The 55,977-nt window shown below is 57.6% G+C and carries 57 protein-coding genes, 2 tRNA genes and 1 riboswitch (2 of these 60 only partly in view); of the genes, 23 read left to right on the top strand and 36 right to left on the bottom strand.

Translation table 11 applies throughout. The features are described 5' to 3' along the window. Window positions 1–987: the 5' portion of a chorismate synthase gene (aroC, locus tag ALP8811_RS15205; RefSeq protein WP_108858105.1), read on the bottom strand. It extends 123 nt beyond the left edge of the window; the window shows 987 of its 1,110 coding nt (coding positions 1–987); its start codon is at window positions 985–987; the stop codon falls past the left edge of the window. A gap of 72 nt (window positions 988–1,059) precedes the next feature. Continuing rightward, the gene (locus tag ALP8811_RS15200; protein WP_108858104.1) at window positions 1,060–2,019 is read right to left on the bottom strand and encodes a DMT family transporter; all 960 of its coding nucleotides are present in this window, start codon (window positions 2,017–2,019) and stop codon (window positions 1,060–1,062) included. A gap of 240 nt (window positions 2,020–2,259) precedes the next feature. After that, window positions 2,260–2,365: riboswitch (TPP riboswitch) on the top strand. Window positions 2,366–2,403: 38 nt separating this feature from the next. Between ALP8811_RS15200 and ALP8811_RS15195 the strand changes: the two genes are divergently transcribed. The 4 genes from ALP8811_RS15195 to ALP8811_RS15180 all read left to right on the top strand — a co-directional run bounded on the left by ALP8811_RS15195 (window position 2,404) and on the right by ALP8811_RS15180 (window position 5,983). Then, the gene (locus ALP8811_RS15195) at window positions 2,404–3,393 is read left to right on the top strand and encodes a thiamine ABC transporter substrate-binding protein (RefSeq protein WP_108858103.1); all 990 of its coding nucleotides are present in this window, start codon (window positions 2,404–2,406) and stop codon (window positions 3,391–3,393) included. Further along, window positions 3,369–4,928, top strand: a complete 1,560-nt coding sequence (locus ALP8811_RS15190; RefSeq protein ID WP_108858102.1) for a thiamine/thiamine pyrophosphate ABC transporter permease ThiP — start codon at window positions 3,369–3,371, stop codon at window positions 4,926–4,928. The genes ALP8811_RS15195 and ALP8811_RS15190 overlap by 25 nt, the downstream gene beginning before the upstream one ends. After that, entirely contained in the window at window positions 4,915–5,607 is a 693-nt protein-coding gene (locus tag ALP8811_RS15185) for a thiamine ABC transporter ATP-binding protein (protein ID WP_108858101.1), read from the top strand. Before ALP8811_RS15190 ends, ALP8811_RS15185 begins: the two co-directional genes overlap by 14 nt. Window positions 5,608–5,695: 88 nt before the next feature. After that, the gene (locus ALP8811_RS15180) at window positions 5,696–5,983 is read left to right on the top strand and encodes a hypothetical protein (protein ID WP_108858100.1); all 288 of its coding nucleotides are present in this window, start codon (window positions 5,696–5,698) and stop codon (window positions 5,981–5,983) included. A gap of 179 nt (window positions 5,984–6,162) precedes the next feature. On the opposite strand, the gene ALP8811_RS15175 is transcribed toward ALP8811_RS15180, so the two are convergent. From ALP8811_RS15175 to dapF, 9 genes are all read right to left on the bottom strand, one after another. Next, on the bottom strand, window positions 6,163–6,753 hold the full coding sequence (locus tag ALP8811_RS15175) for a hypothetical protein (RefSeq protein WP_108858099.1): 591 nt from the start codon (window positions 6,751–6,753) through the stop codon (window positions 6,163–6,165). 135 nt (window positions 6,754–6,888) lie between these two features. Next, window positions 6,889–7,686, bottom strand: a complete 798-nt coding sequence (locus ALP8811_RS15170; protein ID WP_108858098.1) for a cytochrome c1 — start codon at window positions 7,684–7,686, stop codon at window positions 6,889–6,891. A gap of 14 nt (window positions 7,687–7,700) precedes the next feature. After that, complete coding sequence (gene petB, locus ALP8811_RS15165) at window positions 7,701–9,014, bottom strand: cytochrome b (RefSeq protein ID WP_108858097.1); 1,314 nt, start codon at window positions 9,012–9,014, stop codon at window positions 7,701–7,703. An 11-nt stretch (window positions 9,015–9,025) separates the two neighbouring features. Next, window positions 9,026–9,592, bottom strand: coding sequence for a ubiquinol-cytochrome c reductase iron-sulfur subunit (gene petA, locus ALP8811_RS15160; RefSeq protein WP_108858096.1), 567 nt, complete (start codon window positions 9,590–9,592; stop codon window positions 9,026–9,028). 282 nt (window positions 9,593–9,874) lie between these two features. Beyond that, the gene (locus ALP8811_RS15155; protein ID WP_108858095.1) at window positions 9,875–10,477 is read right to left on the bottom strand and encodes a glutathione S-transferase; all 603 of its coding nucleotides are present in this window, start codon (window positions 10,475–10,477) and stop codon (window positions 9,875–9,877) included. A gap of 3 nt (window positions 10,478–10,480) precedes the next feature. Further along, complete coding sequence (locus ALP8811_RS15150; protein WP_108858094.1) at window positions 10,481–10,771, bottom strand: hypothetical protein; 291 nt, start codon at window positions 10,769–10,771, stop codon at window positions 10,481–10,483. Between the two features lie 49 nt (window positions 10,772–10,820). Continuing rightward, window positions 10,821–11,429: an FMN-binding negative transcriptional regulator gene (locus ALP8811_RS15145; protein WP_108858093.1), complete on the bottom strand. Its 609-nt coding sequence runs from the start codon at window positions 11,427–11,429 to the stop codon at window positions 10,821–10,823. 33 nt (window positions 11,430–11,462) lie between these two features. Next, window positions 11,463–12,725 carry a tRNA (N(6)-L-threonylcarbamoyladenosine(37)-C(2))-methylthiotransferase MtaB gene (gene mtaB, locus ALP8811_RS15140; protein WP_108858092.1) on the bottom strand — a complete coding sequence of 421 codons (1,263 nt, stop codon included), beginning with the start codon at window positions 12,723–12,725 and terminating at the stop codon, window positions 11,463–11,465. Between the two features lies 1 nt (window position 12,726). Further along, the gene (gene dapF / locus ALP8811_RS15135) at window positions 12,727–13,563 is read right to left on the bottom strand and encodes a diaminopimelate epimerase (RefSeq protein WP_108858307.1); all 837 of its coding nucleotides are present in this window, start codon (window positions 13,561–13,563) and stop codon (window positions 12,727–12,729) included. 110 nt (window positions 13,564–13,673) lie between these two features. Between dapF and ALP8811_RS15130 the strand changes: the two genes are divergently transcribed. After that, window positions 13,674–13,749, top strand: a tRNA-Lys gene (locus ALP8811_RS15130). Window positions 13,750–13,959: 210 nt separating this feature from the next. On the opposite strand, the gene ALP8811_RS15125 is transcribed toward ALP8811_RS15130, so the two are convergent. The 8 genes from ALP8811_RS15125 to ALP8811_RS15090 form a co-directional block, all read right to left on the bottom strand. Beyond that, entirely contained in the window at window positions 13,960–14,595 is a 636-nt protein-coding gene (locus ALP8811_RS15125) for a trimeric intracellular cation channel family protein (RefSeq protein WP_108858091.1), read from the bottom strand. Window positions 14,596–14,604: 9 nt separating this feature from the next. Further along, on the bottom strand, window positions 14,605–14,952 hold the full coding sequence (locus ALP8811_RS15120; protein ID WP_108858090.1) for a RidA family protein: 348 nt from the start codon (window positions 14,950–14,952) through the stop codon (window positions 14,605–14,607). Between the two features lie 12 nt (window positions 14,953–14,964). Beyond that, window positions 14,965–16,080, bottom strand: a complete 1,116-nt coding sequence (locus ALP8811_RS15115; protein WP_108858089.1) for an NAD(P)/FAD-dependent oxidoreductase — start codon at window positions 16,078–16,080, stop codon at window positions 14,965–14,967. Beyond that, window positions 16,077–17,471: an FAD/NAD(P)-dependent oxidoreductase gene (locus tag ALP8811_RS15110; protein WP_108858088.1), complete on the bottom strand. Its 1,395-nt coding sequence runs from the start codon at window positions 17,469–17,471 to the stop codon at window positions 16,077–16,079. Before ALP8811_RS15110 ends, ALP8811_RS15115 begins: the two co-directional genes overlap by 4 nt. Continuing rightward, window positions 17,468–17,776 carry a (2Fe-2S)-binding protein gene (locus tag ALP8811_RS15105; RefSeq protein ID WP_108858087.1) on the bottom strand — a complete coding sequence of 103 codons (309 nt, stop codon included), beginning with the start codon at window positions 17,774–17,776 and terminating at the stop codon, window positions 17,468–17,470. Before ALP8811_RS15105 ends, ALP8811_RS15110 begins: the two co-directional genes overlap by 4 nt. 75 nt (window positions 17,777–17,851) lie before the next feature. Further along, a complete protein-coding gene (dctP, locus tag ALP8811_RS15100) occupies window positions 17,852–18,841 on the bottom strand; it encodes a TRAP transporter substrate-binding protein DctP (RefSeq protein WP_245924675.1) in 990 nt (329 codons plus the stop codon). A 58-nt stretch (window positions 18,842–18,899) separates the two neighbouring features. After that, window positions 18,900–20,198: a TRAP transporter large permease gene (locus tag ALP8811_RS15095; RefSeq protein WP_108858085.1), complete on the bottom strand. Its 1,299-nt coding sequence runs from the start codon at window positions 20,196–20,198 to the stop codon at window positions 18,900–18,902. 1 nt (window position 20,199) lies between these two features. Beyond that, a complete protein-coding gene (locus ALP8811_RS15090) occupies window positions 20,200–20,682 on the bottom strand; it encodes a TRAP transporter small permease (protein ID WP_108858084.1) in 483 nt (160 codons plus the stop codon). Window positions 20,683–20,819: 137 nt separating this feature from the next. On the opposite strand from ALP8811_RS15090, the gene ALP8811_RS15085 reads away from it, so the two are divergent. The 3 genes from ALP8811_RS15085 (at window position 20,820) to ALP8811_RS15075 (ending at window position 24,091) form a co-directional block, all read left to right on the top strand. Continuing rightward, window positions 20,820–21,740, top strand: coding sequence for a LysR family transcriptional regulator (locus ALP8811_RS15085; protein WP_108858083.1), 921 nt, complete (start codon window positions 20,820–20,822; stop codon window positions 21,738–21,740). A gap of 186 nt (window positions 21,741–21,926) precedes the next feature. Next, a complete protein-coding gene (locus tag ALP8811_RS15080; protein ID WP_108858082.1) occupies window positions 21,927–22,313 on the top strand; it encodes a hypothetical protein in 387 nt (128 codons plus the stop codon). Window positions 22,314–22,672: 359 nt separating this feature from the next. Then, entirely contained in the window at window positions 22,673–24,091 is a 1,419-nt protein-coding gene (locus tag ALP8811_RS15075) for an autotransporter outer membrane beta-barrel domain-containing protein (RefSeq protein ID WP_108858081.1), read from the top strand. 153 nt (window positions 24,092–24,244) lie between these two features. On the opposite strand, the gene ALP8811_RS15070 is transcribed toward ALP8811_RS15075, so the two are convergent. From ALP8811_RS15070 to ALP8811_RS15045, 6 genes are all read right to left on the bottom strand, one after another. Next, on the bottom strand, window positions 24,245–25,288 hold the full coding sequence (locus tag ALP8811_RS15070) for a calcium-binding protein (protein ID WP_245924674.1): 1,044 nt from the start codon (window positions 25,286–25,288) through the stop codon (window positions 24,245–24,247). 270 nt (window positions 25,289–25,558) lie between these two features. Continuing rightward, entirely contained in the window at window positions 25,559–25,813 is a 255-nt protein-coding gene (locus ALP8811_RS15065) for a hypothetical protein (protein WP_108858080.1), read from the bottom strand. Between the two features lie 69 nt (window positions 25,814–25,882). Then, complete coding sequence (locus ALP8811_RS15060) at window positions 25,883–27,712, bottom strand: Na/Pi cotransporter family protein (RefSeq protein WP_108858305.1); 1,830 nt, start codon at window positions 27,710–27,712, stop codon at window positions 25,883–25,885. A gap of 19 nt (window positions 27,713–27,731) precedes the next feature. Further along, window positions 27,732–29,306: an inorganic phosphate transporter gene (locus ALP8811_RS15055; protein WP_108858079.1), complete on the bottom strand. Its 1,575-nt coding sequence runs from the start codon at window positions 29,304–29,306 to the stop codon at window positions 27,732–27,734. Between the two features lie 413 nt (window positions 29,307–29,719). After that, complete coding sequence (locus ALP8811_RS15050) at window positions 29,720–30,715, bottom strand: hypothetical protein (RefSeq protein ID WP_108858078.1); 996 nt, start codon at window positions 30,713–30,715, stop codon at window positions 29,720–29,722. Next, entirely contained in the window at window positions 30,712–30,954 is a 243-nt protein-coding gene (locus ALP8811_RS15045) for an acyl carrier protein (RefSeq protein ID WP_108858077.1), read from the bottom strand. Before ALP8811_RS15045 ends, ALP8811_RS15050 begins: the two co-directional genes overlap by 4 nt. 162 nt (window positions 30,955–31,116) lie before the next feature. On the opposite strand from ALP8811_RS15045, the gene ALP8811_RS15040 reads away from it, so the two are divergent. From ALP8811_RS15040 to ALP8811_RS15020, 5 genes are all read left to right on the top strand, one after another. Then, the gene (locus ALP8811_RS15040) at window positions 31,117–32,400 is read left to right on the top strand and encodes a type III PLP-dependent enzyme domain-containing protein (protein WP_108858076.1); all 1,284 of its coding nucleotides are present in this window, start codon (window positions 31,117–31,119) and stop codon (window positions 32,398–32,400) included. After that, entirely contained in the window at window positions 32,397–33,302 is a 906-nt protein-coding gene (locus tag ALP8811_RS15035) for a sulfotransferase family protein (protein WP_108858075.1), read from the top strand. The genes ALP8811_RS15040 and ALP8811_RS15035 overlap by 4 nt, the downstream gene beginning before the upstream one ends. Next, the gene (locus ALP8811_RS15030) at window positions 33,302–34,726 is read left to right on the top strand and encodes a class I adenylate-forming enzyme family protein (protein WP_108858074.1); all 1,425 of its coding nucleotides are present in this window, start codon (window positions 33,302–33,304) and stop codon (window positions 34,724–34,726) included. The genes ALP8811_RS15035 and ALP8811_RS15030 overlap by 1 nt, the downstream gene beginning before the upstream one ends. Window positions 34,727–35,077: 351 nt before the next feature. After that, the gene (locus ALP8811_RS15025; RefSeq protein WP_108858073.1) at window positions 35,078–36,820 is read left to right on the top strand and encodes a GSCFA domain-containing protein; all 1,743 of its coding nucleotides are present in this window, start codon (window positions 35,078–35,080) and stop codon (window positions 36,818–36,820) included. Between the two features lie 24 nt (window positions 36,821–36,844). Further along, on the top strand, window positions 36,845–38,059 hold the full coding sequence (locus ALP8811_RS15020; protein ID WP_108858072.1) for a hypothetical protein: 1,215 nt from the start codon (window positions 36,845–36,847) through the stop codon (window positions 38,057–38,059). A 353-nt stretch (window positions 38,060–38,412) separates the two neighbouring features. Here the strand turns inward: ALP8811_RS15020 and ALP8811_RS15015 are convergent. The 5 genes from ALP8811_RS15015 to ALP8811_RS14995 form a co-directional block, all read right to left on the bottom strand. Then, window positions 38,413–38,488 (bottom strand) — tRNA-Thr (locus tag ALP8811_RS15015). Between the two features lie 254 nt (window positions 38,489–38,742). Then, entirely contained in the window at window positions 38,743–38,949 is a 207-nt protein-coding gene (locus ALP8811_RS16545; protein WP_108858071.1) for a hypothetical protein, read from the bottom strand. A 73-nt stretch (window positions 38,950–39,022) separates the two neighbouring features. Next, window positions 39,023–40,498, bottom strand: a complete 1,476-nt coding sequence (locus ALP8811_RS15005; RefSeq protein ID WP_108858070.1) for a heme biosynthesis protein HemY — start codon at window positions 40,496–40,498, stop codon at window positions 39,023–39,025. 10 nt (window positions 40,499–40,508) lie between these two features. Next, window positions 40,509–41,795 (bottom strand): COG4223 family protein, encoded by a 1,287-nt coding sequence (locus ALP8811_RS15000; RefSeq protein ID WP_108858069.1) that lies wholly within the window; start codon window positions 41,793–41,795, stop codon window positions 40,509–40,511. A 75-nt stretch (window positions 41,796–41,870) separates the two neighbouring features. Next, complete coding sequence (locus ALP8811_RS14995) at window positions 41,871–42,566, bottom strand: uroporphyrinogen-III synthase (protein ID WP_108858068.1); 696 nt, start codon at window positions 42,564–42,566, stop codon at window positions 41,871–41,873. 78 nt (window positions 42,567–42,644) lie between these two features. Here ALP8811_RS14995 and tsaD point away from each other — a divergent pair, with 78 nt between their 5' ends. The 5 genes from tsaD to ALP8811_RS14970 are packed head-to-tail and all read left to right on the top strand — an operon-like array spanning window position 42,645 to window position 45,827. Beyond that, window positions 42,645–43,751, top strand: coding sequence for a tRNA (adenosine(37)-N6)-threonylcarbamoyltransferase complex transferase subunit TsaD (gene tsaD / locus ALP8811_RS14990; protein ID WP_108858067.1), 1,107 nt, complete (start codon window positions 42,645–42,647; stop codon window positions 43,749–43,751). After that, on the top strand, window positions 43,748–44,695 hold the full coding sequence (locus ALP8811_RS14985; protein WP_108858066.1) for an NAD(P)H-dependent glycerol-3-phosphate dehydrogenase: 948 nt from the start codon (window positions 43,748–43,750) through the stop codon (window positions 44,693–44,695). Before tsaD ends, ALP8811_RS14985 begins: the two co-directional genes overlap by 4 nt. After that, a complete protein-coding gene (locus ALP8811_RS14980; RefSeq protein ID WP_108858065.1) occupies window positions 44,696–44,968 on the top strand; it encodes a YciI family protein in 273 nt (90 codons plus the stop codon). Then, entirely contained in the window at window positions 44,968–45,384 is a 417-nt protein-coding gene (locus ALP8811_RS14975) for an EVE domain-containing protein (protein ID WP_108858064.1), read from the top strand. The genes ALP8811_RS14980 and ALP8811_RS14975 overlap by 1 nt, the downstream gene beginning before the upstream one ends. 53 nt (window positions 45,385–45,437) lie before the next feature. After that, on the top strand, window positions 45,438–45,827 hold the full coding sequence (locus ALP8811_RS14970) for a DUF1761 domain-containing protein (protein ID WP_108858063.1): 390 nt from the start codon (window positions 45,438–45,440) through the stop codon (window positions 45,825–45,827). Between the two features lie 254 nt (window positions 45,828–46,081). Here ALP8811_RS14970 and ALP8811_RS14965 read toward each other — a convergent pair whose 3' ends face one another. Then, the gene (locus tag ALP8811_RS14965) at window positions 46,082–46,423 is read right to left on the bottom strand and encodes a DUF2853 family protein (RefSeq protein WP_108858062.1); all 342 of its coding nucleotides are present in this window, start codon (window positions 46,421–46,423) and stop codon (window positions 46,082–46,084) included. A gap of 159 nt (window positions 46,424–46,582) precedes the next feature. Between ALP8811_RS14965 and lysM the strand changes: the two genes are divergently transcribed. Then, window positions 46,583–47,002 carry a peptidoglycan-binding protein LysM gene (gene lysM, locus ALP8811_RS14960; protein WP_108858061.1) on the top strand — a complete coding sequence of 140 codons (420 nt, stop codon included), beginning with the start codon at window positions 46,583–46,585 and terminating at the stop codon, window positions 47,000–47,002. A 150-nt stretch (window positions 47,003–47,152) separates the two neighbouring features. Then, window positions 47,153–48,361: a tryptophan synthase subunit beta gene (trpB, locus tag ALP8811_RS14955; RefSeq protein WP_108858060.1), complete on the top strand. Its 1,209-nt coding sequence runs from the start codon at window positions 47,153–47,155 to the stop codon at window positions 48,359–48,361. A 61-nt stretch (window positions 48,362–48,422) separates the two neighbouring features. Here the strand turns inward: trpB and ALP8811_RS14950 are convergent, their stop codons facing one another. Together ALP8811_RS14950 and ahcY are read right to left on the bottom strand one after the other, a co-directional pair. Continuing rightward, the gene (locus tag ALP8811_RS14950; RefSeq protein ID WP_245924673.1) at window positions 48,423–49,220 is read right to left on the bottom strand and encodes an extensin-like domain-containing protein; all 798 of its coding nucleotides are present in this window, start codon (window positions 49,218–49,220) and stop codon (window positions 48,423–48,425) included. Further along, on the bottom strand, window positions 49,186–50,571 hold the full coding sequence (gene ahcY, locus ALP8811_RS14945) for an adenosylhomocysteinase (protein WP_108858058.1): 1,386 nt from the start codon (window positions 50,569–50,571) through the stop codon (window positions 49,186–49,188). Before ahcY ends, ALP8811_RS14950 begins: the two co-directional genes overlap by 35 nt. A gap of 135 nt (window positions 50,572–50,706) precedes the next feature. Here ahcY and ALP8811_RS14940 point away from each other — a divergent pair, with 135 nt between their 5' ends. Next, entirely contained in the window at window positions 50,707–51,303 is a 597-nt protein-coding gene (locus ALP8811_RS14940; RefSeq protein WP_108858057.1) for an HD domain-containing protein, read from the top strand. Between the two features lie 44 nt (window positions 51,304–51,347). Here ALP8811_RS14940 and ALP8811_RS14935 read toward each other — a convergent pair whose 3' ends face one another. From ALP8811_RS14935 to ALP8811_RS14925, 3 genes are all read right to left on the bottom strand, one after another. Then, a complete protein-coding gene (locus ALP8811_RS14935; protein WP_108858056.1) occupies window positions 51,348–51,671 on the bottom strand; it encodes a hypothetical protein in 324 nt (107 codons plus the stop codon). A 17-nt stretch (window positions 51,672–51,688) separates the two neighbouring features. Beyond that, the gene (locus ALP8811_RS14930; RefSeq protein WP_108858055.1) at window positions 51,689–52,243 is read right to left on the bottom strand and encodes an ActR/PrrA/RegA family redox response regulator transcription factor; all 555 of its coding nucleotides are present in this window, start codon (window positions 52,241–52,243) and stop codon (window positions 51,689–51,691) included. An 82-nt stretch (window positions 52,244–52,325) separates the two neighbouring features. Next, window positions 52,326–52,952, bottom strand: a complete 627-nt coding sequence (locus tag ALP8811_RS14925; protein ID WP_108858054.1) for an SCO family protein — start codon at window positions 52,950–52,952, stop codon at window positions 52,326–52,328. A 104-nt stretch (window positions 52,953–53,056) separates the two neighbouring features. Here ALP8811_RS14925 and regB point away from each other — a divergent pair, with 104 nt between their 5' ends. Both regB and ALP8811_RS14915 read left to right on the top strand, forming a co-directional pair. Next, the gene (gene regB / locus ALP8811_RS14920) at window positions 53,057–54,472 is read left to right on the top strand and encodes a sensor histidine kinase RegB (RefSeq protein WP_108858053.1); all 1,416 of its coding nucleotides are present in this window, start codon (window positions 53,057–53,059) and stop codon (window positions 54,470–54,472) included. A 113-nt stretch (window positions 54,473–54,585) separates the two neighbouring features. Further along, on the top strand, window positions 54,586–55,977 hold the 5' portion of the coding sequence (locus tag ALP8811_RS14915) for a PAS-domain containing protein (RefSeq protein WP_108858052.1). 192 nt of this gene lie beyond the right edge of the window; 1,392 of the gene's 1,584 nt are visible here — the first part of the coding sequence; its start codon is at window positions 54,586–54,588; its stop codon lies beyond the right edge, outside the window.

Raw genomic sequence — 55,977 nt, 5'->3', positions numbered from 1 at the left:
GTGACGACCTTTGGTGATGACTTCAATCGACTCGCCCGTTTTTGTGATCGACTGACGCGGAGTGAGGATCGAACTGGTCGGCTTAACGGCGAAACGCACAACGATGTCCTGACCTGACGAGATACCACCCAGAATCCCACCGGCGTGGTTAGAGGAAAAGACAGGCTTGCCATCGTTTCCAAGGAAGATCTCGTCTGCATTTTCAGTACCGCGCAATCCTGCGGCGGCCATGCCCTCGCCGATCTCGACGCCCTTCACGGCGTTGATCGACATCATCGCAGCGGCCAAATCAGTGTCTAACTTGGCATAAACAGGGGCTCCTAGGCCAACAGGTGCACCGCGCACCACGACCTCGATCGCGGCGCCGACGCTGTCATTCTCCTTCACGCGCAGGAACTGCAGATAGTCTTCCCATTCCTGCACCGCGCTGGCATCCGGCAGCCAGAACGCATTGTTGTCGATGGCATCCCAGTCGAACTTCGAGCGGTCCAAGTGCTTCTCGCCCATTTGGGTCATATAGCCCTTGATCTCGAGCCCCGGCACCAGCGCTTTCAGCGCTTCGCGGGCAACACCACCGGCGGCCACGCGCGCGGCTGTTTCACGGGCAGACGAACGCCCGCCGCCACGCGGATCGCGGATTCCGTATTTCTGCCAATAGGTGATATCGGCGTGACCCGGACGGAAGGTCTTTTCGATCTCGCCATAGTCTTTCGAACGCTGGTCGGTGTTTTCGATCATCAGCTGGATCGGCGTACCGGTGGTCTGCCCTTCATAGACACCCGACAGGATGCGCACCTGATCGGGCTCGTTTCGGGCAGTGGTGTTCTTGTTCTGACCGGGGCGGCGTTTGTCCAACCAGACCTGCAGCATCTCGGCCTCAAGCGGCACTCCGGGGGGGCACCCGTCGACGGTCGCACCCAAGGCAGGTCCGTGGCTTTCACCCCAAGTGGTGACCCGGAAAATATGACCAAAGCTGTTCATCGACATGGGCGCGCTCCTTCATTCCCCAGCGTGATAGCGAAGGGGGGAAAGAAAGGGAAGCACTCGGGTAAACGAGGATTAGCTTTGTTCGGGCCTGCGATGTTTTGGCTTCGGCGAGGGGCCGGCATCGTAACGCGGGTTCGGGTTGCGCAAGATCGGGTTGCGAACGGACACAGAAGGCCGGCTTTCCCGCCAGACGATGAACACGCCCGAGGCGATAATCACCGCAGCACCGACGCCCACCCACATGTCAGGTAGTTCGTTGAAGAACAAAGCACCAAACGCGGTGGCCCACAGGATCTGGCTGTACTGCGTCGGGGCCACCACGGCAGCCGGAGCGGCGCGATAGGCCGCAATGATCATCATCTGCGCAAACACCGACATGACGCCCACGCTGGCAGACAGGCCCAGATCCACGATCTGCATCGGCACATAGACGAAGGGCAAGATCACACCCATCGACAGGATGGACGACAGCATCGGGTACAGGATCATCACGGCGGTACGTTCTTCGCCCCCGATTTTGCGCATGATGATCGAGCCAAGCGCCGAACAGAAGGCCGCAATCAAACCGCAGACATGGCCGAAAGTAATAACGGTGACGCCCGGTCGCAGCACGATCAGAACGCCAATCAGACCGACAACCACCGCCGCCCAACGCTGACCACGCACGGGTTCCCCCAACAGCCACGCCGACATGGCCGTGATCAGAAGGGGGGTGGCAAAGAGCAGGGCATAGACCTCGGCCAGGGGTAGGACGGTAAAGGCATAAAACGCAGCAGACATTGCGATGACTGAAGTCGCCGAGCGTGTCAGGATCAGCCACGGGTGATGCGGGCGGAAATTGTCCACCTGACGGTCAGCCAACATCATCACAGCCATCGGCACGAACGCGAATAGCATCGCGAAAAAGATGATCTGGAACACGGCGAATTGCGCGCCGAGCAGCTTGATCACGGCGTCATGGGTTGCAAACAGCCCAAAGGCAGCAAACGCGAAACCAAGCCCGCGAAGGGGGGATTGAGATGTGTCCGACATGGACCACTCCGATACTGAAGGTGTTAGCGTTCACTTCGCCGATTGTTGCACTTGGGTCAAGGGCATGGCCGCTATGCGTTTTCGCGTCTTTTCGATTGCGTGTTGGCTGGCCCTACGAAATCGCGAAACAGGTCTTAGGACAAATGTTCATTCTATTCAGTGGCTTGCACAGGGGCAGCAAGGCCCGCGCAAGGCCGCCCGTCAAATCTGCTTGCCAATCCTCTGTGCATTGTGCACGAACGGGGCACCTCGGGGTGCTGTGATCCCACAGCTGAGATGCGCAATGCGCGGACCCGTAGAACCTGAACCGGCTAACACCGGCGGAGGGAAGGTGATTTGGATGTCCCAAATGCCCCCATCCGTTCGGCGCATATGGAGGACCCAATGAAGACAGCCCTTTCATTTGTCGCAGGACTTGCACTGACAGCCACGGCGGCCACCGCTGCGGATAAACCCGTGCTGCAAGTTTATGCTCCTGACTACTTCGCATCCGAGTGGGGCCCCGGCCCCTCGATCGAGGCGGGCTTTGAAGCCCAATGTGCCTGCGATCTGGAATTCGTCACCGGCGATGTGATGCCCCGCCTGATGCTTGAAGGCGAGCGTACCGAAGCAGATGTTGTGATCGGCTTAAACACCGATGTCACCGCCCGCGCCCGCGCTTCTGGCCTGTTTGCTCCGCATGGGCTGGATGTCAGCGGCCTGACCCTGCCCGTCGACTGGACCGACGACACCTTCGTGCCGTTCGACTACAGCTATACCGCCTTCATCTATGACAACACCAAGATCACCGACGCGCCGACCAGCTTTGACGCGCTGTTGGCGATGCCCGACGACACCAAGATCGTCATTCAGGACCCGCGCAGCTCGATCTCGGGTCTGGCGCTGCTTCTGTGGGTGAAATCGGTTTATGGCGACAAGGCGGACGAGGCTTGGGCCAAGCTGAACCCGAAGATCCTGACCGTTACCAAAGGCTGGTCCGAGGCTTACGGCATGTTCACCGATGGTGAGGCTGACATGGTTCTGTCCTACGTCACCTCGCCCGCCTATCACATCATCGCGGAAGAAGACCTGACCAAGTCCGCCGCGATCTTCGACGAAGGCCACTATCTGTATGTGGACCTGGTTGGCAAAATCGCGAACACCGATCAGCCCGAGCTGGCCGACGCCTTCATGGCCTACGTGCTAAGCGAAGAGTTCCAGTCGGGGATCGCGACTTCGAACTGGTCGTTCCCGTCGAAACTGGCCGCTGACAAGCTGCCGGAAGGCTTCCAGAACCTGCCCGTGCCTGCCAAGGCATTGGTGTTCAGCGAAGAAGAAGCCGAAGCGATCCGCAAGCCGGCTCTGGACGAATGGCTCGCCGCCGCGTCCAAATAAGCTCCACCACCATCCTTGGCGCCTTGGCGCTTGGGGTGGTGGTCTGCCTGACTCTTGGCACGTTGGTTGCAGTTGCGATGCGGGCCGAGGGCGCGGGCAGGCTTGGCCCGGCCGATTGGGCCGCCATTCGCTTCACACTGTGGCAGGCGGCCCTGTCTGCCACCCTTAGCATCCTTCTGGCCATCCCCGTGGCCCGCGCACTGGCGCGACGCAGTTTTCCCGGTCGTAGCGTGTTGATCACCCTTCTAGGTGCCCCCTTCATCCTGCCGGTGATCGTGGCCATTCTGGGCCTGATCGCTGTTTTCGGCCGCACCGGTTTGATCTCGCAGGTGTTGGGGTGGTTCGGGTTCGAGCCGATATCCGTCTACGGCTATCACGGCGTCATTCTGGCCCACGTATTCTTCAACCTTCCGCTGGCGACGCGCCTGATCCTGCAAGGCTGGCTCGCTATCCCCTCAGAACGCTTCCGTCTGGCAGCCTCCCTCGGTATGGGACCGTCCGACATCGCCCGTACGCTGGAGCGTCCTATGCTGCGCGAGGTCGTGCCCGGCGCGTTCCTTGTCATCTTCCTGATCTGCCTGACGTCGTTCGCCGTGGCACTGGCCCTTGGCGGCGGACCAAAAGCCACCACCGTAGAGCTCGCAATCTATGAAGCCTTCCGCTTCGACTTCGACCTTGGCCGCGCGTCGCTTCTTGCGCTGGTGCAGTTCGGGCTGGGCGCGGCGCTCGCCTTGATCGCGCTACGTGTCGCCATGCCGTCCGACATGGGCGCGGGGCTGGACCGCGCGTTGACCCGCTGGGATGACCGCCCGGCCCTGTTGGTGCAGGACATCGCCGCGATAACTCTGGCCACGCTGTTCTTGCTCCTCCCGCTGGGAATGGTCGTGTTGGACGGTCTGCCGCGGCTTCTGCACCTGCCTCAGGTGGTCTTTGGCGCCGCCCTACGCTCCGTCATCGTCGCACTCGTCTCGGCGGCCTTAACGCTGGCCCTGTCCCTGCCCATCGCCGCCCTCGCCGTGCGCCACAACTCGCGCGTGGTCGAGGCATTGGGCTACTTAACCATCGCCGCCTCGCCACTTGTGATCGGTACCGGGCTGTTCATCATCACCTTCCCCTTCGTGAAGCCATCGGACCTTGCGCTGCCCATTACCGCAATCGTCAACGCGGCCCTCAGCCTGCCGTTCACCCTGCGCGCTCTGGTGCCCGCCTTGGCGGCGGTCGAGCGTGACTATGGCCGGCTCGCAGACGGGCTGGGCATGACCGGCCTGACCCGTCTACGTCACCTGTGGCTGCCTCGCCTGCGCCGCCCGATGGGCTTCGCCTTGGGGCTGGCCGCCGCGCTGTCTATGGGCGACCTCGGCGTCATTGCGCTGTTTGCCGACGGCGACAACGCCACCCTGCCCTTGCAGCTGTTCCGCCTAATGGCGGCCTATCGGATGGAGGACGCCGCCGCCGCTGCACTGTTGCTCTTGTCCCTGTCGCTGCTGCTATTCTGGATCTTCGATAAAGGAGGTCGCGTGAATGCTGACCGTTGATACCATGCGCATCGAAATGGGCGATTTCAGCCTTGCCGGGGACTTCAAGATTGCACCCGGCGTACGCGTTGCCGTGCTTGGCCCGTCTGGCGCGGGGAAATCCACGTTGTTGGCGGCCATTGCCGGGTTCCAACCGCTGGATGCGGGGCAGATCCTCTGGGACGCACAGCTTATGTCCAAAGACCCCGCCGCGCGCCCGATCAGCATGGTGTTTCAGGACAACAACCTGTTTCCGCACCTAACCGTCGCGCAGAACGTGGGCCTTGGCCTGCGCCCGAACCTGCGCCTGACGGCCGAGGAACACGCCCGCGTCGCCCAAGCCCTGATCCGCGTGGGGCTGGAGGGGATGGGAGACCGCAAACCCGCGCAACTTTCCGGGGGTCAAATCGCCCGCGTCGCGCTGGCCCGCGTGCTGCTGCGCGACCGCCCGGTGCTGCTGCTGGACGAACCCTTCGGGGCGCTTGGCCCTGCGCTGAAAGCGGAAATGCTGGCGCTGGTCCGAGACCTTCTGGACGAGACCGGCGCAACCCTTCTGATGGTCAGCCACGACCCCGTAGACGCCCGCGTGCTCTGTGAACAGGTGGTGCTGGTGGCGGGTGGAGAGGCCCATGCGCCTGTCGCGACGGAGGAAATGTTTGCCAACCCGCCCGAGGTGATGCGGGAGTATTTGGGACACTAAGAACCTCGCATTTTTGAGAGAATCCTCGGTTTGTGGTATCCTCCGCCCCTTCAGGGCCTTTGGCCCATTCACATATTTGGAGGGAGTTATGTTTGCACGTGTTACCGAATACAAAATGAAATCAGGTTCCCGAGACGCCGCGACCGAGAAGTTGAATGCGATGAAATCGCAGATTCTTGCGATGCCCGGCATGTTGCAGTTCATCAATGTGATGAACGAGGATGGGTCAGGCTGTGTCATCGCGCTTGTCGATAGCGAAGAAACATCCAACGCCAATGCCGAAGCAGTCGCCGCCGCATGGGCCCAGTTTTCGGATGTCCTTGAAGCTGCCCCGTCCGCGAAAGGGTTTGACGTGATTGCCAATTGGTCGAATTGATCTAGGGCTGCTGGGGCTAGGGCTATTGCGCACCTCGCCCCGACACAAAAAGGGCACCCTCGGGTGCCCTTTTCTATTCCAACCAGCTCACGGCTTGGGCGCGTATTTCTTTCACGATCCGGAAGTCGCGCGGGTGCTGTGCGATCTGGTGTTGGGGGAGTGAACTAAAGCTTGCTGGCCTAGTCCACGGTCACTTCATCAAAGAACACGCCAGACACGGGCTTCCAATCTGGGTTCATCACAACATTGCCGAGCAGCACACCCGCATCAACACTAACAAGAGATTCACTGTTGATCGGTGTTCCGTTGTTTCTTTGCATACTTTTTCGAATGACCATTACGGAGTATTTGCATTCTCCAATGGAGACATTCGTTTTCTTGATGGTCTGAATCGTAAGTGAACCTTCATCCACGACATTGTCATTTACCAAAATAGAAATCGGAAAGGAGTACTCTTTTCCCGCTGCCATCAAGTTAGCAGATTTTGCATCTTCGGAGATCTCGATGTGTATATGGCTACGGCTGGACTTCCGATCGATTGCGATCACCCCATTCCAATACTCGGTAGTGGATTGCTCAGTTACCCCGTCTCTTGTGATGACTTTCGTTTCGGTAACCGTACCATCTTCGGCCATTTCATTCGAAACTTTGAGATACGGATCATTCCGGGTTAGGGAAAATGCACTCTGGTTCGAAAGGTCAAGGCATTCTGAGAAAGCGGGGGCCACGCCCACAAAGGTCGCGATAGCTCCGGCAAAAATGAACTTCATGTTGTCCCTCTACAAATCGTTATTAGAAATTCCTAGATCAGCAATACTCAGCACTATCGTCCGAGGTTAGATCAACCACAAGACGAAAAAAGGGCGCCTCACGGCGCCCTTTTCTATTCCATGAAACCCGAACGCTTATGCGTCGAATTTTTTGCCCTTGTGCGGAGCCCAGAGCTTCTTGTTCGTCAGATACAGAAGCGAGGTCAGCAGGACCAACATCAGGACCGAGATAAAGCCAGCTTGCTTGCGGGCCATCATCTTGGGTTCAGCAGTCCACATCAGGAAGGCAGAAACATCTTCGGCCAAGTGGTGGGCCGAGTTGTTGTGACCATCGTCATAGTCGACCGAGCCATCTTCCAGCTGCGGAGGCATCGACGTCCAGCCACCCGGGAACACGTCGTTTCCGTTCAGGTACTGGCCAGCAACTTCCTGCTCTTTGCCGTTAAAGGCGGTCAGGAACGAGGCGATGTACTCAGCGCCACCCATGCCTTTGACCAGCTGGTTGATGCCGGTGCCAGCAGGACCGTGGAAGCCAGCGCGGGCCTTCGCCATCAGCGACAGGTCGGGACCCATGCCTTCACCCGATACGGTCGGGAAGAAGTCCGCAGGCGTACGCGCGCGGTCGTCATCCAGTTCCGGATCGTAGATGGTGAAGTTTTCGGCTGCATAAGCGCGAACTTCGTCCTCGGTGTACTCGGGGCCACCTTTGTCCGACAAGGTACGCAGCGGCACATAGCGCAGACCGTGACAGGCCGAGCAGACCTCGGTGTACACTTTCAGGCCGCGACGCAGCTGTTCTTTGTCGAACTTGCCAAACGGACCTTCGAACGAGAAGGCCGTGTCGTGGACTTCACCGCCTGCGCCAGCGGCCTGAGCCGCGCCTGTAGCAAGCCCCAGTGCGACGATCGCGGATGCTGTGAGTTGTTTGATCATTGTTCTCAATCCTCTCACTCGGCTGCGCCGGGATAGTGGGCGTTGAAGTCTTCCTCGATCGTTGCCGGGGGGGTGGTCGGTTTCTCGAACAGACCCAGCAGCGGCAGGATGACCAGGAAGTAGGCGAACCAGTAGGTCGACCCGATCAGCGAAATCCAGTCATGCGGGAAGTTCGTGTCACGAGCGCCAACCCACATCAGAACGACGAAGTCGATCAGCAGCAGGCGGTACCACCATTTGAAGGCAGGGCGATATTGACCCGAACGTACCGACGAGGTGTCCAGCCAAGGTGCCAGAGCCATCACGATGATGGCGCCGAACATGGCCAGCACGCCGAAGAACTTCGCGTCGATGATGCCGCCAGTGATGAAGCTGACGAACTGAACAACCCAAACGTCCGCAGTGAAAGCACGCAGGATCGCGTAGAACGGCAGGAAGTACCATTCCGGAACGATGTGTGCGGGCGTCGCCAGAGCGTTTGCCTCGATGTAGTTATCGGGGTGACCCAGATAGTTGGGCATGAAGCCGACAATCGCAAAGAAACCAACCAGGATCAGGCCCAGCGCGAACAGATCTTTGATCACGAAGTAAGGCCAGAACGGCAGGGTGTCTTTTTTGACTTCTTCTTTCGAACCACGGCGCACTTCAACACCGGTCGGGTTGTTGTTGCCCGTGGTGTGGAAGGCCCAGATGTGAACGGCGACAAGCGCGGCGATCACGAAGGGCAGCAGATAGTGCAGCGAGAAGAAGCGGTTCAGCGTGGCGTTGTCCACAGCAGGTCCGCCCAGCAGGAAGGTCTGCAGCGGCTCGCCGATGAACGGGATCGCACCGAACAGGCCGGTAATAACCGTTGCGCCCCAGAAGGACATCTGACCCCAAGGCAGAACGTAACCCATGAAGCCGGTAGCCATCATCAGAAGATAGATGATCATGCCGACAATCCACGTGATTTCGCGGGGTGCCTTGTACGAACCGTAGAACAGGCCACGGAAGATGTGGATGTAAACAGCCAGGAAGAACAGCGATGCGCCGTTCATGTGGATGTAGCGGATCATATGACCGCCGTTTACATCGCGCATGATGTGTTCGATCGAGGCAAAGGCCAGATCAACATGCGGGGTGTAGTGCATTACCAGAATGATGCCGGTGACGATTTGCATCACCAGGCAGAAGGCAAGAACGATGCCCCAGATCCACCACCAGTTCAGGTTCTTCGGGGTGGGGATCATCAGCGTGCCATAGGCAAGGCCAACGATGGGCAGACGCTCGTCCAGCCACTTTTCAAAGCCCGACTTGGGCTCGTAGTGATCGTGAGGAATTCCAGACATGTAAGCCTCCCTTATCCCAGTTTGATCGTCGTTTCGTCGACGAACTCGGCGACGGGAACGGGCAGGTTTTCAGGTGCCGGACCTTTGCGGATGCGGCCCGAAGTGTCGTAGTGCGAACCGTGGCAGGGGCAGTACCAGCCGCCGAACTCGCCAGCGCCGTCGCCCAGAGGCACACAGCCAAGGTGGGTACACACACCCATCATCACCAGCCATTCGCCAGTTTCGTCCATCGCACGGTTCTGGTCGTCAGCCGACAGGGCCGCGTCGCGGTTGTCGTTACGAGCGAACGCGTCGATCAGGTTGTCGGCGGTGTTGTCCGCGCGCGCCTGCTCGATCTCTTCTGCGGTACGGCGGCGGATGAACACCGGCTTACCCAGCCATTTCACGGTGATCTGGCTGCCGACGGCAACGTCAGCAATATCAACGCGGATCGAGCTAAGTGCCCGAACATCGGCAGAGGGGTTCATTTGATTGACGAGCGGCCAAACAGCAGCACCAGCCGTTACGGCTGCGGCGCCACCGGTTGCGTAGTAAAGGAAATCCCGGCGGGTCCCTTCGTGGTCGTCGGCGTGTGACAAGAGCGCATCTCCCTAGCTAGGTTGCATTATGGCAACCGACACGACTGAAGACCGCCTTTGCAAGCGGTCCGTTTCGCGGCTGTTTAGCTAAGGAAACGCGCTCAGTCCAGAAGTCATTAGGGCGCAGGGGGTGGTTTTCAAGGATATGGTACCCGGAAAACATGCTGCAGCTGCATTGTTGGCGCGAACATCCGGAATTTTGCAGATAATTTTTTTAGCTCTCCATAAAAAATATGGAACTTGGCCGGACTTCCACCTGCAATCTGGAATGTGAGTCGCCAGTTATGCCGGCTTCGTCGCCTTCATGCTCTCACGCTCGCAGAACACCGCAAACCAGTCGTCCAGCGCGTCGCGCCCTTTGCGCCAGCCGCGGGCGTCGTGGCGGAAGTCCAGATAGCCCAGCGCGCAGCCGACGGCGATCTGGCCCATATCGAGCGGGCCAGACAGATGGCTCATCCAGCGGGTGTTCAGCGCATCCAGTGCGCCCTCGATCTTGCCCCACTGGCCCTCGATCCAGTCCTCGAACCGCATCCCTTCTGGGCGCAGGCGCAGCTCGTATGTCATCAGAACGGCGGCATCCATCATCGCGTCCGCCGTCGCTTCCAGCGTCAGGACATCCCAAATCTGGTTTTCGGGATACAGTTTCCCGCCGCAGCGAGCGTCCAAAAAACGAGTGATCACACGGCTGTCATAAAGCGCGGGACCATCGGGCCGGATTAATGCCGGGATTTTCGACAAAGGGTTCGCGGCTGTCACCGTGGGATCGGGCGCGGTCGGCAAGGTGGCGGCCATGACCTCTTCCACATCGCCTTCCTGACCAGTCTCTTTCAACAACACACGCACCTTGCGCGCGAAAGGAGAGGCCGTAGCCGTGATGAGTTGCATCGCTTATACTTTCCTAAATCGAATACGGGTCAGTCCAACGGCGTCAATCTCGACCCCCGGTCCATTTTCCCCAAGACGGATCACCCGGCGCATCCGCGCGGTGGCGTTCACCTGTTCTTGCTCGGTGGATTTCTCACGCCGTGCGGTCAACCCTTCAGGCATCTCGTCAAACGCATCTTCGACCCGCTGATCCCGCCGCCCACGTTCAACCGAACGGGCGATGGCATAGGTGGTCAGGGCGACGGCGCCATAGCGCAGCGCAACAACAGCAATTGGGGCAAGCGGTAAAGCCATGAGATTCTCCTTACTTAGAAATGTAGGGATGCAAAGGGCTTATGTCCACTTACGCAGGCGGTTCGCCCATCAGTTTTGCGATTTCGGCAAGCTCTTGCCCAAAGCCCGTATGCATTTGCGCCGCCGCCGCTTCACGCATCGGATCGTCCTTATTTTGACCCAGCTTCCATGTGCCGTCGATGGTTTCGACCTCAAGCCGCATGGGAACGATCATGCGTTCCATCTTGGCAATTACCTCGGGCGTCATCTTGTCGAAGGTCCACGGGGCTTTGCCTTCGATCCGCGCTTCATAGTCGGCTGCCTGTCGCACCAGAATGTCATGCAACGCGTCCTGCTCCAGCGGCACCAACCGCCCGCGCAGATGCACGGCGACATAGTTCCATGTGGGCACTTGTTGGTCCGCCCCGTACCAATCAGGCGAGACATAGCCATCCGGGCCCGTCACCGCGATCACCGCATTTGTTTCGCCCACCCGCGCGATGGGGTTCGAGCGGACCAGATGAAACTCGGCCAGAGACCCGTCATCTGACAGCAGAAACGGGATATGGGACAGCAAGGGCGTTTCCCCCGCCACGCAAAGCGTGCCAAAAGCGCGGTTCTGGGCGAAAGCGATGTTCTGGTCGCGCTCGCTACGTCGAAATACGGGGTTCGGGTGCATGGCTGATCCTCTGGCAGTGCTGCCAATACGTGATCAGACAACCAGCTGTTTGTCTACAATGCGCGTGGGCGTGGCCGTGATCAGCGCACCCTCTTCCTGAGACGTGGTGAAAATCACCTCGGCGAAATGGGCGGTGCGGCCCATGGTCGGGTTCTCCATCAGGATCTGATGTTCCTGCCCCATCTGCGCTTCCAGATGCCGCTGTACCTGAGCGTCTCCGGCCGCCCGCAGCCGCGCCGCACGGGCCTTGATCACATTGCCATCCACCTTGCTGGGGATTTTCGCAGCCGGCGTGCCTTCGCGCTTCGAGTACGGGAAGACGTGCAGCCAAGTCAGATCGCAGTCCTCGACCAGTTTCAGGCTATTATCAAAATGCGCATCTGTTTCGGTCGGGAAGCCCGCGATGATATCTGCACCGAAGGTGATGCCGGGCCGCAACTTGCGCGCCTCTTCACAGAAGGCAATCGCGTCGTCGCGCAAATGGCGACGCTTCATCCGCTTCAGAATCAGGTCGTCCCCGTGCTGAAGGCTCAGGTGAAGATGCGGCATCAAACGCGGTTCAGACGCGATGGCCAGCATCAGGTTCTCATCCGCTTCAATGGAATCGATCGAGCTGATGCGCAGGCGCGGCAGGTCCGGCACCAGACGCAGGATGCGCATGACCAGATCGCCCAAGCGTGGCTCTCCGGGCAGGTCAGCGCCCCAGCTGGTCAGGTCCACGCCGGTCAGCACGACCTCGTTAAAGCCACGATCCACAAGACGTTTGATCTGATCGACCACAACGCCCGCCGGCACCGACCGGGAATTTCCGCGGCCATAAGGGATAATGCAAAACGTGCAGCGATGGTCGCAGCCGTTCTGAACCTGCACATAGGCGCGGGACCGCGTGCCGAACCCATCGATCAGATGGCTGGCGGTTTCGGTCACGGACATGATGTCGTTGACCTGCACGCGCTCCGTCTCGCCAATCAGATCGGGGGCAAGGCCCGCCCAGGTCTCGGGCGACATCTTTTCGTGGTTGCCGATAACCGCGTCGACCTCGTCCATATTGGCGAAGGTCTCGGGTTCGGTTTGGGCCGCGCAACCGGTGACGATCACCTTCGCGTCCGGATTTTCACGTCGTAGCTTACGGATTTCCTGTCGGGCCTTGCGCACAGCCTCAGCCGTCACGGCGCAAGTATTCACCACCACGGCGCTCTCGACGCCTGCTTCATCGGCCAGACGTTTCATCGCCTCGGTCTCATAGGCGTTCAGGCGACAGCCAAGCGTCGCGAATACAGGGGGTGTCGCACCCATCTTACAGACCTTTCAGGAAGGCTTGGGTCAGCTGGCCACTATATACAAAGGCCGTGGGGCCGGTCATCCAGACGCCATCTTCGCGCCAATCAAGGGTCAGCCAGCCGCCATCCAGCTCCATCCGCACGCGCTTGTCGGTCAGGCCGCGCTGATGGGCGGCAACAGCAGTGGCGCACGCACCCGAGCCACAGGCCAGAGTGATACCGGTGCCGCGTTCCCAGACGCGCATGCGGATCTCGTCACGCGAGCGGACTTCGGCGAATTCTACGTTGGTGGCTTCGGGGAACAGCGGATCGGTCTCGAAGCCCGGCCCGATACCGGCGACATCCACAGCATCAGCATCGTCCACAAAGAACACGCAATGCGGATTACCCATGCCAACAGCAACGGGATCCCCATCTAGCGGCAGGTGCTGCAGGTCTACGTCGTGCGACAGCGGCACTTCTTCCCATATCAGTTGAGGCTGACCCATATTCACCGCGACCAGATCGCCATCGGCCCGTGCCTCAAGCACTCCGCGCGAGGTGCGGATGGTCAGAGCGTCCTTGCCGGTCTGTTCCATCATATAGCGCGCCACGCAACGGGTCGCGTTTCCACACGCCCCAGCCCGGCTGCCGTCCGCGTTCCAGAAATCCAGATCAATATCGGCCACGTCCGAGCTGCGAATCTCGGCCAGCTGGTCAAAGCCAACACCGCGATTGCGGTCACCCAACCCAGCAGCCAATTCCCGTGTCACCACAGCATCGCGCCCCCGTGAATCAATCATCACGAAGTCATTGCCCGCCCCATGCCATTTCATGAACTCAAGGGTGTCTATATGTGTCTGCGTATCAGCCATGTGCCGCGATATAAGCCCTTGGCAAAACTTTTGCCAGAGATCGTGCAGATTCATTCGAAAATGGGGTTGACCCGACCCGCCACTCCCTTTAGTCACCGCGCTCACAGAGTGGGCCGTTAGCTCAGTTGGTAGAGCAACTGACTTTTAATCAGTGGGTCGAAGGTTCGAATCCTTCACGGCTCACCACTTTCATCTTAAATATCAAGATGCTACGAGCCGCGCCATTGAGCGCGGCTTTCGTTTGTCTGGGGGCACGCTTGCTCGTTGATGGTGTGGATGTGAATCAACGACAGCCCGGTTTCCCGGCCTGAAACATCGCAATGTCGTTGATTGATTCAAACTGCGGTTCTTCACTGCCTGCCAACTTAGCCATCAGCGAAAGCCCAAATGTGCCCGTTAGTTCCGGGAAGCCCCTTCGTCTGGCTTAGGGGGGTGCAGCCACAGCACAACAAGGCGTGCAAGAAGGATGAGGCCAAAAGTTACAAGCGTCGCCATCGATTCCCCCAGAAATCGGGAAAATGCCAAATAAGCCGCGCCACCTGCCAGCGAAAGTGTTGCGTAGAGGTCTTCGCGCAATACGCTAGGGGTGATGTTACACAACAGATCTCGGATCATGCCGCCTGCCGTACCAGTCACGCAGCCGATCACAATCGTCAGGACGGGCGCGACCCCGGCCTCCAAGGCGACCTGCACGCCTGTCAGGGTGAACAGCGCCAACCCGACGGCATCCAGGTACATCAAAAGGGCAAGCCGACGCCCGTTGCCCGTTGGCATCCGCGCGGCAACAAGAAAACTCAGCAATGCCGACGGCACCGCCACCAGAAGAAATCTCAGGTCGGAAATCCAGAACACCGGGGTAATGCCAAGAAGCAAATCACGCAACGTGCCACCGCCAACGGCGGTGACAACGCCCAAAACAGTCGCGCCGAACAAGTCGAGGTTGAAACGGCGCGCCTGAATTGCAGCCGAGGCCGCCATCACTGCTGTAGCGATCAGGGATAGCGGCACGAAGAGTATAGTAAGCGATTCCATCGCTGCAGCTTAACCGTCGCAGGCAGCGGTGACGATCAATTCTACCTTCAGGGCGTCGCGGGCCAATTTCGCCTCGCCACATGCGCGTGCCGGCGTGTGTCCTTCGGGCACCCAAGCGTCCCAAACGGCATTCATCTCGGCGAAATCGGCCATATCTGCCAGCCAGATCACGCACTGCAAGATACGGGTATTGTCCGACCCGGCCTTGGCCAGCAGGTCTTCGACCTTTTCCAGACACACGCGGGTCTGTTCGGCCACGGTGGGCGCGTCTGAGGTCTGACCGCACAGGTAGGCCACACCGTTATGTTTGACGATCTTGCTCATACGCTGGCCGGTTTCGATACGGGTTATGGTCATGGTTATCTCCTATTACAGAACTTTGCGGTCATACCGGTCGATGCGGAATGGGGTCAGATCGAAGTCGCAGTCGCCTGTCAGCACCAGATCTGCCATGACCTTTCCCACAATCGGCCCCATCTGAAAACCATGAGCAGAGAAGCCGAAGGCATGAAACGCACGCTCGGCACTAACGGCAGGGCCGATCACCGGCAGGTTATCGGGCATATAGGCTTCAAGCCCCGCCCACATGCGGTTGATTGCAGCGCGCGCCATGATGGGGAAGAACTCGATCGTGGTGCGCGAGGCGTCGGCCAGCTTCGCATAATCCAACCGCGTCGCGTTATTGGCCCGGTCGGCAAAACCTTTTGCCCCACCCCCGATCAGCACGGTGCCGTTCTCGAACTGTTTAAAGCTGAGCTGACGGCTGACCGCCCCGACCACGGGGCCGGCGAAATGCGGCATCCGGGCGGTGATCATCAGCATAGGCGCGGCGTGGGACAGAGGCACGTTGTCGCCAATCATCATCGCAACGCGATCTGCCCACGCACCACAGCAATTCACCACGGTATCGGCCTCGATCCGCCCGATTGGCGTTTCAGCCAGCCAGATTGCGCCGACCCGGCGCAGCGCTTTTAGCTCTGTGCCTTCAAGGATTTCCGCGCCCAGCCGTTTGGCGGCCAATCGGTAGGCATTGGTGGCTTTGTAGGGGATGGCGTGGCCATCGATGTCCGACATTACGCCGCCGACGCAGTTCGGATTCACATGCGGCAGGCGGGCGATCAACTCGTCCCGGTCAATGATCCGCTCATGGGTATAGCCCAAAGCGTGCATCGCCTTTTCCCGCGCGCGCAGCTTGTTCAGGTCTGCGTCGTCGACAGCGATATTGATCAGCCCGGTGGCCCGAAATCCGGTGTCACCTTCCAACGTATCATCCAGCGACTGCCACATCTGCATCGCTGCCTTCGACAGGGGAACTTCGGCCATATCACGACCCAAAAGCCGCACGCCGCCCGCGTTCACGCCAGACGCATGGCGGGCGATGTGATCTTTTTCCAGCAAGATCACCGAAGCGCCGGATTTTACCAAGTGATAGGCCGTGGCGCAGCCTTGGATGCCGCCGCCAATGATCAGGACATCTGCCTTCATTCTGCGGCCTCCTGCGCTTGGCCCAGTTTGTGAAAACGGCTGAGTTCCTTGAGGCTGAGCAGCCGTTGCGGGCTGCGCAGGCGGTAATAACCCACGTCTGCGATGGGGTCCTCGCGCCAAGTGGAAAGAAGCTGGCTGACCATTGGGCCACACTGACGCCCTTGGCACGGTCCCATGCCGCACCGGGTGAGCGATTTCAGCGCGTTGGGGTCTGTGGCGCCAGCCGCAAAGCCCGCCCGTAAATCACCCAAGCTGCGTTCTTCGCAACGGCACACCAGCGTGTCCTCATCCTGCGGAACCCGCAGGTGATCCAGCGGACGATAGAGCCTGTCGATGAAGCGGCGCACAGCGGCAAGCCTGTGCAGGGTCGCATGATCACCAGAGGCTTTGCGATCGCGTTCTTCAACGGAAATGCGTCCAAGGCGGCACAGCATGTTGAGCGCCGCAAGCCGCCCCTCGGCCTCGGCCCCATCCGCGCCCACAATACCCGCGCCATCCCCCGCAACGGCCGCATGGGACAGCGAGCTTTGACCAAATCGGTTTCGGGCCACGTGCCAGGTCAGTTGGTCTTCGTTCCATGCGTGCGTCAACCGCAGCGCACGCGTCATGTTCGGGTTGGGCATCACGCCGTGATGTAGAAAGACGGTCTCGGCAGGGATCACTTGTCTGCCATTGATCCGCAGCCCCTCGGCGCGGGTTTCACCGATCACTTCAAGCTCTGTGACATTGCGATGCACAGCGACGCCTGCCCTGCGGATTTCCCACAGAAGCGACAGGCCTTTTTGCAACATTTTCGGTTCGCGTAGCGCGCCGGGAAGGAAGGGCGCGGCCTTGAGGTAATTCTGGTGCGGTGTGGTGTCGACCAATGCGGCCACCTTCACCCCCAGCCGCAGATATTGCGCCACGATCAGGTAAAGCAGCGGGCCAGACCCGGCGAATACGGCCCCTTCGGCCACCATCGCGTCCGATTTCAGCATGACCTGTGCGGCCCCCGCTGTCATCACGCCGGGCAAGGTCCAGCCTTTGATGGGCATCGGGCGTTCGATCGCGCCGGGACACAGCAGCATTTCACGCGCGCCGACCTGATGGGTGGCAGCGTCTTTTGAAAAGAGGATCTTGCCGTCGACGCCGATATGCCAGACGTCCGCGCCAGCGACATGATCTGCCGGGCTATTCTGATAGGCTGCGACAAGATCGGCACCCTTGGCATATTCCGGGCCAAGGACCGTCGTATCGGGCAGCAGGGAATTTGCAGCCGAGCGGTAAATCTGCCCACCGGCCTGCGCACCGCGGTCCAGCACCAGAGGCGTGACCCCGTGGGCGATCAGCGTCATGGCGGCGGACATGCCAGCCGGGCCTGCGCCGATGATCACACATTGCCGCGCGTTCATTGGGCTGCCTCTGCTTGCGAGGTTTCGGTGATGTTCTGTGTCGTGATCTCCATGCCGTCTGTGGCACGGATCAGACAGGCCTGCTGGTTGGGCAGCCCGTCGATTTCGACCATACATTCGAAGCAGACCCCCATCGCGCAATAGGCGCTGCGGTCTTGTCCCGAAAGCGCGGCCTTGCGGGTGACACGCTGCCCCGAAAGGGCCAAAGCGGACCAGACGGACTGTCCATCGGGCAAGTCAACATTCTGGCCATTCACTGTTACCCGAACGTTGTTCGGGCCGTTTTCTACCAGCGATCTGAACATCGGGAAGCTCCGGTTGGAAGAAAGGTAGAAGGGGCCGGGGAGGGCGGCCCCTTCTAGGAGGCTCAGAACCTGTGGTTAGTTGTCGATCTTATCGAGGATCGACTGGCCCCACTCTTCGCCAACGTCAGCCAGTACCTGCGGCCAAACCTGGGCGCGCACGTGTTTGGCAGTGGCGGCCAGTTCTTCGTCGCTCAGCGACACGATGCTGGCACCATTGTCAGCCAGTTTCTGTTCGAAAGCGCCCTGATCAGCCTCGGCGGTTTCCCAACGCTTGGCTTCGAAAGCAACGGCAGCGTTTTCCAGCGCGGCGCGATCTTCGTCAGACAGCTCGGCCAGCGCGCCCGAGTTGATGATCATGTACCAAACTTCGAAGTGGGTGTTCACAGGTACATACGTGGTGGTCACGTCGCGGAACGAGGCATAGTAACCTTCAGCGCCCGATCCAACCACGCCGTCAACCACACCGGTCTGCACAGCGGTGAACGCTTCCGAGAACGGGATCGGCGACGAGATATAGCCCAGCGCGTCAGCGGTCAGCTGGAAGCTTTTGATGCCGGGTACGCGCACCTTGATGCCTTTGGCGGCGGTCGGATCACCGGGTGAAACCGCATCGGCGTTCAGCGCGATGCCACCGAAATAGACCGGATAAGCGGCCAGCATGGTGATATCCTGCTTGGCATACAGCTCTTTCATCGCGTCATAGATCGCGCCGCCGGGGCCATAGATGCTTTTTGCTTCAGCCCAGTTGGCCGCAACATAGGGGAAAGCCGAAATTTGCATGCGGCGATCTACGGCAGTGGCAGCGGGCTGCACAGCCATGTCGATGGCACCAACCGAGATACGTTCTTGTACCGAGGTATAGTCCCCCAGAGCCGACGCCGGGAACAGGTTCAGCTCAAGCGAGCCAGAGGTGGCGGACGACAGGCCGTCTGCGAAGGCGCGCAGCTCGTTGTCGATGGTGGCGCCTTGCGGACGAATGTGGCTGATTTTCAGCGTGTCTGCGGCGGCGATGCCGGCGGTTGCCACAACGGCAGCTGCAAGGCAGGTCGATCTCAGAAAGCTCATCATGTGTAGGTCTCCTCCGTGGATGATGTCTTGTTTGTCGTGTGTTGTTGGGTCGGGCTCAGTAGCCGAAGAAACGCGGCAGCCAGAGCGAGAGGTCGGGCCAGAAGCTGGTCAGGAACACCACCGGCAGATAGCCCAGCAGGATCAGCGTCATGGCAGGGCGAATGACCTGGGTGACCGGCACATTGCCGATACGTGCGCCCAGATAGAGGATCGAGGCGTAGGGGGGCGTCACACCGCCCATCGCCGTGTTCACACCCATGATGGCCGCGAACTGGATGGGGCTGACGCCGATCGCCTGCATCAAAGGCAAAAGCAGCGGGGCAATCAGGATGATCGCGGTCACGTCGTTCACCACCATGCCAACGAGGAACAGAAGGATGTTGATCAGGATCAGCAGGACCAGCTTGTTTTCAGTGATCGAGAAGATCGCCTCGACCAGCGCTTGCGGTACGCTTTCCAGCACAAACATCTGGCTCAGGATCATCGAAAACAGGATCATCAGCATGATCGCCCCGACACTGGTGGCGGCCTCTTTGCCGGCGCCCAGGAAGGTTTTCACGTTCAGGCCACGATAGATCAGGAAACCCACCGGGACGGCATAGATCACAGCAACAGCAGCGGCTTCCGTTGGCGTCATGATGCCGCCATAGATGCCACCCAGAATGATCACCGGCATCAGCAGTGCCGGGATGGCCTTGAGCCCACGCGATGAGGCTTCGCTGACAAAAGCCTTGCCCTTTAGCGGCTCGTTCAGTTCCAGCGGAAACTTGCGGGCCATGCGGATGTTGACGACCGAAAAGCCGGTCATGATCAGCAGGCCGGGGCCGAGCGTCGCCAGGAAGCAGGCAAGGATCGAGGTGTCGGTGACCCAGCCATAGACGATCATCGTGACCGAAGGTGGAATCAACAGGCCCAACAGCGACGCGTTCGCAATCAAGGCGGTGGCATAAGCACGTGGATAACCCTGCTTCTCCATCTCGGGGATCAGAAGCGGGCCGATCGCGGCCACGCCGGTCAGGCCCGAGCCCGAAATGGCACCAATCAGCGCACAGGACACAGTGGCCACAACACCAAGCCCGCCGCGCAGGTGCCCGATGAAGATGTTGACGAAGTTCAGAAGGCTCGCCGCAATCCCCGAGACCGACATGATTGTGCCTGCAAGAACAAACAGCGGAATGGCAAGCAGAACCGGGTTACCCAGCTGCTGGAAGCCCCACAGCATGTTGCCTTTCATGACAACGTCTCCGGCGAAGTACATCACCATCAACCCGCCACCGAAACAATAGGGCAGTGGCACGCCAAGGGTCAGCAAGACCACCAGAACCAGAACGGCAAGAAGTGCAATTTCAACCATATCAGGATTCCTTGGTCGGGGTGTCAGGGCTGAACAGCACGATCAGGTGCTTAATCAGATGCCATGCGGTGAAGATCATCATCAGGACCATGCCCGTGATCAGCGCCACATCGACATAGAAGGTGGGCAGATAAAGCGTGGGGCTCTCGCGCCAGACGCGGATCGAGTATTTGGTGAAATCCCATGCCCAGATCGTCAGCCAGATGCCGACAGTCAGGCTGATCACTTCGCCAATCACCGCCAGCACCTGTTGCTGCTTTGTGCTCGACAGGAAGATTTCCAGCACATTGGCGCGGATATGGGTGTTCTCACGCGAGGCGTTGACCGCCCCCAGCATGTAAAGCCACATCGTCGGATAAAGCAGGCTTTCCTCAAGCCCCATCACCGGGATCTCAAGCACATAGCGGGTGATCACCTGTACGAACTGACCCAGCGCAACAACGCAGATCAGAACGGTCAGAATGATGCTGGCAAAGCGGTCCATTGTGTTCTCCTGTGGCAACCCGGGTCTCGGATTGACGTTCCGTTAAGGATGTTTTTGAGAACCCAAAAGGTCAAAGCGATTATATTGATGTTTAGATAAAGTTGCTTTATAGGATGGGAAAAAAGGTATCAGAATCAATGACTCCGAACATCAGCATCCGCCAACTTCAGGCCTTCCGAGAGGTCATGCGAAGTGGATCCGTCTCGGAAGCGGCCCGAATCCTTGGCCGGACACAGCCTGCGGTCAGTGCCCTTATTGCGAACCTCGAGGCCGAATTGCAGCTGTCGCTGTTTCGCCGTCAGAAAGGGCGGCTGGAACCCACACCCGAGGCGCAGTTCTTTGCCGGAGAGGCCGAGGCAATCCTAGATCGCCTTGTGTTGTCGACCCGCACAATGAGCGAGATCGGCGCACTGACAAAGGGGCGCCTGAACATTGCCTGCATGCCCGCCGCCGCCAACATGCTGATGCCGCAGCTTTTGGGAGAGTTCCTGCGGGACAAGTCCGATGTACATGCCTCGTTGATGATGCGCGCCTCCTCGACCGTCACCAAATGGATTACATCGCAGCAGTATGACATCGGGCTGGCCGAGACCCCGACCCCAAACCCGGCGCTGGATATGCAGGATTTCAAACTGGAATGCATGTGCGCCATTCCACGCGACGATCCGATTGCGGCGCTTGATCAGATCGAGGCGCACACTCTGGACGGCAAACCCATGGCCGCCCTTCAGGAAGGGCACCCCAACCTCGCTGCCACGAAACGTGCCTTTGATGACCAAAGTGCCAAATTTGTTCAGCGTTTCGAGCTGCGGACCTTCCAGCCGGCCCTGATCCTTGTGGAAAAGGGATTGTGCTATTGCGTGTGTGACCCGATCACGGTCGCAGGCTATAAAATGCTGACGCCCGAACCCCACGCCATCGTTTTTCGGCCCTTCAGGCCTCTTGTCTCGCTGGATGTTTCTATCCTGATGCCAGCACACCGTCCGGCATCGAAGCTGGCGAATGCGTTCGCCCAGAAGCTTGGGGCAGAACTTGGACAGTTGGCGGGGCAAGAGTAAGCCACCGGATATCCCGATCGGCTTTGACCGGATGTGCGGGGCCAATGCTGATCGGGATATTTCAATAAGCCCTTTCAGGACGACATTCGTCGAGATAACGTAATGTTCGAAACACCCTTAAGAGATCCTATCCCGGCCTGATGTGCCATTCGCCCAGCTCTCTTCGACCAGAAAAGAAAAACTGACATGTTCCTTCCCAAGATCACGAAACTGTTCGCAGCAATTGCGCTTTCCCATTTGATCGCTGGCGCGGCGGCTGCCCATGAAAGCCCTGATCATAATGGGCAGAACGGAGGGAAGGTTAACGTCACTCAGCATAACCATATTGAACTTGTGCGTTCAGAAAATGAAATCGCGATTTACCTGTATGATCTGGACCTGAAGCCACGGAACGCAGAAAACATCACGATCGATGCGTTGTTGGTTGAGGGCACTACTCAGGCAGATCTCGACCTGCTGTTCACGCCCCCCAACAAATTCGCGGCAACGGGCGACTCTTTCTCTGAATCGGCTGCAATTGTGTTGCGCCTGTTTCGTGATGGAGCTTTTTGGGACCTTACCCGTATCAAATAGTTCGACGGTCCCGTGGGATTGACGCGCTTGAACTGAGCTCCACTCCACTCACAGTTACACTAGATTCTAGCGCCCTCTACTACTGGTAGTGCGGACTGTAGCAAAATTGCCCACATGGTGAATTTTATCATTTCCCCTTCAGATCAAATCCCTCTTTCCTTCAAATGTTAAGGGAACGTTTATAAAAGTTAACCCTAAGGCAACATTTCGAAATTGACGGATTGTTTCGGGCACTAAAAGCAGAAAATGCACAAACAGAAACGCGGTATAACGGCGTCTCGCTCCGGATCTCATGTCATGATTGAAGCCTGCATTTTGCGCCGAAAGGCATAAACATTTGAGCCATAAGGAGCTAGGGGATGGCTAATAAACGAGGGATGAACACGCTGGGCTGGAAGGGTTTGCCCGGCTTGTTCAAAGGGGCGCGCACACTTGCAACGGTGATGGCCGTTGGCCTGTTTGGCGCCACGCAAGCGGAAGCACACGACAACCGTGGCAACACGAATATTTCGGTGTCCGAAACCACCGCCCTTGGCGGCGATACAGTCGACGTAGGCTTCGACTACACCATCTGGCATGCCGGGCATGGCCCAGTAACCGCAGAGTGGGAAATTCACCTCGATGGTGTCACCCTTCTGGCTTCGGGCAGCAACCTTGCCGATGGCAACAGCACCAGCGTGTTCTCGATCGACAGGACTGTTGCACTTCCGGGAAATTTGACCCCGGGGACACATCAGATTGTCATCACCACTTACTATGCGGCCGGAAGCGGTGCGATTTCTTCTTTCATCAACCTCGAAATCATCGACCCTGCCGGAGAGGCCCAAGCACTGATTGCGACGCTTTCGGAAGCACGTGGCCGTCTGATTGTGCAAAACGGCCCTAACCTGGAACGCCGCATCGGTCGTCTGAACAACCGTAGCCGCAATGTTGCAGCCTCGGGCGAAGTTGCCAGCCGCAACGACACCTCGACCGAAGGCGAAGCTGCCAACGGTGGTACTTTCCTGTCGTCGTCCAATGCCGTCGCACCGTCGTCGCCGTATGACTTCTGGATCGAAGCCGCACATGCGAAATTCTCGGCCGGAAACATGGATGGCAACTTCAACATCATCCACATGGGTGTTGATCGCCTGCTTAACCCCGATCTTCTGATCGGTCTGGGCCTGCAGTTCGACAATGCCAGCCTAAGCGGCCCCGGTGCCGAGATCTCGGGCAACGGCTTCATGATTGGACCGTATCTGACCAAACGCGTACACGAGAACCTGTATGTCGATGCCCGCGTGGCTTGGGGTCGTTCGTCGAACGACGTTTCGCCCTTTGGCACCTACACCGACACGGTTGACGCAGAACGCTGGTTGGCAACTGCTGCACTGGTTGGCGACTTCCAAGTCGGCGAGCTGACCGTCCAGCCGGAAGCACGCCTGTCGTGGTTTGAAGAAACCACCGATGCGTATCGTGACAACAACGGCATCCGCGTTGCACCTGTGACCACATCCTTTGGTTCCTTCGAGGTCGGTCCGACCATCTCGCGCAGCTACGATGTTGGCAGCGGCGGGACCCTGACCGCCAACCTAAGCGCCAAGTCGATCTGGACGTATGACTTCAGCAACGGTGGTGTCGCCCCGTCGACAACTCGAGGTCACTCTGGCCGCATCGAGATCGGTCTCGACTATAGCAACAACGCCAACCTCCTGATCAACGGATCCGTATTCGTTGATGGCGGTGGCCGCGACTGGGACTCGATGGGTATCACGATCGGCATGGACTACACATTCTGATCTGACATGATCCAAACACCAAAGGGCGGCCGGTGCAAACCTGCCGCCCTTTTTCTTTGAAGTGATACTTCCTGCCGCCGCCAGACACCCAGCGCAAACCCGATCCACCGCGCAGAGCACGCGATCTTCCTGCCCAAACTGGGACGACAATTCTTAGCCAAAAACGAAGTCGTCGTGGTTCAGTTCAAATGGCCTTACATCCGTCAGAACGATCTGATCACTGCCAAATTCTATGATGGTTGTTGATTTGGATCTGTAGATGGTCAGGTCACTAAATTCCGTTGGGCCATCCAAAAACCGGATCTGATCGACGCCGACCTCGAAGTCCCTGATTTTGTCAGCCCCATCGCCGACACGGAACTCAAACACATCCGCGCCACCGCCGCCGAACATGACATCCGAACCTGCGCCGCCATCGAGAATATCGCCGCCGCCGCCGCCTTTCAAAAGGTCTGCACCGGCCTCGCCGCTAAGGTGGTCAACGCCTGATCCGCCGTACAGTTTGTCCCGACCAATGCCTCCGATCAGGCGGTCGTTGCCGTCTTCGCCATAGAGCTTGTCGTTTCCAAGTTCACCATGCAAAAAGTCATTGTCGTCACCGCCGTAGAGCACGTCGTTGTCATCGCCGCCAATCAAGTCATCATCCCCGGCGCCGCCGCTTAGGAAATCCTCCCCTACACCGCCAAGAAGTGCGTCTTCGCCGCCGTGGCCATAGAGTTTATCGGCCCCATAGCCTCCGTAAAGCGCGTCGTTCCCGCTGTTTCCCAACAATATATCTGCGCCACCCAAGCCGTATATAACGTCTCCGCCACCGGAACCTCCGATCTTGTCGGCCTTTTCGGTTCCGACCAGATATTCGCTGGTTGAATTGCCCAAATAGTTCAATCCATTCTTGGTGATGGACTCCAGTACAGTGGTTATCCCCGAGTAATCAGGCTTATAGCCGTACGACGCCAGATAGTATTTCATGATGTCGATATTGAGATCGCTCAGCACATACACCTTGTCACCAGAGGGGCTGAACAGCGTCACTTTTCTAACCTTGCCCGAAAGCCCACCAGGCGTAAGCTCGAACGACCCTTCAAGCTTCACGTAGTAGCCTGATCCAATCCCACCAAAGTTTGCAGCCGCAAAAGCGGTGTCGCCCCGTGTCTTAACTTTCGTGCCATTTGGTGAGTTCCGAATTATGGGAAACATGATTGAATGATTGATATCTGTAATACTCAGTCCGCCACTTAACCGAATCTTGGCCATGTCCACTCCCAAACGTTCTCTAAAATTTAAAACAGTTTAATCTGAGAATTACGGTAGCCGAGACAATGGATCAGCGCAAACTTCGTGTTAATACACAAAGCTTTTCACGGAATACGCGAACGCACCATGCATGCGCACAGGTCGGCGCATTCGTCGGTTGTTACGACAATCAGTGTTGCCACGAGGATCTGAACAACGTCACACCAGACGCGCCTACTGTTCGCTGATTTCCTTCAGCAACCAACGGGCGCGGGTCTGTTGCTCGTGCAAAAGATCCAGCTTGCGTTCAAGACGCTCGATTTTCGTTTCTTTCTTCGCGTCTTCGATCTCGGCCCTCAGGATATCTTCCTTCTTGGCAAGCTTTCTGATCACCTTTTCAACGTGAGATGGCTTGATCTTTTGCGCCTTCCCTTTGGACAGGCGCTTAAAGTACTTGTCGAGCTTCTCGACGCTGCTCTCAAAATCCATGACATCCACCTTTGCGTGGGGACCCGTGATACGGGCGAATTGTAACAGTTGCATGACAGGTCTGGCGGGTCATAGCTTGGCTTCCCCCCTGTCTTCTCGTAGCGCGCTCAGAACCATCGAGCTCAACTCGTCATCCTCAAGCGATAGGATGCGTTCGACTTCAGCCATCGCGTCTTCGGTTTCGATGTAATAGGTGCGTGCCGCGCCCAATAGATCGCGCATGGCCGAGTAAGCATAGTTGGAATCGTTCAGGAACGAAGTCGCCGCATAAGCATCAAGGTCGTGATTGCGGATCAGCGTCTCAACCGCGTTGTTAGTCGCCCGGGCATCGCTTTCGACCTGAATGCGTTCCTGATCCAACCACAGACTGGAACGGTCCTCGGGATCGGCCAGATCAAGCTTGCGGATTTCAACCAGAATCCGCGCGATCTCGGTGCGAAGCCCATTATAAAGATCGGTGATCAGACCCTGTTGGTTTTCAGTGTACTGAATGGCATTTGCCCGCAAGTGCTTGACCGACTTGACCGCGCGGACAATCCGCCCGGCCACATCACGCAGCGAATAGATGTCTTGCATGACATCTTCAGGCATATCTTTGGCGCCCACCCGGGTGGCGAACTCGATAATGGCGGAATAAAGCGTTTTGACCCGCGCCTCATAGCGTTCATCGAGATCAAACTCGACCGTTTCCTGGCTTGCTTCGACCACGGCCGCAATGTCCTTGGCGCCGTAGATGTCGTCCCGGTGCAGGTTCAGCCCGTGCACGATCAGCTCGACCGCATTGTCATAAAGGTGTTTGACCTCGCGACGCATGGCGATCTCGATGGTCTGGGGAAATTCGTCGACCGCCTCGGACAAGTATTTCGGCTCGCTCAGATCCTCTTCGGGCTGGGCAATGGTGCGTTCCAGAAACCCGATCAGCCATTTCAAAAGAGGTAACATGATGATCACGCCAAGCAGGTTGAAGATGGTATGAAATACCGCCAGCTTCAGCGCATAGTCGGTATCGGCGATACCAAACCCGGCCGAGACGAAATCGACTGCCACACGTAACGGGCTGATGAAGATCAGCGCCACGCCGGCGGTCGTTGTGTTGAATATCAAATGCGCAAGGGCCAGCCGCTTGCCCTGATAATTCGCAGTAAGCGCGCCGATGATCGCAGTGATTGTCGTGCCGATGTTGGCCCCGATGGCCAGTGCCAAGGCGTTTTCGTATGAGATCTGTCCCGCCGCCAAGGCAGTGATGATCAGAACCATCGTTGCATGGCTTGATTGCATCACCACGGTCGCAGCGGTGCCGACCAAAGTATAGACCACCAGCCCATAGATCCCCTCAAGCGCGAAGCGCGTCAGGTCGAACTGGTCCTTGAAGGCCTCGAACCCTTCTTTCATGTGGTGGATCCCAAGGAACAGGAATCCCAGCCCGGCCAGAACAAACCCGGCACCACGCAAGTACTTGTTCTTTTGAAAGACCAGAACAATGCTGATCGCCAGCATCGGCAGGGCATAGGCCGATATTTTGACCTTGAGGCCAAAGCCGGCAACCAACCAAGCGCCTGTGGTGGTGCCAATATTGGCACCGAAGATGATCCCAACCCCGCCCAGAAGCGAGATCAGCCCCGCAGACAGGAAGGAAATGGTGATTACTGAAACCAGCGAGCTTGATTGCATGATCGTCGTTGCAACCACGCCGAAGCCCAAAGACCGGGGAACAGATCCCGTCGCCCGCTCCAGAGCCTTTTCAAGAAACCCGCCGCTGAACAGCTTGAAACCATCCTCTAGCATCAACATGCCAAACAGGAAGATCGCGACACCCGCCGCGATCTCCTGAAAATCACTGCTGGCCCAGAAACCAAGGCTTAGAACCAGCAGGATGACCGGTAGTAGCAGTTTTTTCATCATGTGATGATCAGGCCCCTCATGGCAGCATCATGCCGCGCAGAACAAAATAGAACAGCGCCGCCAGGAAGGCCGAAACCGGAACAGTGATGATCCAAGCCGAGACGATCTTGAACAGCGATGCGCGATGCACCAATTGCCGTTTCAGAGCCTTCTGCAGCTCTTTACGATCGGCCGCGACAATGACCGCTTCGGGGCCCATTTTCTTCAGCTCGTTAAGGATCCGCTGTTTGTCTTCGGGCGGTGCATTCTGGAACGTCATCAGAACCTGTTCGGCCAAGGCGAAGTTTTTCTCGCCTTTGTGCTGACGCAATACATCCTCGACCACTTTGCCCAATCGGGTTTCCAGAAACTCACGCAGAAACCCGACACCGAACACGGCGCCCAAGGCCACGTGGGTCGAGCTGATCGGCATCCCCAGTTGGCTGGCAATGATCACGGTGATTGCGGCGGCCAATGCGATGCAGAATGCGCGCGAGCGGTCCAGCTCGGTGATTTCCGACCCTACAGTCCGGATCAGTTTGGGGCCGAACAGGGCCAGTCCAACTGAAATACCTATGGCACCAATCACCATCACCCACAGCGGGATGGCCACCTTGGAACTACCGCCTGCACCGGCCGTCAGTGCATCGACGACACCGGCAAGTGGACCCACGGCATTGGCCACGTCGTTGGCGCCATGGGCAAAGCTTAGAAGAGCAGCCGAGATAATCAGAGGGATGGTGAACAAGCTGTTTACGCCATCCCGGTTGTTTTCAAGCGTTGGCGCGATCTTGTTGATCATCGGCCTAACGATGACAATGACTGCCAGACCGGCCGCAAGACCGATCAACATGGCCGTCGGAAAGTCGATCTTGACCAGCTTCTTGATCCCTTTGAGCGCGATATAGGTGGTGAACGCCCATGTCATGATACCGATCATGAACGGCACAACCTTGCGGGCTGCCTCGACCGGATCGGCTTTGAAGAAGATCGTCTTCTTGAGGGTATACAGGAACAAGGCTGCGATGATTCCGCCAGTAACGGGCGATATCACCCAGCTGAGGGCGATCTTACCCATCGAATCCCAGTTCACTACATCCCATCCGGCTGCCGCGATCCCGGCACCCATCACGCCACCGACAATCGAGTGCGTGGTGGACACAGGTGCACCCAGCCAAGTGGCCGCATTCAGCCACAGAGCAGCCCCGATCAGCGCGCCCATCATCACCCAGATAAACACATCCGGGTTGTCTACGTTGGCGGGATCAATGATGCCTTTCTTGACGGTCGAAACCACGTCGCCGCCGGCAATGATGGCACCGCCCGCTTCGAACAAGGCGGCGATTATGATCGCGCCCGTTAGGGTCAGAGCATAAGACCCAACCGCTGGTCCGACATTGTTGGCGACATCGTTGGCGCCGATGTTCATGGCCATGTAGGCCCCGATCACCGCAGCCGCGATCAGCAGATACAGCTGGTCGACGTGTTCAAACGTCGTGCCAGTATAAATCACAACACCGACCACAAATAGGATTGCAGTCCCGAGGCGTCCAACCTCGGAACGGCTAATATCAGTCGCACTTTCAATCTTCAGATAGTCTTTGACTTTCATGAGCAGTCCTCATCCCAAGTTTTCAGGAAATCACAACACTCCTCGGCACCCAAACGAGACCAAGTTCTTCCGCTTAATTGATGCTCAAGACTGAGCAGAAAAGCGCAGCTTTCGATATGCGACAGATCAAAGGTGTTAAAAAAAACTGAAAGTCCTTCGCCGCAGCCCCTTCTGATTGTGAGATCAGAGTTCAGGGAGCTAGCGAAGATCTACCTTTCGCGTGTCTGGTCCGTTCGGCACCAGCGCGACATTTCTTGGGTTCAAGCAGTGGGCCGACTTTCTGCGGGCTCACGCTCCTCGACGTATAGGACATCGAAGGATCGGCTGCGAAGGGTGCGATGGACTAGATTGAGTTTGGGCGCTTCGTCAAAATCTATCACCCAGAGTGGATATGAGGGGAAGACTTAAGCCAACTACTTAATATCGCAGGTGAAGCTTTCTGGGGTCGAGGGCAGCGCGCGATTGCTTCTAATCGCAAGTATCATTTCTCGAGGCGATCTTATGATACCACCAGCTGCTTTGAATGACTGCGACAGATGTGTAGCGTTCTCGACGATCACTCCTGTTGCACCAGTGCTGTCAGCATATGGAATTACAGACCGTAGTAGCGCATTCAGTGCCTCTGGTTCGCTCGCCGCAAGCATCTCGCAAATGAAGAAGCGTGTAGGTACGCCGGCTTTCATCCAATCAAGAACATATCCACCCACAACTCCGATGGGTGTCTCTCCACGTTTAGCAACACGCTGAAATGATGCAGGCGCTGCACCAAGATGGTGCGACAAGGCGGCTTTCGATGGCATCCACATCAAGCTGTTGTCGGAATGCTGCTCAGCTATCAATTCTGCCCACGCGTCCGCGTCGTTCTGATCAGACTCGCACACCGTGATCCCTGACAAATCAAGGTCGGCCGACATCAATCTTCGCTTATTTACGACATGCTGTTGAAATCGAAGTTCTTCAACCTTGTACCCGGCTTTTTCCGCCGCGCGACGGCGGTTTGGGACCAGTGTCTTGTCGGGTTCAAAAAAAGCCAAACTTAGAGAGTCTGGATCCGTTTCCAGCGTATGAATCGGAGAAAGACCCGCCGCAACTGCCATCTTCTCGCCAAGAGATAGGTTCGGCTGGCTTGCCAGATGAGTGACTAGGTACCCATCAAATTTCTGGCCCGCTATAGCAAGGGAACGATAAAGCGATGCTTTGAATCCGACCAGCTCTCCGGCATCATTGCGAAAGCCGCGAAGAAAGTGGCGGTCGGCATCTGGCCCCTTGTAGAGCCAGCTAAGATACTCGTGACTGAATTCAGGACAGCCCGTTTCACCGTATAGCTTTGGCCACACGTCGTTCAGCAGTTGACGAATTTCCTCGATATCGCTGTCGTTTACAGACGTATAGAAGAAGCTGCCGTTCATCCCTTGGCGCGCGTGATGAAGGCCGTCATATTGTCAATGGTGTCGAAGTTTTCGAGCGTAATTTCGGATTGAGGAATATCGACTTCGTATGTCTCTTCAATGAAAGCAACAACGGCTGTCATCGTGAAGCTGTCGATATAGCCTTCCGAGAACAACTGGGTGTCATTCTGGAACTCGTCGTCAGACATGCCGGTTTCTTCAGCAATGAATTGGCGAAGCTGGTCAGAGATACTTGTCATTTTTTAACGCTCTTGTGGGTGAATTCTGATGGCTCTTTAGATGTTTGTGTTCGTAGATGCAAATATGGCTTCTTAATGGCAACTATTCCGTTGTTGAATTTCGCCTTCAAACGGGTGTCGCAACAGTTTTCTTTGGTATATCAGAGATAAAAATTTTCATGGATGACGCTGATGAATTCGGATGAACATAGCTTTGAAAGACGCCTAGCCGACGCTGATTGGCGGTCCCTTGATACTCCTTTCTACGTGTACGATCTGGACGAACTGACTGCACGGTCGACAACTCTTTCAAAGCTGTTCTTGGGACTGTTTGAGCCAAGCTATGCGATAAAATCGAACCCCAACCTGGCGGTGTTGCGTCAAGTGATGAAACAGCTTGATCACATTGATGCTTCGTCAGCACATGAAGTTGAACGCGCATTGGCCATCGGACTTGAGCCAAGTCAGATTACTTGGTCAGGCCCCGGCAAGCGCGCCAGCGAACTTCGAGCGATCGTTGGATTGGGCGTCTCGATCGTCGTGGAAGCAGAAGACGAAATCGAGCTGATTGGCGAAATTGCGACTGCTGCTGGGGTTCGTCAGGACGTGCTGCTACGGATCAATCCAGATCATGTTCCAAAGGGTTTTGGAGCAAGTATGTCCGGCAGGCCAAGTCAGTTCGGCATTGACGAAACTAAAGCAGCTGGCGCTATCGCACGGATTATGAGCGAACCAGCGCTTAAACTGACCGGTTTTCATGCCTACACCGGATCCATGTGTCTTTCGCCTGAACCGATCGCAGAAAACATCGCCAATCTCTGCGAGATTTTTTCCCGCGCGTCGGAAGCAGCTGGGATCGTACCCGAAAAGCTGATCTTCGGTGCCGGCTTTGGTATCCCATTGCATGATGGGCAACATGCGCTTGATATCGAACAGGTTCGCGACCTTGTTGCGCCTCATATCGAAAAGCTTTCTCGTGATCCGGTATTGGGAAATGCAAAACGACTACTCGAGCTTGGCAGGTGGATTTCTGGACCGTCTGGAGCTCTTGTCACGTCAGTTCTATCTTCCAAGGTCAGTCGCGATATGCCGATCGCTGTCTGCGACGCTGGCTTCAACAACCACCTGGCTGCAGCTGGCATGATGGGTTCAGTTTTTCAGAAGAACTATCCTTTTGTGGTCCTTCGCCAAACAGGTGAAGGGATCGAGGCTGTTGAACAAATGCTGGCCGGGCCGCTTTGTACATCAATCGATCAGTTGTCGCGGAAAATCTCACTGCCTCTTCTGCACCGCGGTGATGTGCTCGCCGTTATGATGTCAGGTGCCTATGGCTTGACCGCAAGCCCCACCCGTTTCATCAGTCATCCCGAACCGGCTGAATATGCCCTGCAGCAAGGGGCGTTGGCTGATATTACTGAAAGTTCACTGAACCATCTGGGAACTCTTACAAGGCTGAATGTGAAATGATCCCACTGAAAATTCTCGGCTTCCCTCGCTCAGGAACATCTCTGCTTCAGCGCCTCTTGACCGCGCATCCAGATCTGCATTGCCCGCCAGAAACTTATGTTTTTTCAGGCATGGCGCGCATGATCAGGGAATCCAGTGGCGAGGGGCCTGATCTTGGGATGCTAACAGGGCTTGCGTTCTCGGGGTTCGAGGAGGAAGAGGTCCTGGCACGCATCAGGGCATTGGGATTTGGCTTTCTAGGGGAAGCCGCAGCAGCGGCAGGTAAAGCCGGATGGGCCGAAAAGTCGGCATTTGATATCTTTGATATTGCCGAGATCGAAACTCTGCTCGCTGGTCATTGCCGCTTCATCTGCGTTGTGCGCAATCCACTTGATGTTATCGCATCCATGAAAGAACTGACGGATCAAATGGGGCAAAACGTCCCCGAAATGCGCCCATGGATGGCACAGCATGAGAACTACTATGTTGCTTGGGCCGCAGCTTGGCGGGATTTAACCGGACAGTTGCTGGCGATGCATGAGCGTCTTGGAGATCAATCTCTAGTGTACCGTTATGAGGATCTGATTGCCGATCCCGAGCTGGTGCTTGGTAAAATCACCGAATTCGCCGACATCAAACCGTTTGACGGGCTTCCGAGACCTGACAACTCACAGATTGGCCTTGGTGACTGGAAGATCTTCGCGACGGAGGGTGTCAGAAAAGACAGCCTCTCGCGTTGGCGTAAGTCGTTGCCGCGCAGCTCTGCGCGCGCGTGCCTTGAAATTCTGGAACCTCTGATGGTGCAGTTGGGGTATGACATTCCACGCATCTCGGCACCGCTAAGCCGCCAAGCGCGGATATCCCAATACCAACGCGCAAAACAAATGAGCCTTGAGCTGCGCGAGAAGAACGCAGGGAAGTAATGCACCCATTTGACGCCTTTCTGAACAATACCGCGACTGATCCCGAAAAACCCGCTGTCGCACAGGGACATCTCGTTTGGTCACGGGCACAGCTTCTTGATCGGGCTGCCCAGTTGGCGGCCGCGCTTTCCGGCCAAGGCTTACAACCAGGGCAACGTGTCCTGGTGGCACTACCCAATACAGCTGATTTGGTGGCACTTATCCCCGCCATCTGGTCGCTTGGTGGACTTCCGATGTTCGTATCAGCGAAAGCAACGGACCATCAAAGACAGCTGATCCAGTCGCGTCACGCGCCAGATCTGACAATCGATACGGCTGGATTGGCACAGCTAGAGGCCCCTCGGCCCAGCCTTGGGACTCACCGCCCTGACGCCAGTTCTGACGCCTCTGTGGTTTTCACTTCGGGATCATCCGGCCCCCCCAAAGGGGTCGTCCAAACAGGGGCGACGCTAACGGAAGGGGTTGCACGTGTCGCGCGATCGATTGGTTATAATCCAGAAGAACGCATCCTCGTTCCAATTCCCTTCGCCCATGACTATGGGTGGGGGCAGCTGCTGTCCGGGTTGGTTGGCGGACATTTCCTGATCCTGCCCGAGCGAGATATTCTGCCCGACATCGCCAAAGCAATAAACACGCATCGCCCGACGGTGTTTGCTGGCGTGCCGTCGCTCTATTCCGCGTTGCTGTTCGGCATTTCGGGCTTCGAGACTGCAGACACAGACTCGTTGCGTCTGCTGACGTCCACCGGATCGCCCTTCACCGATGGGCTTTTCAAGGCGTTGTCGGATCGCATCCCCGCTGCTCGCATCCTGCGCAATTACGGGCTGACTGAAACTTACCGCACCTGCTGTTTGAGTCCGGACCAGTCTGCATCTCGACCTGGGTCTGTCGGCCAACCTATCGACGGGGTTGAGTTGCGAATTGTGGATGGGAAAGGGTCTTGTCTGCCTCCGGGACAAGAGGGAGAGGTTATTCATCTAGGGAAGGGTGTGTTCGAACGTTATCTTGACGACCCGGATGCAACTTCACAAACACGCCGCCTGCTGGATGGGCAACCCGCGGTATTTACCGGCGATGTAGGAATGCTTTGCGAAGAGGGCTTTTTGCACCTGTACGGAAGACGTGACCGGCTGATCAAATCTCTGGATATTCGTGTCAGCCTCGACGATGTTGAAGAGGCTATGGAAGACCTGCCCAATGTGGCTGAAATCGCCGTTTTGGCGCGAGAGCACGATATTCAGGGCTCGGAACTGGTTGCGTTCTGCGTCCCCTCTGAAGAGGTCACAGCGCGACAGATTCAGATTGCTGCAAATCGTGCTTTGCCAACTCATATGCGCCCGCGCCACATCTACCTTTTGAAGCAGATGCCGCGTACACCGGTTGGGAAAGTCGATTATCCGGCCCTCAGATCGAAGCACCTCTGATCGCCAGCCCGCAGCTTTAAATCCGGCACTCTGCACACGCTTCCTGAACAGGATATTCGTATCACATCCACCGGTCTCACCATTGAAAGTCGTAGGGGCTCGTACACACTTGAGACGTGTGCCTGAGCGACAGATGATTACTGAAGCGCAAGAATAACTTGTCTGTCAGCGCTGCTTCTGTAAAAACCTCGAAACTGTTGCGCTGACTATTCAGGCTAGCAAGCTGTTGACGATGAATTTGTACAATGGCGGACATAGCCATAGCTATTGTCAGGACCGACATACTTTTCTGAGAGGCATCGTGCCAAATCGGCCGGGTCTCTTGTACCGATTTGATTGCGAGGTTCTTTCATGCCGCATGAAGTATTAACTCCCGCAGAGGCTCGTGGCTCGGCCTCGAAAAACCGGCTGCGTCAGTATCCCGGCGCGAAAAGAGGCCGCGAAAGACTTTTACCTTTTGCACAGCCACAGATTAAGACGGCGCTTGCATTTCCAGAGGGTGCAAAGTTCTTCGTTGCAGGAAATTGCTTTGGTCGAAATGTGGAAAAAGCACTGGCGAAGGCCGGGCGGTCCTATCTTTCCAGCCCACGGGACCTGGACCTGCCGGGATCTGCAACGCAACAATACAACCGATACAACATTTTCAACTTGGACGTCTCGACCAACGAAGTGGCGTGGGCTGTCGATCCCAGCGCCCCATCACCCGACGACGCATTGATTCAAGTTGGTGACGAATGGGTTGATCTGCAGATTCATCTGACTTTTGCCCACGAACTTGAGACGGCGCGCGCCTATCGAAAAGAGTACAACACAAGTTATTCCGGTATCGCTGACGCCGACGTTGTAATCCTGTCCAATAGCGGGATCGAGCAATGGTATGACGCCAAGACAGGCCTGTACTTGAACGGAATGCCCTCTGCCAAAATGACAGCTCAGGAACCGAACCGCTATGAGTTCCATCGCTTGGACGTAGAAGCATGTGAAATGAGTTTTCGGCGCGCAATTGAGATCGTTCTTGCAAACACGCGGGTGTCACCGATTATCTTGCTGGCAGTATCACCGGTGGCAAGACCGTTTGTTTATGGTCAGAACGACGCGTTGATTGAGAACTATCTGGCGAAATCTTGTCAGAACGTAGCTGCCCAGAACGTGTGCCGTGACTATGCACAGGTTGAATATCTTCCCAGCCTTGAATTCGCCATGTTGAGCGACTTCAAGTTCGCCTATCAGACCACTAGCCCCAATCACAGTACTCAGGGACACGCCAACCGCGTCGTAGCTGAAATGCTTCTGCGCTATGAGGGGGAAAGTCCAGGTTATCATACGCTTAATGCCATTGGCCAAGTCGAGGCACTGATTTCCGCCGAGGAATACGATCAGGCCGTCAATGTAGCGGAAGATGCATTGGAATCAGGCGCGCTTCGGTCGGTTGATTTTGATTTTCATTACTCACAGGCCCTAATGCGGGCAAAGCAGCGGACCCGCGCTGCTGATTGGCTGGTTGGCCGTTTGGATGAAGCCCATGGGAATGACAAAGACAAGGTCTTCCGTTTGGCGACAAACATTGTGCGCTCATACGGCACACAAGAGCAAATCGACACCTTGATTGCCTATGCCAAGACAAATGGAGTCGAAGAAGGAGCCATTGAACAGCTTCAAAATGCCATGGCTTCTCGACCCAAGACCGTAGCTCAGTCTATTGATGCAAGCGCGGTCGCTTCAATTGTTACACTATTTAGAGCTCGGGATTTTGAAAGCACTGCCACCGAGATTGAAAAGGTGTTTAAGCGCCCAGATGTGACAGAGGCCACTATTAACCGACTGTTGCCGCTTTTGATACAGAGCTACATGAACACCAACCGCCATCAATCTGCCATGGAGCAGCTTCTAGACGAGATTGAACGCAACGAGACACCAATGCCTCGCTGGATCACACTGCTGGTGCGGCTTGCTGCTTCACGAGCAGATATTGCCATAATTGATCGAATTCTAAGCAACCGGGACAAGATGGACGATGTGGTAGACCTATCCGCACTAGAGCGCAGACGAGCCTCGTTGAATGGAAAGGCCCCTGACAGCGTGCTTGAGGCATAGCCTCTTTTGGGGGCACATTCGGAAATGGGCGCGAAACAACATAGTATCTTGCTTCTGGCGTTTGGCCAGTCGAATGCCGACGTACACGATGCGGGGCCAAGGATCTTTGCGGATGTCGAGAATAGCTTCCCCATTTTCATGCCCAATGACGGCAAACGAATTCGAGGGTATATGGGGCGAGAGCGAACTTCCAAGATCGACGGTTTCGATCACATATCGCTAGCTCCTCAGGCCATCCAGTCACTACTAGTGGCCGCAGCCGCCCGACTTTACACAGATTTGGGTGATGATGCGCCTGAGCGCATGATTGTACGCTCAGAAGCGCGAGGCGGGCGCAGATTCAACGGGAACAAGACAAACGGTGTCGTTGTAGACGGAATCTATCGAAATCACGACGGGACGCATTCAACGATCTTTCTGAACTTGCTTAAGACACTTGATGAGTGTCTTTCAGTCGCGGACGGACTGCCGATTTCACAAGTTCACCTAGTCTGGTTGCATGGTGAGGCTGATCGCGCGATGGCGCGAGAATCCTATAGCAACCATTTTATCGACTTTAAGTCAGATGTTGAAAATCACCTTAGAAACTATGGTGTCGATCCCCAATGGTGGTTGGTTCAGGCAAGCGGCACCGGATCAATGGGCGGGGGAAATCACTGGCCCAACCGCCTTTCGGTAATCGACATGGCCGACCAGCACGACAATGTTGTTTTTCCCCTGGCGGCCTATGCCTATGAACAAATCGACGGCGCACATTTCTCGGGGCGCGGTAAGAGGCAATTGGGCGAAAACCTTGGACGCATTATAGCGCTTAAGGAAAATGGTGCAGACCATGTTGTTCCGCGCCCGATTTCATCCTTTTCTTCAGGAAACGAGGTCGTCCTAGAATTCTGCACGGACCATCCGCTGGTAATCGATGAAGAAAGTCATCCAGCACCTGACCGGACAGTGCTCGGCTTTCACACCAGAGACCGTTACAAATCTACGCTTGTGGACGTTGAGGTCGTCGACAAGGTGCATATCAAGCTTCGCTTTGACCGAGAGCCCAGTCTGGAAACCTTAGTCATCAACTATGCTTATCAGCACAATCGCCGTGGTGAAATGTCTGCGAAATCAGCATATCCAGTTGGACGAGGCTGCCTTCGAAACACGGTATCAAGTTCATCAATCTACGACGAAGATACTACTTTGCACGATTGGGCCGCAGGTTTCTCGATTGCATATCGCGACTTGATCTGACGCTTACTAATCCAAATCGACGGGTAGTACGGCGCAGAATATCTTTCCAAGCGGGGAGAGTTAGTCACGGCAGTCATGTAGCTTGAGCGAACACCCCTTCTCTCCAAACTCCCGAAGGAAGCGCTCATGGCCCTACGGACAGGTTCACTTGGACGGTTAGCAATACAGATGGCTTCACCATCAACAACACAGAAGCAGTTGGTGAACCACTTCAGCTGTTTGACGACAAAGACGACTCGACCAGCGATGAACAATTGTCTCTGCAAAACCGCCGTGGTGCTTGGCATTTGTTGGCGCTAGATCCAAACACCAAAGTCCAAGCCACTGTTTTCAAATAGTATGTGTGAGAAAAGTGGTGCCTCAAGAGGGACTCGAACCCCCGACCTTGTCCTTACGAAGGACCTGCTCTACCAGCTGAGCTATTGAGGCATCGCGGGCCATACTATGGCCCTACTCATTCATCTCACTTGCCGCGAACCCTTTGGTTTTGCAAGTCATTCTCGCGGGGAACCGCAACTTACGAATGACGTGCTCTACCAGCTGAGCTACAGCGGCCCACATGTTGCCGGGCGATTTCCACCCCGCAGCGTTGGGGTTTTTAGACCCGACATGATCATTGCGCAAGAGAAAATGGCCATCACCAATCTGCACAAAAGGATGTCCGATGCCCCGGGGGTTTCAAGTTAGTCTTTGTGTCGATGCAACGCGCTGAACCGACCGAACAGCAGTTCGCCGACGCAGATGGGCTCGAAGATGTAGCTGACATTGTGCTGTTCCAGGTGCCATGCCCGCAAGCCGGGATATGACGGCATCCGCCGTGCGCCAAAGAATATGCTGTTGGACGTCGCGAAATAGGCAAGCGCGATGCCGCCTGCAAATGTCAGCTTCATGGAACTCGAATAATGCCAGATGATCGTGGCGGGGTATCAGGCGGCGACACTGTAGCGCCGCCTGATGTGATTACTATGCGGCGGGTTTATCGTCGGCTTCTTTAACGACTTCGCCGTCCAAAACGGCAGCCTCATCGCCGGCGTCTTCCGCATCCTCAACCTCGGCCACAGGGGCATCGCCGACCACCAAGGGCAGCATCTCGGTCCCGGTCGGCACGGCGCCCTCGGCTTCGGGTGCAGATGTCCACGCCAGCGTGTCAAACCCATCGCAGTTGTTGCACACCGGCAGCCAAGCGGCATGCACATGGTTGCAGCTTTCACAAACCCATTGCGGCCCACGCGGCGCCGTCACGGCCCGCGCCAGAACGGCACGCACATCGTGATCCGATGCGCCCTCGCCGCGTTCAATCGCCGCCAAAAGCGTCAGCGCACGTTGCGTAGGCATCGTGTCGGGCAGATCGCCCAGCGCTTTGCGCGCAGCGGGATAGTCTTCGGCCGTGATGTTCAGCTCGGACAACAGCATCCGGGTTTCCGGGTTACCATCCTGATGCTTGGTCAGCGCACGGAACCGCTTGATCCGCTCGGCCGGGCTTTCGTCTGGGACGATGTCGGCAAAGGCAGAGGCCAGGTCGGGATGGGGTTGCGCCGACCACGCTTTGACCAACACGCGCGAGGCATATTTTGGTTTGCCATCCGCAATATAGCCACGCGCGGCCATCACCGCAGCCGGCACCAAATCAGGCGACAGGCGGTTGGCTTCAATGGCTGCAAGCCGCGCCTCGACGGGGTTGCCCTCTTTCATCACGCCCTTGGCTTCTGACAGGGCCAGAACCGCATCGCGGCGCTTGTGCACATCGCGCGGTAGGGCGCCGTATTTCAGCTTGGCGCCCAGCGTTTTGCGCGCACCAGCCCAGTCGTTGTTCTGCGCCTGAAGGCCCAGCAGCACGTCCTGCGTTTCGGTGTGACGCGGCTTCAACGCAAAGGCTTTCTCGGCCAGCTTCATCGCGGTCTCGGTATCACCCTCCTCCAGCTTCTGCTTCATGATCCCACGCACACCCACAAACTGCGTGCGATTGTCTTTCAGAAGACGTTTATAGACCTGCGCCGCCTTGTGCTTGTCGCCTGACATTTCAGCCGCCTGCGCGGTCAGAAGGTTGGTCAGTTCCGGGCGGCGTAGATATTTCTCGGCCCGGGCGGCTTTCGACATCGCGGTCGAGCTTTCGCCCGAGGCGATCGCCATCATACCTTCGGCCAGTGCTTCGTACCCCTTGCGCTCGCGCGAGCGGTCGAAATAGCGTGAAATCGCGGTTTCGTCGCCGTTCACAAAGCGCACGAAGGCGACAAGCAGCCCAAACACGATCAGCGCTAGCCAAATCGCGATGACCAAAAGCACCCCGGCAATCACGGCCTGTAGGGGCTCCATGTTGAACTCGGTTCCGCCAACGGCAATGCGTACGCCGCCATCAGTTTCCATGAGGATCCCAGCGCCAAACGTCAAAAGCGCAATCGCTGCGATGAAAAGGACAATCTTAATCAAAGACCAAAGCATTGGCGTATCCTCAGTTCGTGTTCATTTGCTGGGACAGATCGCTCGCGGCCGCCAAAGCGTCGCGGCGCTGTGTTGCGCTTGCAATCCAATCGGCCAAGGCAGGTTGTCCTGCTTCGGGCATGGCTGACAATTCCGTCAAAGCCGTGTCCACATCCCCAGCTTTCAGCGCAGCCTCAGCGCGCGACAAGATAGCGTCCGGATCGTCGCCCTCTTTCGGCTCCAAAGACCGCGTTCCCAGCTGCGTGCGGAAGAACGCAGACACCCGGTCCATCGAGCCCGCTTCGACTGCCGCGCGAATAGCAGCTTCCAGCGACGCACGCGCAGCTTCCGGGAAGCTGGACTGAAGCGCCTGTTGACTGGCAACACCGTCTGCAGCGACGGACGACAGCGCGTCCGGTGCGGCAAGGCCCGCGTTTTCGGTTAGATCAAACAGCGCATCCCCAAAGGGCTGGCCGGTTTCAAGGGCTGCATGCACCCGCGCCATCGCGGCACGCGCAGCCGCTGCCCGTGCGGTTTCGGCGGCAGAGACTTCCAGCGTCTGTGCATCTTCTTTCTGGCTGGTAATATTGGCAAGCTCGGTATCCAGCATCTGCCGCATTTGCTGCAATTCGCGTTCATACGCGGCAGCAGCGGCAGCCGCCGCTTCCATACCCGAGCCTTGGGGCAGTTTCTCAACAGTGTGAATGCGGTTCTCAAGCGCGTCCAGCTTGGCGGTCATCCCGTCAATCTGCGTGCGCAGCTGATCCATCGTGCCCGATGTCTCGCCCCGAAGGCGATCCAACGAGTCGTCCGCGGCCAACGCCTGAAGGCTGTCACCTTGGGCCGCCGTGCTGCTTTCCAGCCCTGCGATGCGGTCCTGAAGCGCGGCCATTTCGGCGATCATCGGATCTTCTACAGACTGCGCAAACGGCCACTGATCGGGATAGCGTGCAGCACCAAACCCGATCACCGCAGCCACCGCGCCACCCAAAAGCAACGGTACAAAACCAGATCCGCTTTTCTTGGAGGCTTCTGAAACGGGGGTTGGGGTCGGCTCTGCCGGGGCTTCAACCTGTTCGGGAGCCTCTTCAGGAGCATCTGCAGCGTCGGCGTCTTCTGTCGGCAAATCTTCGCCGTCTTCGCCATCCGCGCCTTCGGCTACCACAGCTTCATCCTGTTCGGGCTCTGGTCCGGTCTCGTCATCTGTTGGATTGTCAGGAGTATTCTCCTGTTCCTCGTCCAGCTTGGTTTCATCGACAACAACGGCGTCTTCCACCACTTCCGTCTTTGCCTTGGCTGTTTTCGGAGACTTGGCCAATATAAAGAACCCCTCGAATCTTACTCTAAAATGCTGCAGCTGCGTAGAACAGCCTACCGCTTGCCTTGATGCTGCTCAAGTAACGTGACGGCCCAACGCTGCGACAATCCCGCTCACCATCGCCTCACCCGTAGGCGCATCGACCACATCAGCAGGTCCGCGCGCCGCCGCACACCATTCGGCTGCAACCGCATCACTCATACTAATTACGTGGAGTTGCGGGCCCGGTTTCGCAATGGCTTCTCCAACCAAACGCGCAGAGCGCGGCGAAAAAAGGGGAAGCAGGGCGGGGTCTTCCCCTTCCAATGCAGCCCGGGCGTGTTCGGTCAGGGGCTGTGCTACCTGCGCATAGACCTGATGATCGCGGCAGGTCAGGCCCGATGCGGCCAAACGGGCCGAAATGTCGACCGCTTTATGTGAACCGCACAGGTGCACATAGGTGGCCGGCCGCGCGTCCAGCAACTGCAAAAGCTCGTCAGCGTTTGTCGCGATGGTTTGAACCTGTGCCCCTTGCGCGCTTGCGGCCTCGGCGGTGCGCGCGCCGACGCAATGGGCGGGAATGCCAGACAAATCCCCGCGAACCGCGTGTTCCGAGGTCAGGATCACATCAGTCTCGTCGGGCAGGTCAGGCCATGCTCCAACCGGCTGGATCCTCAGAATGGGCGAGATCACATGTGGCACCTCACGGCCCAGCGCGGCCTCGACCTGCGTCAAGAACCGGTGCGCCGCCACTTCTGGGCGCGTCAGGACAAGGATCGGGAACTTGGGCATATGGGTGGCCGGGATTGTCTGCGAACTGTCTAGGTGTTACCCCGAGCCGACCCACCACCGCAACAGATCGCATGACCAATGACCAATTCTGATCAACCCCTTTCCGTTCTTGGGCTGGAAAGTTCATGCGACGACACGGCTGCGGCCGTGGTGCGCCACATACCCGGGCAAGCGCCCAAGGTACTGTCCTCCGTGGTGGCTGGACAGACCGAGCTGCACGCCGATTTCGGTGGCGTCGTGCCCGAGATCGCTGCGCGCGCGCATACGGAAAAGCTGGATAGCTGCGTCGAACAGGCTCTAACACTGGCGAATATGGAACTCTCTCAGGTCGACGCCATCGCCGTCACCGCGGGCCCCGGCCTGATCGGGGGCGTGCTGGCGGGCGTCATGTGCGCCAAGGGATTGTCGATCGGATCGGGCAAACCCTTGGTCGGTGTGAACCACCTTGCGGGCCACGCCCTGACTCCGCGCCTGACGGATCAGGCGGCGTTTCCCTATCTGATGCTTCTGGTCTCTGGCGGGCATTGCCAGTTCTTGATCGCCAAGGGACCGGAAGAATTCAGCCGCCTTGGCGGCACCATCGACGATGCACCCGGCGAAGCCTTCGACAAAACCGCCAAGCTGCTTGGCCTGCCGCAACCCGGCGGCCCCTCGGTCGAGGCCGAGGCAAAGAACGGCGACCCCAAACGCTTCAAGTTCCCGCGTCCCCTGATGGATCGTCCGGGCTGCGACATGAGCTTCTCTGGCCTAAAAACTGCCCTTCTGCGCGAACGTGACCGGCTGGTGGCCGAACATGGCGGGCTTAGGGTGCAGGACCGCGCTGACCTGTGTGCCGGTTTTCAAGCTGCCGTGCGCGATGTTCTGGCCGAGAAATCGCGCCGTGCGCTGAAAGAATATCTATCTCTGAACCCCGCCGAACCCACATTGGCCGTAGCCGGGGGCGTGGCGGCAAATATGTCCATTCGTGGCGCGTTAGAGACTGTTTGTGCGCAGCATGACACGGCTTTCCTAGCCCCTCCGCTGGCGCTGTGCACCGATAACGCCGCGATGATTGCTTGGGCCGGGATCGAACGGTTCCGCGCTGGGCATCAAGATGACATGTCCTTGCAAGCGCGCCCAAGGTGGCCGCTTGACCAACGTGCGCCAGCAATGTTGGGATCAGGGAAAAAGGGAGCAAAGGCATGAGCATTTCAGTTCTGGGCGCAGGCGCATTCGGTACGGCTTTGGCGATCTCGCTGGCGCAGGACGGCCGCGCAGTCGGGCTGTGGGCGCGCGATCCGGGCGACATGGCATCTGCACGCGAAAACACCCGCCGCCTGCCCGGTTTTGCTTTTCCTGACAGCCTTACGGTGCTGGAGAAGATCGAAGATGTACAGACCTCGGACATCATTCTGTTGGCTGTTCCGATGCAAAAGCTGGCTGGGTTTCTGGCCGAGAATGCGACCCTATTTCAGGACAAAACGCTTGTGGCGTGCTGCAAAGGGGTCGATCTGCAATCCGGACTTGGTCCGGCCGAGATCATTCAGCGCAGCTGCCCCTCGGCCACGCCAGCGATCCTGTCTGGCCCCAGCTTTGCGGTGGATATCGCAGCCGGACTGCCCACCGCACTGACCTTGGCCTGCGAAGACGGCGAGGCGCTGCAAGCCGCTCTGTCCACCAAAAACATCCGCCTGTATCGCAGCAGCGACCTGATCGGGGTCGAGATCGGGGGCGCCCTGAAGAATGTCGTCGCCATCGCTTGCGGCATCGCCATCGGCGCAGGCTTGGGCGAAAGCGCCCGCGCCGCCTTGATGACCCGTGGATATGCCGAAATGCAGCGTTATGCGGCCCTAAAGGGTGCGAACTCTGACACGCTGTCCGGCTTGTCTGGCTTTGGAGATCTGACGCTGACCTGTTCGTCTGCAAAGTCCCGTAACTATAGCTTCGGACTGGCACTTGGCCACGGCGATCCCCTGCCGGAAGGCACCACCGTGGAAGGGCGCGCAACCGCCAAAGCAGTCTCTAACTTTGCCCAAAGCGCCAATATCGAAATGCCCATCGCCCAGATGGTCGTGGCCGTGCTGGACAAACAATTAACGATAGGACAGGCTGTCGAAAGCCTTTTGTCCCGACCCCTGAAGGAAGAATAAATGCTTGTTGCTGTGATCTGCACTGACAAACCCGGTGCCATCGAAACCCGCAAAGCCAACCGCGATGCGCATCTGGCCTATATCAAGGACACCGGCGCGGTTGCGCAGGCAGGTCCGTTTCTGGATGCCGACGGCATGATGTGCGGGTCGCTTCTGGTGCTGGAGGTTGACGACATGGCCGCCGCACAGGCGTGGGCCGACGGCGACCCCTATGCCAAGGCCGGCCTGTTTGCCGATGTCCGCATCGAGCAGTGGAACCGGGTGGTCGGCTAATGGCGTACTGGCTGTTCAAATCCGAAGTCTCGACCTGGAGCTGGGACCAACAGGTCGCAAAGGGTGACGCGGGCGAGGAATGGGACGGCGTACGCAACTATCAGGCGCGCAATCATATGCGCACGATGAAAGTGGGCGATCTTGGTTTCTTCTACCACTCGCAGAAGGAAAAAGAGATCGTCGGCATCGTCGAGGTCATCGCTGAAAGCCATCAGGATAGCTCAACCGACGACGAACGTTGGGATTGCGTCGACATCAAAGCGGTGCGCGCGCTGTCCAAGCCCGTGACGCTGGCCATGTGCAAAGACGACCCGCGTCTGGCCGAAATGGTGCTGGTCAACAACACCCGCCTGTCGGTTCAACCCGTCACCGAAGCCGAATGGGCCATCGTGTTAGAGCTTGCCGGCGACGCTTGACAAACCCCCTGCCCGACTGATCGCATAAGGTCAGTCGAACAGGAGGAAATCATATGTTGGAAGTCATCGTTGCTGCCATTGCGGGCTATGCTTTCGGCGCAGTTTGGTACATGACGCTGTCAAAACAGTGGGTTGAAGCCTCGGGGATCCAAACGGATGACGCGGGCAAACCACAGAACGCATCCGACCCAAAACCCTATATCGTGGCCTTTCTGGGGGCGCTTGTTGTCGCCGGGATGATGCGGCACATGTTCAGCATGGCGGGCGTTGATGGTGCTGGAAAAAGTCTGATTGCCGGGTTGGGCCTTGGACTGTTCGTGGTTGCCCCGTGGATGATCAACAATGTCATGTTCAGCGACCGGTCAAAATCTCTGATCTGGATGGATGGGGGCTATGCCGTTGGGGGCTGCACCATCATCGGGCTGGTTCTGGGTGTGATGTAAGAAACAAGAAGGGGCCCGACGTCTCGGACCCCTTCCTCACCCCACGCGCTCCCTCAGCACCGCACGTGTCTCTGAATTTAAGGTCCGACCGTCCTGATCTTCGTAGATGAAGCTATCGAAAGCTTCTGCATCGTGCAATTGAATTGCCCCTAAAATACCGTTCAATTGCAAAGAGTTACATTTAGACTCCGTTAAAGAATCAAAAAGCGCGACCCAAAGGGCCGCGCTTTGAAAAGGTCAGGTGTCTGGGCTGATCAGCCGTAGACGGCCTCTTTCCCGAAGTGCTTTACCAGCATGTAGTACACAACGGCGCGGTACTTGTTGCGCTCGCTGCGGCCGTAGGTTTCGATCACGGCATTGATCGCGTCCATCAGTTGCGGACCATCGGCAAGGCCAAGCTTCTTGATCAGGAAGTTGTTCTTGACGGTCTCAAGCTCGCTTTCTTGGGTCGCGGCTACAGTCGACGCATCGTCATTATAGATTGCAGGGCCACAGCCAATTGTCACCTTGGTCAAAAGATCCATATCCGGCGACATGCCGCATTTGTTCTTAAGGTCATCTGCATATTTCGCGATCAAGTCGTCACGTTTTCCCATCTGTGTCTCCCAATTTTATGGACGTTCAATTCAATTCCTCGAAACTCTAGGCCCAATCAGGATTTCCACAAAGGAAAAGTTTGTCGCAGCTTTCCCCCTATGTTTTTTCGCCTATCTGCCGCAGGATGCCGGCAACATACATTACTCAAGGAGGACAAAATGGGTCTTTGGAACTTTGTAAAAGGCGCTGGCAAATCGCTTTTTGGTGGCGGAGACGAAACCGCATCCGCCGACACCCTGAACAAGGAAGTTGCTGATCTGGGCATCGACACGTCGGGCCTGGACATTCAGGTCGATGGCGAGAAAGTCACCGTCAAAGGCGGCGAGAACCTGAGCGCGGAAGACCGCGAGAAGGTCATCTTGGCCGTCGGCAATGTCGAAGGCGTGGCCGAAGTCGAAGCCGATCTGGACAACGAGCCGACCTTCCACACCGTTGAAAAGGGCGACACTCTTTGGGCGATCGCTGAGAAGACCTTGGGCAACGGCGCCCGCTATAAAGAGATCTTTGAAGCCAACAAGCCGATGCTGAAAGACCCTGACCTGATCTATCCGGGCCAGAACCTGCGCATTCCCGGCTGATTTCGCTGGAATTACCTTTGATTGCGGCCTCGCATCTGTGGGGCCGCAATTTTATTTTAGATAATCGTTGTAAACCGCAACTTTCGACTTGTGACGCCCGCCGTTTCCTTGTCTCATCTCGTGGACAAATTACACGAGGGACAACAGGACATGGCTTCATATCTCAAATCCACACCGACACGTGACGGCTTCTTCGGCGAGTACGGAGGCGCAATGCTGCCGCCCCCGCTGGAACCGCATTTCAAGGAAATCCGCGAAGCCTATGACCGGATCTCGAAGTCGGCCGACTTCATCGCCGAGCTGCGCCACATCCGCAAGCATTTCCAGGGCCGTCCGACCCCTGTGTCCTATCTGAAAAACCTGTCCGAACAGTGCGGTGGTGCCCAGATCTATGCCAAGCGCGAAGACCTGAACCACACTGGCGCGCACAAGCTGAACCACTGCATGGGCGAAGGTCTTCTGGCCAAGTTCATGGGTAAGAAAAAGCTGATGGCGGAAACCGGCGCGGGCCAGCACGGCGTGGCGCTGGCGACTGCGGCTGCCTATTTCGGTCTGGAGTGTGAAATCCACATGGGCGAGATCGACATTGCCAAGGAAGCCCCCAACGTGACCCGCATGAAACTGCTGGGCGCCGAGGTTGTTCCCGTGGGCTTTGGTGGCCGATCGCTGAAAGAGGCCGTCGACAGCTGTTTCGGCAGCTACATGGAGCAAGCCGACCGTGCCCTGTTCGCCATCGGCTCGGTCGTGGGTCCGCACCCGTTCCCGATGATGGTTCGTGACTTCCAGCACGTCGTTGGTGTCGAAGCACGCGATCAGTTCCTCGAAATGACCGGTGGTCTGCCTGACATAGTTGCCGCCTGTGTGGGCGGTGGCTCGAACGCGATGGGCCTGTTCTCGGGCTTTATCGACGATGATGATGTCGAGCTTTACGGCGTCGAGCCCATGGGCACCTCGTCGAAACTGGGCGAGCACGCCGCGACCATCACCTTCGGTGAAGACGGCGACATCCACGGCTTCCGCACCATGGTTCTGAAGGACGAAAATGGCGAGCCTGCCCCCGTGCACACGGTTGCCTCGGGTCTGGACTATCCGGGTGTTGGTCCGGAACACGCCCACCTGCACCGCACCGGCAAGGCGAACTATACCGCCTGTGACGACAAAGAAGCGCTGAACGCATTCTTCACCGTCAGCCGCACCGAAGGCATCATCCCGGCACTGGAAAGCGCCCATGCCGTGGCTTTCGCCATGCGTGAAGCACCGAAGCATCCGGGCAAGTCGATCCTGATCAACATGTCGGGCCGTGGCGACAAAGACATCGATTATGTGACCGAGAACTTCGGGTTTGGCGAAGACCTGTAAATCTTCGGAAATCAACAGATTAGGGGCGCTTCGGCGCCCCTTTTTCGTTCAGCAGATTCAGTCAGCGGCAAAAGCCCCAGCCAGACGTTTGCAGGTGAAAATGATCGGCGTGCAGCCGGTTATAGTCCGGCCCCAGAACCAAGCGGAACCACTTGCAGGAACCACGCCAGATTTGGCGTAGGAACGCCGACTCGTCCGTCGCGCCCTTCCAGTCCTTCAGTAATGTCAGCCTGCGACCGTCAGCCAAAAGCGCGCCGGTAATGTCAAAGGCAGCGGCCGTTGCATGGCTGCTCCACGCGTCTTCATTGCCGCGCGCGGTGCGCATCTTGCGGCAGTTATAGCTGCCAATGTGCAGAAGCTGCGACACGTTCGATCCCAGATGCTGACGTGCGGCGGGTTGGATGTCGTGATGTTCCCACATTGCAAGGCGTAAGGCCGTGGCACAGCGTGTTTCGATGGGGGTCACCTGCGCGCCCACCAGCGATGAAAGACTGCCCCGCTGGGATATTCCGCAATGTTCGCCTGAGACCAGCGGCTCCATCTGCGAGAACCCAACACCGGCCTGCGCAAGCACACCCCGGCACACCGCTTCATCCTGCGAGGCCGCGCGCAACTGCCAACGGGTCACCGGCGTAACGGGCGCGGTGATCGACAACGGACGCGTGGGATTCCAGTGATCTGGCAACACACTGTCGGGCCGCAGCAGTACCCACAGCGCAATCAACCCCAGAAGCACAAGTGACAGCACCGAGGACAAAAGAAAAAGCGCCGCCCGTTGCAGAAACGGACGGCGCTTTTTGGCTTCGTTTTCCATCACCGTACGATCAGTAGCGGTAGTGTTCCGGCTTGAACGGTCCATCAACAGACACGCCGATGTAGTCCGCTTGCTCTTTGTCCAGCGACGACAGCTTCACGCCGATCCGGTCCAGATGCAGGCGGGCAACTTTTTCGTCCAGATGCTTAGGCAGGATGTAGACGTCGTTGTTGTACTCATCACCCTTGGTCCACAGCTCGATCTGAGCCAGAACCTGGTTGGTGAAGGATGCCGACATCACGAAAGACGGGTGGCCGGTGGCGTTGCCAAGGTTCAGCAGACGACCTTCCGACAGCAGAATGATGCGGTTGCCCGAGGGCATCTCGATCATGTCCACTTGTTCTTTGATGTTGGTCCACTTGTGGTTCTTCAGGTTTGCCACCTGAATTTCATTGTCGAAGTGACCAATGTTGCCAACGATCGCCATGTCCTTCATCGCGCGCATATGCTCGATGCGGATGACGTCTTTGTTGCCGGTGGTGGTGATGAAGATGTCAGCGCTTTCGACGGCATCTTCCAGCGTCAGCACCTCGAACCCGTCCATGGCGGCTTGCAGCGCGCAGATCGGGTCGATCTCGGTCACTTTCACACGGGCACCAGCGCCACGCAGCGACGCGGCCGAGCCTTTGCCAACATCGCCATAACCACACACAACGGCAACCTTACCGGCCATCATGGTGTCAGTGGCGCGGCGGATGCCGTCGACCAGTGATTCCTTACAGCCGTATTTGTTGTCGAACTTCGACTTGGTGACGCTGTCGTTCACGTTGATCGCAGGGAAGGGCAGCAGGCCGTTCTTCACCAGATCATACAGGCGGTGAACGCCGGTGGTGGTCTCTTCCGAGACGCCTTTGATCTGGTCGCGCATCTTGGTGAACCAACCGGGGCTGGCTTCCATACGCTTCTTGATCTGCGCGTGGATGACGGTTTCTTCTTCCGAACCGGGAACGCCAAGGTCTTCACCAGCTTCAGCACGGGCACCCAGCAAGATGTACAACGTCGCGTCGCCGCCATCATCCAGGATCAGGTTCGGGCCTTCCGGGAATTGGAAGGACAGGTCCAGATAGTCCCAGTGCTCTTCCAGCGACTGGCCTTTGATCGCGAAGACCGGAACGCCAGCCTGCGCAATCGCGGCGGCAGCGTGGTCCTGCGTCGAGAAGATGTTGCATGACGCCCAGCGCACATCTGCGCCCAAAACGACCAGCGTTTCAATCAGAACCGCGGTCTGGATGGTCATGTGCAACGAGCCAACGATCCGCGCACCTGTCAAAGGCTTGCTTTCGCCATACTCATCCCGAAGAGCCATCAGGCCCGGCATTTCTGTTTCGGCAATGTCCAGCTCTTTGCGGCCAAATTCGGCCAGAGCGATGTCTTTTACGATATAATCTTGGGTCACGGTGTTTCTCCGATCCTGATCCCGTTAATGTTGCGCGTGCCGTATCATTCTAACCACGAACACGCAATGAACGCCAATTGACTTGCACGTAAAAAAGGCGAAATTGCGGGCTCAAACCCGCAGGAAGGACTAAGTATGCCCGCACAACCCCGCGCATGGCAACGAATGCTATCTGGTCGGCGTCTGGATTTGCTGGATCCAACCCCCGTAGATATCGAGATCGAGGACATCGCCCATGGTCTTGCCTTCGTCGCGCGGTGGAATGGGCAGACCTTCGGGGATTTCCCCTATTCCGTGGCCGAACACTCGCTTTTGGTCGAGGCGCTGTTTACCCGCATGAACCCCAAGGCGCCCGTCAAATGGAAGCTGGCTGCGCTTTTGCATGACGCGCCGGAATACGTGATCGGCGACATGATCTCTCCGGTGAAAGCCGCAGTTGGTGCGGGGTACGGAGAGCTGGACGATCGCCTGACCGCCGCCATCCACATCCGTTTCGGCCTGCCCGCAAAGATCCCGGCGACAGTGAAGAAGGCGATCAAACGGGCCGACAAGGTGTCCGCCTTTCTGGAAGCCACACAAATCGCCGGGTTCAGCATCGAGGAAGCCGGGAAGATCTTTGGCGTGCCGGATCCCGCAGTCACCAAAGGGCTAGACATCACCCTGCGAGCGCCCGCTGACGTACGTGCGGATTTCACGGCCCGCCATAATGACCTTCTGGAGCAGATGGGATGATTGGTGTTCGTAAAACAACGCCGACTATCAGAGACTAATCCAGCCTAACTACACACAAGCCCGCGCTGTTCAGCTCCGCGCCTCCACCCCACAAAACGCTCGGGCGTAAAGCTAAGCTCCAGATCCGCCCAGCGCAGGCGTTGGATGATGCCAGCGGGACAGCCGGTCAACGGCATTGTGGTTGGGCGGCCCAATTCGCGAGTCAGGGCGGGGATCACACCTTTGGGGGAGCGCCCGAAATCTACGCGTTGATTGCCGGGCAGAACGGCCAGCCCATACGCGTCGGGGTTAAATACGACGGTTTGTTGGGGTTGGCGCAGAGGTTCGCCGGGCTGAACACACGCCGACAGCAGCGCGAGGCCAACCATACCGGCAAGCGGCGCCCTCATTTCGGGCTGCGTTTGGCCAGAATGCGCTGAAGCGTGCGGCGGTGCATGTTCAGGCGGCGCGCGGTTTCCGACACGTTGCGGTCGCACAGTTCATACACGCGCTGGATATGTTCCCAACGAACGCGGTCGGCAGACATGGGGTTTTCCGGCGGCGGAGGCAACTCGTCCGGCATCGCCAGCAATGCGGCTGTGATGTCATTGGCATCCGCGGGCTTCGACAGGTAATCCGCCGCGCCCAGTTTGACGGCCGCAACAGCTGTGGCAATCGCGCCATATCCAGTCAGAACAACGATCCGGGCATCTGGGCGCTTGTCGCGGATGGTTTCAACCACATCCAACCCGTTGCCATCATCCAAGCGTAGATCAACCACCGCATAGGCCGGAGGACGCGCCGTTGCGATGGCTTTGCCCGCGGCCACAGATCCTGCCATTTCAGGCGCAAATCCGCGTTTTTCCATCGCGCGTGCCAAACGGCGCAGAAACGGTTCGTCGTCATCCACCAATAGAAGGGACGCGTCTTCACCAATTGGCTTGAGTTCCTCAGTGGTCATCGCAGCAACCTCCGGTTTGCGTCTGCTTCATGATACCTAGGTATTTATGACCGGAAGGTCAATTTTGACGCAGCGATGCTTGCTATGCACCTGCGTCAATGAAGCAACTTACCCGCTTGGCCATGGATTCCGGCGTCTCGTCCCGCTTGAAGAAATCCGCAAATCCGCTTTCGGGGAACATCAGATAGGTGAAGGTCGAGTGATCCATCAGGTAATACTCTTCCATTCCTTCTTCCGGCTCTTGCTTACGGTAATAGGTTTTATAGGCCTGGCTGGCGGCTTTGACCTGCTCGGGCGTACCGGTCAGGCCAATCATGTTGTCATGCATATAGCTGGTGAAATCCGCCAGATGCTCGGGCGAGTCACGCTCTGGGTCGATCGAAATGAAGGCCGACTGCACGTCATAGCCCTGACCATCCAGAATACGCATCGCCTCGGCGTTGCGGGCGTTGTCCAAGGGGCAAACGTCGGGGCAGAACGTATAGCCAAAGTAAACCAGCGTGGGTTTGGTGATTACGTCTTTTTCAGTCACGACCGCGCCGGTTTCATCCGTCAGCTCGAACGGGCCACCGATCGAGGCAACTCCGGTTCCGATGGCGCCTGCACGGCAGTCGGCAAACGCATCTTCTTCTCCACTGGTGACAAACCATGTCACCCCGACAAGCGCCACAATCGCCGTTGCGGCCGTCACAGCATAGATGCGTTGCATAGAAATTCTCCGGTTTGTTCGCGCAGGCATTGATCCTGCCTTTCGTCACGACTAGCAAGAGAACAGATTGACGCAACCGAAAAAGCAAATCTGGCTGATCACAAATGGCGGAACGACAGACAGACCCGGCAACTGATGCCGCAGTTGGCAGCCAGCAGGGCAGCTGGGTGCGCCTGCGCACGCTGATCCTTCTGCGCTGGGCGGCGGTTGCAGGTCAGATCGCGGCAATTGCCGTGGCCGTTCAGTTCTTTACGGTCCAGATCCCGTTCGGTTTGGTGGCCGCTGCTATCGGGGTCGCGGTGATTGCCAACTTGGTGTCCGGCACGCTTTTCCCGCGCAACACCCGTCTGAACGAGCGTCAGGCCGCCGGCATTTTGGTCTTCGACACGCTGCAATTAGGCGTGATGATGTTTCTGACCGGCGGCATTCACAACCCGTTCATGGTGCTGATCCTTGCCCCAGTGACGGTCGCCGCAACCGCTTTATCGACTCGATCGACCGTTCTTGTGGGTGCCGTTGCGATCGCCGTGACCAGCTTTGTGACTTGGATCAACATTCCGCTTCAGACCGCAACGGGCATTTTGCAGATGCCGGATCTGTTTGTTTTTGGCCTTTGGGTGTCCGTCACGATCTCGGTCGGCTTTATCGGGCTTTATACGCGCCGGATTTCGTCCGAGATGCGGTCGATGTCCGAAGCGCTTTTGGCCACCCAGATGGCCCTGTCGCGCGAACAGAACCTGACCGACCTTGGAGGTGTTGTGGCCGCCGCCGCGCACGAGCTTGGCACCCCGCTTGCAACGATCAAGCTGGTGTCCTCGGAATTGGTGGAAGAGCTAGACGGCAACGACGAGCTGCGCGACGACGCCAAACTGATCGGCGAACAGGCCAACCGCTGCCGGGATATCCTGCAATCCATGGGGCGGGCAGGCAAAGATGACATGCTGGTCAAACACGCCCCGCTGATCGCACTGATCGAAGAAGCTGCCGAACCCCACCGTGAACGTGGCAAGTCGCTTGAGATCGAAATCACCTGCATCGAGGCCGACCCCTTGGATCAACCCATCCTGATGCGCCGCCCCGAGATCATCCACGGTCTGCGCAACCTGATCCAGAACGCGGTGGATTTCGCCTCGACCAAGGTCTGGATCGAGCTGTGCTGGAACGATGACCGCATCGCGATCCGTATTCTGGACGACGGCAAGGGATACTCACCCCAAGTTCTGGGCTGGATCGGGGACCCGTTCATTCGTCACCGCAAGTCACAGGCGGAACACGGTCAGCGTCAGGCCTACAAGGGTATGGGACTGGGCCTGTTCATCGCCAAGACACTATTGGAGCGCACTGGGGCAACACTGCATTTCGCCAACGCCTCGTCGCCCTATACGGGCCGCCCCCACCCGCGCGAGAAATCTGGCGCCATTGCGCAAGTGGAATGGCTGCGCGATACGCCCGGGCTGGAAGCCACAGACACCAGCGGCGCGCTGGGCGAGAACATACATTTCACCCATGACGCGGGCTGAAAATCCCATGCAATCAAGGCGTTCAGCCCGATTAAACCTTCATTAACCACACTGGCCTAGGGTTAACCCGTTGATAACGCGGGTGGCAGCCCGCCGAAACGACAGGTGTGGACATGTTGAATACTCTATACGCGGTGGCGCTGGTTCTGACGGCCCTCACGATCTCGATCGCAGCGCTTTACATACTTTCCTTGCTGGACCCGGCACGGGATCGAAAACTGCGCAAGCAAACCATGCGCGAGAAAGACAGCATCGTCTTTCTGTTCGATGATCAGACGTTGACGGACGTGACCGCAGCCGGACGACAAATCCTTGAGGCCCGACCGCGTCACAGCTCTGGGTCCGACTGGCAACACTTGTCGCTGATCCTTGAGACCCGCTTTCCCGATTTAACCGAACAGGTCGGGGATCTGGCAGAACTTGGCAAACTCTCAATTCCATCAGGCGACGGCGTACATCGCATCGAGGCAGAGTGGCGCGACGGCTTGGCGCGGATCCAGTTGATCACAACCGACACCGGTGAAGCCGATCCGATTGTTGACCGGGTTAGCTTTGACGCCATGCGAGACGAGCTGGAAGGGCTTCGCGCGACCGCAAAACATACTCCGATCATGATGTGGCGCGAGGACACGAATGGTAAAATATCCTGGGCCAACAAATCCTATCTGGATCAGGCCACCGATCCGAATACCGTTGATGGCGTGGCAAGTTGGCCACCTCAGAAGCTGTTTGACCGGCCCCGACTTGAGGATGCCAAGAATTTGGAAACGCCGCGCCGTGTGGCCGTGCAGCTTCCTAGCGACGGAAAGCGCCACTGGTTCGAGCTCTATGACGCCCCACTAGGGGACGAGACTCTGATGACGGCCATCCCTGTGGATCGTGTCGTGAACGCCGAAAAGTCGCGCGCCGAGTTTGTCACCACATTGACGAAAACCTTTGCACATCTTCCCATCGGTTTGGCCATTTTTGATCGCAAACGACAGCTCAACCTGTTCAATCCGGCCCTGACGGACATCCTTGCGCTGAATGCCTCGTTCCTTGTCGGTAAGCCGACGCTGTTCACCTTTCTGGACCGTCTGCGCGAAAAACGCATGATGCCCGAACCCAAGGACTATGTGTCGTGGCGGCAGCAGATGGCGGATCTGGAAAGTGCCGCCGTGAACGGCACCTACGAGGAAACGTGGTCCCTGCCCACCGGTCAGACCTATCGTATCACTGGGCGACCTCATCCCGATGGCGCTGTGGCGTTTCTGTTTGAAGACATCACCTCGGAAATCTCGCTGACACGCCGATTCCGCCGCGAGCTTGAGATGGGCCAATCCGCGTTGGATTGTATCGAGGACGCAATCGCCATCTTCTCACCGGGCGGTGTGCTGTCGATGTCGAATGCAGCCTATACCAAGCTGTGGGGCAATGATCCGTCGACCACGCTGGAAGACATTAATCTGGGCGACGCGATCCGGACATGGCGCACCACTGCGGGTGACACGCCAGTGTGGCGTATG

This window comes from Aliiroseovarius pelagivivens (assembly GCF_900302485.1).
GTDB classification, from domain to species: domain Bacteria; phylum Pseudomonadota; class Alphaproteobacteria; order Rhodobacterales; family Rhodobacteraceae; genus Aliiroseovarius; species Aliiroseovarius pelagivivens.
This window is presented reverse-complemented; position numbering and strand designations above follow the sequence as displayed.

Coding starts and splice junctions, on each gene's coding strand:
- ALP8811_RS15050 (WP_108858078.1), bottom strand. CDS start 30,715: ATGAACGGCAGCTTCTTCTATACGTCTGTAAACGACAGCGATATCGAG.
- ALP8811_RS15120 (WP_108858090.1), bottom strand. CDS start 14,952: ATGACCATAACCCGTATCGAAACCGGCCAGCGTATGAGCAAGATCGTC.
- ALP8811_RS15005 (WP_108858070.1), bottom strand. CDS start 40,498: ATGCTTTGGTCTTTGATTAAGATTGTCCTTTTCATCGCAGCGATTGCG.
- ALP8811_RS14995 (WP_108858068.1), bottom strand. CDS start 42,566: ATGCCCAAGTTCCCGATCCTTGTCCTGACGCGCCCAGAAGTGGCGGCG.
- ALP8811_RS15175 (WP_108858099.1), bottom strand. CDS start 6,753: ATGAAGTTCATTTTTGCCGGAGCTATCGCGACCTTTGTGGGCGTGGCC.
- ALP8811_RS14950 (WP_245924673.1), bottom strand. CDS start 49,220: ATGGACCGTTCAAGCCGGAACACTACCGCTACTGATCGTACGGTGATG.
- ALP8811_RS14985 (WP_108858066.1), top strand. CDS start 43,748: ATGAGCATTTCAGTTCTGGGCGCAGGCGCATTCGGTACGGCTTTGGCG.
- dctP (WP_245924675.1), bottom strand. CDS start 18,841: ATGAGCTTTCTGAGATCGACCTGCCTTGCAGCTGCCGTTGTGGCAACC.
- ALP8811_RS14965 (WP_108858062.1), bottom strand. CDS start 46,423: ATGGGAAAACGTGACGACTTGATCGCGAAATATGCAGATGACCTTAAG.
- ALP8811_RS14980 (WP_108858065.1), top strand. CDS start 44,696: ATGCTTGTTGCTGTGATCTGCACTGACAAACCCGGTGCCATCGAAACC.
- ALP8811_RS15200 (WP_108858104.1), bottom strand. CDS start 2,019: ATGTCGGACACATCTCAATCCCCCCTTCGCGGGCTTGGTTTCGCGTTT.
- petB (WP_108858097.1), bottom strand. CDS start 9,014: ATGTCTGGAATTCCTCACGATCACTACGAGCCCAAGTCGGGCTTTGAA.
- ALP8811_RS15195 (WP_108858103.1), top strand. CDS start 2,404: ATGAAGACAGCCCTTTCATTTGTCGCAGGACTTGCACTGACAGCCACG.
- ALP8811_RS15090 (WP_108858084.1), bottom strand. CDS start 20,682: ATGGACCGCTTTGCCAGCATCATTCTGACCGTTCTGATCTGCGTTGTT.
- ALP8811_RS15070 (WP_245924674.1), bottom strand. CDS start 25,288: ATGTTTCCCATAATTCGGAACTCACCAAATGGCACGAAAGTTAAGACA.
- ALP8811_RS15170 (WP_108858098.1), bottom strand. CDS start 7,686: ATGATCAAACAACTCACAGCATCCGCGATCGTCGCACTGGGGCTTGCT.
- ALP8811_RS14970 (WP_108858063.1), top strand. CDS start 45,438: ATGTTGGAAGTCATCGTTGCTGCCATTGCGGGCTATGCTTTCGGCGCA.
- lysM (WP_108858061.1), top strand. CDS start 46,583: ATGGGTCTTTGGAACTTTGTAAAAGGCGCTGGCAAATCGCTTTTTGGT.
- dapF (WP_108858307.1), bottom strand. CDS start 13,563: ATGGCTGATACGCAGACACATATAGACACCCTTGAGTTCATGAAATGG.
- ALP8811_RS15145 (WP_108858093.1), bottom strand. CDS start 11,429: ATGCACCCGAACCCCGTATTTCGACGTAGCGAGCGCGACCAGAACATC.
- ALP8811_RS15025 (WP_108858073.1), top strand. CDS start 35,078: ATGCCGCATGAAGTATTAACTCCCGCAGAGGCTCGTGGCTCGGCCTCG.
- ALP8811_RS15115 (WP_108858089.1), bottom strand. CDS start 16,080: ATGAAGGCAGATGTCCTGATCATTGGCGGCGGCATCCAAGGCTGCGCC.
- ALP8811_RS14975 (WP_108858064.1), top strand. CDS start 44,968: ATGGCGTACTGGCTGTTCAAATCCGAAGTCTCGACCTGGAGCTGGGAC.
- ALP8811_RS15020 (WP_108858072.1), top strand. CDS start 36,845: ATGGGCGCGAAACAACATAGTATCTTGCTTCTGGCGTTTGGCCAGTCG.
- ALP8811_RS15075 (WP_108858081.1), top strand. CDS start 22,673: ATGGCTAATAAACGAGGGATGAACACGCTGGGCTGGAAGGGTTTGCCC.
- mtaB (WP_108858092.1), bottom strand. CDS start 12,725: ATGGGTGCGACACCCCCTGTATTCGCGACGCTTGGCTGTCGCCTGAAC.
- ALP8811_RS15085 (WP_108858083.1), top strand. CDS start 20,820: ATGACTCCGAACATCAGCATCCGCCAACTTCAGGCCTTCCGAGAGGTC.
- ALP8811_RS15155 (WP_108858095.1), bottom strand. CDS start 10,477: ATGCAACTCATCACGGCTACGGCCTCTCCTTTCGCGCGCAAGGTGCGT.
- ALP8811_RS14935 (WP_108858056.1), bottom strand. CDS start 51,671: ATGGTTGGCCTCGCGCTGCTGTCGGCGTGTGTTCAGCCCGGCGAACCT.
- ALP8811_RS15095 (WP_108858085.1), bottom strand. CDS start 20,198: ATGGTTGAAATTGCACTTCTTGCCGTTCTGGTTCTGGTGGTCTTGCTG.
- tsaD (WP_108858067.1), top strand. CDS start 42,645: ATGACCAATTCTGATCAACCCCTTTCCGTTCTTGGGCTGGAAAGTTCA.
- ALP8811_RS15180 (WP_108858100.1), top strand. CDS start 5,696: ATGTTTGCACGTGTTACCGAATACAAAATGAAATCAGGTTCCCGAGAC.
- ALP8811_RS15080 (WP_108858082.1), top strand. CDS start 21,927: ATGTTCCTTCCCAAGATCACGAAACTGTTCGCAGCAATTGCGCTTTCC.
- ALP8811_RS15150 (WP_108858094.1), bottom strand. CDS start 10,771: ATGGCTTTACCGCTTGCCCCAATTGCTGTTGTTGCGCTGCGCTATGGC.
- ALP8811_RS15190 (WP_108858102.1), top strand. CDS start 3,369: ATGGCTCGCCGCCGCGTCCAAATAAGCTCCACCACCATCCTTGGCGCC.
- ALP8811_RS15055 (WP_108858079.1), bottom strand. CDS start 29,306: ATGAAAGTCAAAGACTATCTGAAGATTGAAAGTGCGACTGATATTAGC.
- ALP8811_RS15040 (WP_108858076.1), top strand. CDS start 31,117: ATGACGCTGATGAATTCGGATGAACATAGCTTTGAAAGACGCCTAGCC.
- ALP8811_RS14925 (WP_108858054.1), bottom strand. CDS start 52,952: ATGCAACGCATCTATGCTGTGACGGCCGCAACGGCGATTGTGGCGCTT.
- ALP8811_RS15105 (WP_108858087.1), bottom strand. CDS start 17,776: ATGTTCAGATCGCTGGTAGAAAACGGCCCGAACAACGTTCGGGTAACA.
- ALP8811_RS15065 (WP_108858080.1), bottom strand. CDS start 25,813: ATGGATTTTGAGAGCAGCGTCGAGAAGCTCGACAAGTACTTTAAGCGC.
- trpB (WP_108858060.1), top strand. CDS start 47,153: ATGGCTTCATATCTCAAATCCACACCGACACGTGACGGCTTCTTCGGC.
- ALP8811_RS15060 (WP_108858305.1), bottom strand. CDS start 27,712: ATGAAAAAACTGCTACTACCGGTCATCCTGCTGGTTCTAAGCCTTGGT.
- ALP8811_RS15035 (WP_108858075.1), top strand. CDS start 32,397: ATGATCCCACTGAAAATTCTCGGCTTCCCTCGCTCAGGAACATCTCTG.
- ALP8811_RS15110 (WP_108858088.1), bottom strand. CDS start 17,471: ATGAACGCGCGGCAATGTGTGATCATCGGCGCAGGCCCGGCTGGCATG.
- ALP8811_RS15045 (WP_108858077.1), bottom strand. CDS start 30,954: ATGACAAGTATCTCTGACCAGCTTCGCCAATTCATTGCTGAAGAAACC.
- ALP8811_RS15185 (WP_108858101.1), top strand. CDS start 4,915: ATGCTGACCGTTGATACCATGCGCATCGAAATGGGCGATTTCAGCCTT.
- regB (WP_108858053.1), top strand. CDS start 53,057: ATGGCGGAACGACAGACAGACCCGGCAACTGATGCCGCAGTTGGCAGC.
- ALP8811_RS16545 (WP_108858071.1), bottom strand. CDS start 38,949: ATGAAGCTGACATTTGCAGGCGGCATCGCGCTTGCCTATTTCGCGACG.
- ALP8811_RS14930 (WP_108858055.1), bottom strand. CDS start 52,243: ATGACCACTGAGGAACTCAAGCCAATTGGTGAAGACGCGTCCCTTCTA.
- ALP8811_RS15125 (WP_108858091.1), bottom strand. CDS start 14,595: ATGGAATCGCTTACTATACTCTTCGTGCCGCTATCCCTGATCGCTACA.
- ALP8811_RS15030 (WP_108858074.1), top strand. CDS start 33,302: ATGCACCCATTTGACGCCTTTCTGAACAATACCGCGACTGATCCCGAA.
- ALP8811_RS14940 (WP_108858057.1), top strand. CDS start 50,707: ATGCCCGCACAACCCCGCGCATGGCAACGAATGCTATCTGGTCGGCGT.